The organism is Cupriavidus sp. D39, assembly GCF_026627925.1.
Taxonomy (GTDB): Bacteria; Pseudomonadota; Gammaproteobacteria; order Burkholderiales; family Burkholderiaceae; genus Cupriavidus; species Cupriavidus ulmosensis.
On sequence record NZ_JAPNLE010000009.1, the window covers coordinates 1,194,424 to 1,252,094 of the forward strand.

The following is a 57,671-nucleotide window of genomic DNA, read 5'->3' on the forward strand; positions in this document are numbered from 1 at the left end:
GGACACTAGGACTAGAGCTTTAGGCATGGCGACTCTCCTTGTGGAGAGGTGGCCAGCGCGGGATGCCATTTGCCGCCTTCGGGCACCACTCGGTCAACCACCCACAGTGCGTCGCGTCAGCAGCAACGTCAGGGCATAGCTCTTTCGCGAAATCAGGCCATGCTTTCTGGAGACTGCATCGTTTGCTTGACCAGGGCGCCGTGACCGGCGACAAACTCATCGGAGAGTGAATCGGGCTCTTCCTCCGTCCCAAGTTCCCCCTCCCATTTTGCAACCACGGCAGTGGCGATACTATTGCCCAGGACATTGGTCGCCGTGCGCCCCATGTCAAGGAACTGATCGATTCCCATCACAAGCAGCAGTCCGGCTTCCGGCAGGCCGAACATCGGCAAGATGGCGGCTACCACCACCAGCGAGCCGCGCGGGACCGCGGCCATGCCCTTGCTGCTGACCATCAGGATCAGAAGCATGGTGATCTGGTGCCCGAGCGACATGTCGACATTGAAGGCCTGCGCGATGAAGACCGCGGCAAACGCCTGATACACCATCGAGCCGTCGAGGTTGAACGAGTAGCCCAGCGGCAGGACAAAGCCGACGAGGCGCTTCTTCACCCCAAAGCGCTGGAGCCGCTCGATCATCTTTGGGTAAGCCGCCTCGCTGCTGGCGGTGGAGAAAGCGATCATCATGGGTTCGCGGATGCCCTTTGCCAGCTCGAACATGCGCCCCTTGAGAACCGCATAGCCTGCGATAAAGAGCACAGCCCACAGCGCCAGCAACGCGAGATAGAACGCGCCGATGAACTTGCCATAGGTCACCAGTACGTCGAGCCCCTGCACGGTGATGGCCGCGGCAAGCGCTGCAAAGATGCCGACCGGGGCGAACAGCATCACCGTATTGGTGATGCGCAACATCACGTTCATCAGTTCGTCGACGGAACGTTTCAGGAACTGGCCGGAATCACCGGTAGCCTTGCCCAGTGCAACGCCGAAGAAGAGCGAGAAGATCAGGATCTGCATGATCTCGTTGGTCGCCATGGCCTCGAAGATGCTCTTCGGGAAAATATGCGTGACGAACTCTTTCAAATTGAGCGCGCTGGTCTTGAGATTCGTGCTTCCGCCAGCGTCCGGCAGGACCATGTTCAGGCTGACACCGGGTTGCGCCAGGTTCACGAACAGCAGTCCGATGCTCAGCGACACGAGCGATGCGACGATGAACCAGGTCAAGGCCTTGGCGCCGATGCGGCCGATTGCCTTGGCGTCGTCCATGCTCGCGATGCCCGAGACCAGCGTCGCAAATACGAGCGGGGCGATGATCATCTTGATCATGCGCAGGAAGATCTCGGTGATGATCGAGAAATTGCCGGCGATCACTTTGGCGGCTGCCGCGTCAGCCGCCATGCGGTGACAGGCATAGCCGACGATGACGCCCAGGACCATGCTGAGCATGATCCAGCGGGTAAGTTTGTTTGTGGTTTTCAAAGCTTCGCCTCCTGGCCAGTTTCCGATATCGGCGCCCGCGGCTGGTCTGGGCCAAGGGCTGCCTTTGCCGCCTCGCCGACGGCGGGCTGCGCACCAACCTTGGCGGGCAGACGCCATGCGCCAAGGCCTCGACGCACAGTGCATCCCGCTCATGTCGATAAGACAGATTATCCAACACTAGACAAACCGTCAACACGATGAAAACCCGAGGTATTTCGGGAAGACGAGGGCCCAGCGCCGGCGGCACGCGCACGAGAGCCCCGCTCGCCCACAATGCGCGCGAGCAAACCCCGCTCGATGATCGCAGGCGCCTGCCTTCGGGCAACGGCCGCAAAGCGGAAACATTGGAGGAGATGGCCAGAGCGAGGCCAGGAATGCAATTGCGATGCCGGGGGACTTCCGGTGAACGCAAACGCCATCGTGTGCGCAGCCTGATGGACAGGCTCGCACGGATGACTATCGGTAGAAATGGGCGAATCTGTCCCTGACGGTGATACCGCTGGCCCCGGCAATCACGCCGCCGGGGTCAACGTCGCCTGCGCCACGCTGCATGGCCAGCCGGCGCCATGCGCACCGGCCGCCCTGCACGCGAGTCATGCCAATCAGCCTGCAAGCAATGCCGCAAACCGGTCGATATCGATGTTCCCGCCGCTGATGATGACCCCCACGCGCTTGCCCTTCAGTTCGGCCTTCATCGCGCGCGCGGCCGCAAAGCCGAGGCAGCCGGTGGGCTCCACCACCAGTTTCATGCGCGATGCGAAAAAGCGCATGCAGTCGACCAGTTCCTCGTCGGTCGCGGTCACGATGTCATCGACATCGCGGCGAATGATCTCGAAGGTGTAGTTGCCAAGGTGCTGCGTCTGCGCGCCGTCGGCGATGGTCTTGGGTGTCTCGATATGCACGATCGAGCCGGAGCGGAACGACTGCTGGCCGTCGTTGCCGGCGGCTGGCTCCACGCCGTAGATCTTGCATTGTGGAGCCAGTGCGCGCGCGGACAGCGCGGAACCGGAGAGCAGCCCGCCGCCGCCAAGGCAGACGAACAGGGCATCCAGCTCGCCGGTTTCCTCGAACAGTTCCTTGGCCGCGGTGCCCTGCCCGGCAATGACATCCGGATGGTCATACGGCGGGATCAGGGTCAGGCCGTGCTCCTCGGCCAGCTTGCGGCCGATTGCCTCGCGATCTTCCGTATATCGGTCATAGATGACCACTTTGGCGCCGTAGCCGCGGGTCGCGGCTACCTTGGCGGCCGGCGCATCATGGGGCATCACGATCGTCGCAGGGATGCCGAGCAATGAGGCCGACAACGCAATGCCTTGCGCATGATTGCCCGAAGAATACGCCACCACCCCTGCCCGCCTCTGGCGCTCGTCGAACTTCGAGAGCGCATTAAAGGCGCCACGAAACTTGAAGGCACCCATGCGCTGCAGGTTCTCGCACTTGAAGAAGAGTTCCGCGCCCACTTCCTTGTCCGCAGTGCGCGAGCGCATGACGGGGGTGCGGTGAGCATGGCCCTCAAGCCGCCGGGCGGCTGCTGACACATCATCAAAAGTGGGTAGATTCAGCATGATCGTAAGTCTCGTTTGAGTAAGAAGGCTACCAGGGCCAGTGAATGCTGGTGCCCGCTTGCGCGGCGGCGGCTCGCCGATGGAGCAGGCGAGCCACCGTCAGGTCCTGCAGCGCCAGGCCCGTCATATCGAAGACGGTAATGTCGGCATCGTGGCGGTCAACTTGCGCCTTGCCGGCCAGCACGTCGCCGATTTCCGTGCAAGGCGTATCCGGCGCCCACTGCGTTTCGCCGATCTGGCGGGCCTGGGCCCGGTCGTCGACAAACAGCCGCGCGCGCGCCAGCAGGCCGTCGGGCAACTCGCGCTTGCCGCGTGTGTCCGCGCCCACGCAGTTCAGGTGCGTTCCGGCCTGCACGGCTTGCAGGTCGAACAGCGCACCGCCGCCAGGCGTTGCGGTGATCACCACGTCGCTGCCCGCCACCGCCGCATTGCGATCAGCGGCATGGGAAATCTCGCAGCGCTCGGCGAAGGCGCGCTCGAACGCGGCGTCGGGCTTGCCCGTCACCGTAACGTATTGAACCTGCGTGAGCGAGGGCAGCAGCGCAAGGGCAAACGTCAACTGGATCCGCGCCTGCACGCCAGTGCCGAACAAGCACAGGCGCTCGCTGTCCTGGCGTGCCAGTAACTGAAGCCCCAGGCCGCCAGCGGCGCCGGTGCGCATCGTGGTGACGGCGTTGCCATCGATCATGCACACTGGCCGGCCGGTTGCCGGATCGATCAGCATGATCGTAGCCTGATGCGGCTCGCCGCCTACCTGGCGGTTGGCCGGCCAGAATCCGGCCGCCTTGAAACCCAGCAGGTCCTGCGACTGGACATCGCCGGACTTGATGCCGAACACGCCACCGGTCGCCAGTGGCTCCCGAACCAGCGGAAAGACACGGCCCTCGCCCTGGCTATGCAGGACAAAGGCTTCGTTCACCGCCTCCAGTGCATCTGCCGGCTGCAGCAGTGACTCGACCTGGTTCTTGTCGAGCAGGAGCAAGCGCGCCTCACTTGGCATAGCTATACACCGTAGCCCGCGACACGCCGAGATGCAGCGCCACGATTTCCATGGCGCGGCGCACCTCCATGAATCCCGCCTCCTTGAGTTCGCGCAGCAACGCGCGCCTGTCTTCGGCCTTGAGGGATCGCGGTGTAGTGGCAAGGCGCGCGGCAAACTGGTCGATGCGGCCCCGAATGGCATCCGCGCCGGCCGGGTCGAGCGACTCCTTCATGGCCGCGCCCGCGTCCACGCTGCCAAACTGGCCCAGCACGTTTTGCAAGCTGCGGAACAACGTCAGGTCGACGTTCATGCACAGGGCGGCCACATAGCCCCCGGTCGAATCCTTGATGCCGATCGACGTGCTCTTGGCCTGCCGCCCGTCGGCGAACTGATTCGCATAGTTGGCGATCACCTGCGGATACTCGGGGTCGGCAATCCGGGCAAGCCCCAACTCCAGTTGCGGGGTCTCCCACCTGGCGGCCCGACAGGTTGTTATGGATGGCGAGGATGGCGTGCTTAGGGTCCAGCAGATCGTGGACAACCACCTCGCAAAAGGGCGCGAAGGTCTCGCTCAGACCTTGGGCCACCTGCTTGAGTTGCTCGAGCAGCGCTTGCTGCTCGGGCGTGCGTTCTGGCGTGCGTTTTTTCATGCGGACACATTATCCAGATATAGACAATTTGTCAATACAGCGAGTAACCGGGCGACAAGAGGGGTCGCGGTTGCAGCCTGCCATAAAAGTTATCTATTAGCTACTCAGACCTGGCGCGATCCGACAATGTTGGCGATCAGGTTAGCGCATGCGGCCGTTGTCAGATCGAGACACTTACCTGTCACACGGCCGTCACGCCATCATCACGCCACCGTCATGTGGCCCATGCATCGTAGCGGTCTTTCGACACCATTCTTCTCCTACATGCGCATCCTCCCGTCCGCGACCGTCATTGCCGTTATCGCCGTCACCGCTGCGGCCTGGGCTTTACCCGTCGCGGCCCAGGCCACAGCCCCTGCCGCCTACCCCGCCACCCTCGCCGGCCACGCCATCCTGCCCGCGCAGAGCTATATCGCCGCGCCCAAGGATGCGCCGCAGGATCTGCAGGCAAGCGGCAAGTTCACCACCGGTGCGCGCGTGGAAAAGATCGGCGCGGTGGAGGGGCTGTCGAACGGCCGCCCGACGGGCGTGTCCTTGCCCTTCAAGGGCCAGCCGCTCCAAGGCCACTCCGGCATCAAGCACATGGCGGACGGCAGCTTCTGGGTGCTGACCGACAACGGCGCCGGCAGCAAGGCCAATTCGCCGGACTTCATGCTCTACCTGAATCACTACAAGGTGGACTTCAAGAACGGCAAGCTCCATCGCCTGGGCACCGTGTTCCTGCACGACCCCGACAAGAAGGTGCCCTTCCGCATCGTCCACGAAGGCACCAAGCAACGCTACCTGACCGGTTCGGATTTCGATACGGAGAGCTTCCAGTTCGCCGGCGGCGCGCTGTGGATCGGCGACGAGTTCGGGCCCTTCCTGATCAAGGCCGACCTGCAGGGCAAAGTGCTGGCCGTATTTGACACGCTGGTCGATGGCAAGGTCGTCCGCTCGCCGGACCATCCCGCCGTGACCACACCGGGCGTGCCGGGCGGCGCGGTGGACTTCCAGGTCAAGCGCTCCAAGGGCTTCGAAGGCATGGCGTCTTCGCCGGATGGCAGCAAGCTCTACGCACTGCTGGAAGGCCCCGTATGGAACGCCGAGGCCAAGGACTTCGAACGCATCGATGGCAAGGAAGCCCTGCGGGTCCTGGAGTTCGACACCCAGGCCGGCAAGTGGACGGGCCGCTCCTGGAAGTACCCGCTGGAAGCCAACGGCAACGCCATCGGCGACTTCAACATGATCGACGCCACCACCGGCCTCATCATCGAGCGCGACAACGGCGAAGGCACGGCCGACAAGGCCTGCCCCGAAGGCCAGAAGCGCAACGACTGCTTCTCGGACATCGCGAAGTTCAAGCGCATCTACAAGATCGAGCTGACCGACGCCAACGCGGGCGGCCCGGTGCGCAAGATCGGCTACATCGACCTGCTCAATATCGCCGACCCCGACAAGCTGGCCCGCAAGCCGCTGAACGACGGCGTGCTCAAGTTCCCGTTCTTCACCATCGAGAACGTGGATGTGGTCGACCCCACCCACATCGTGGTCGGCAACGACAACAACCTGCCCTTCTCCAGCAGCCGCGAGCCTAACAAGGCGGACGACAATGAACTGGTGCTGCTTGAGGTCGGTGAGTTCCTGAAGGCACGTTGAGCCTGGCTGGCGCGGCGCGCCTTGCGCCGCGCCGGTCCTTGCGTCACGCAGCTATTGCGCGTTCCACGGGTTGAACAGACTCACGCCGCACGGAACGAAATCAGCCTCGTTGCGTGTGACGACGGTCATCCCGTGTACCAAGGCCGTGGCGGCGATCAGCGCATCCCGTTCGGCGCGCCGGTCGGGCACATGCAATCGGGCACAACGTTGGGCGATCGCGGTATCAATCGGCAAGACGCGATTGGCGAACTCGGGCATCACGTGATGGTCCAGCCATGTCCGCAACAAAGCACCCTGACTGGCATCCCGGCGCTCGACCTGCAAGACACCAGCCTCCAAGCTCCAAGACGGTCACGACTGACAGAAACAGCGAGCCGGCATCCACCGTCTGTGTCCAAGCCGTCACGTTGGCATCGGCTTTGCCCGAGCGCACCTTGCGCAGCTCGGAAACCACATTGGTGTCGAGGATGTACATCATAGGTTGGCCGGCCGCGATCCGAGATTAGCGCGAGGCGGATCGAACTCGATGTCTTCGACGCCAGGCATGGCGAGCGCGTCGGCGATGTTGCGGCGCTGCTGCGTGAGCTTTTGGTAATCCTCGAAACTCAACAGCACATGCGCAGGCTTGCCGCGATCGGTAATGAAGACCGGACCGTCGCGGGTCGCTTTTTTAGCGCGGGTGACGTCTTGATTGAGTTCCCGGCTGGATAAGGTAGTGATGGTCATGGCGGCACCTCCAGTACACATCCCGATAATGTAGGTACGTTACTACAAATCAGGAGAGGTCGCAACATCGGGCCCATCGACCAGGCGCGCGGCGCCGTCTACACGGAAAAGAATACGGGGCACGATGGCTCGGGTCATGGGGGTCGATGCGCTGCCCTCGCGAAGAGCAAAGTCCATAGCCAGTTTCACCATGGCGCCATGCATCACGCCCTTATAGAGCGCCGGCACCTCAAACGCGCCAAGCCCCGTCAGCCCGGAGGGAGAAAAACCCGGTGCCTTGCACACCGGTGATACCGCCTGCAGGACAGGACATGGACGGTATCACCGCCCAGCCCCTGCCACCTGCCCTACACCTCCAGCCATTCCTTGCGAATGGCAGCATTGGCCTTCAGATCCCCCGGCGTGCCTTCGAACACGATATGCCCGTGCCCCATCACATAGACCCGCTGGGAAATATCCAGCGCGATGGCCAGCTTCTGCTCGATCAGCAACACCGACACGCCACGCTCCTTCAGGACTTTCAGGTAATCGCCCACCAGCGTGACGATCATCGGGGCCAGCCCTTCGGTAGGCTCGTCGATCAGCACCAGGTCGGGGTCGCCCATCAGGGTGCGGCACAGCGTGAGCATCTGCTGCTCGCCGCCGGAGAGCACGCCGGCGGCGGTGTTCTCACGCTCCTTCAGGCGCGGGAACATGTTGTACATGTCCTGCACCGTCCAGCGGGGCTTGGACTGGCGCGGATTGCGCTTCTCGCCAAGTTGCAGGTTCTGGCGCACCGTGAGCGTAGGGAAGATATCCCGGTTCTCCGGCACGTAGCCCACGCCCAGATGGGCGATCTCGAAGGTGCGCCGCCCGAGGATCTCCTCGTCGCGAAAGCGCACCGAGCCCTCAGCCTTGACCATGCCGAGGATGGCCTTGGCCATGGTCGAGCGCCCCACCCCGTTGCGGCCCAGCAGCGCGACGATCTCGCCTTCGCCGATATGCGCATCGACGCCGTGGAGGATATGGCTCTTGCCGTAGTAGGCGTGCAGGCCCTGCACGTCCAGCATGCGCTTGCCCATCAGTGCGCTCCCTCAGTAGCAGGATCGTCCAGGGTCGTGCCCAGGTAGGCTTCCTTGACCTTGCGGTTGGCGCGGATGGCTTCGGGCGTGTCGGTGGCGATGACCTCGCCGTAGACCAGCACCGAGATACGGTCGGCCAGCCCGAACACCACGCTCATATCGTGCTCCACCATCACCAGGGTCTTGCCCACGGTGACGCGACGGATCAAGCTCCACCGCATGATCGGACTCAGAACGGCTCATGCCGGCCGTGGGCTCGTCCAGCAGGATCACCTCGGCGCCGCCGGCAATGGTGATGCCGATCTCCAGCGCGCGCTGCTCCGCATAGGTCAGCAGGCTGGCCTGGGTGTTGCGGCGGTGCTGCAGGCCGATCAGTTCCAGCACTTCGTCAGCCCGCTCGCGCGCGTCGCGCAGCTCCGAGAGACGATGCCAGAACGAATACTTGTAGCCCAATGACCAGAGCACCGCGCAGCGCAGGTTCTCGAACACCGACAGGCGGTGAAAGATATTGGTGATCTGGAAGCTGCGCGACAGCCCCATGCGGTTGATCACGAAGGGCTGCAGCCCGCCGATCTGCTGGCCATTGAGCTTGACCGTGCCCGAGCTGGGCGCAAAGCGGCCAGAGATCAGGTTGAAGGTGGTCGACTTGCCGGCGCCGTTGGGGCCGATCAGCGCATGCCGCTCACCCTTGGGGATGGTCAGGTTGACGCCCCGGATGATCTCGGTCTGGCCGAATTTCTTGCGTACGTCGTTCAGTTCCAGTGCGGCGCTCATGCCGTGCCTCCCGCCATTTCGGCCTGTACCTTGTCCCACGTGGCGCGTACCCGCGTGCGGGCAGCGCGGCAAGCCAGCAGGCCAGCCACCCACAACGCTGCCGCCACCAGCCACGGTGCCACGGTGCCGGCGTCGAAGCCGATGCGCAGCAACGACATCTCGGTGCCGTTGGCGCTATCCACCTGCACCTTGTAGACCAGTTCCACGGTGAGGATCACCGCCGCCAGCAGCACCAGCCCGGCGGCCGCAGCGATGCCGTAGTCGGGCAGCATGCGGCGCAGCTTGCCGCGCGCGAGCAGCGGCACCTGCATCATCAGCAGGCTGGCGATGCCGCCGGGCACGAACATGACCATCAGCACAAAGAACAGGCCAAGGTACAGCAGCCAGGCCTTGGTCAGGTCCGACAGTGCCACTGCGAACAGGATGAAGACCACGGCGCCGATCACCGGGCCGAAGAACACGCCCGCACCGCCGATGAAGGCCGCCAGCAGCACCCCTCCGGAGCGCACCGCACTGACGTTCTCGGCCGACACGATCTCGAAATTGATGGCCGACAGCGCCCCCGAGATGCCGGCGAAGAACGCCGACAGGATCAGCACCAGGTAGCGCACGCGCTGCGTGTTGTAGCCGATGAATTCCACCCGCTCCGGGTTGTCGCGCACCGCGTTGGCGATGCGCCCAAGCGGCGTCTGGGTCCAGGCGTACATGGCCGCCATGGACAGCAGGCACCACACCGCGATCAGGTAATACACCTGGCGGCCGGGGCCGTAGGTGATGCCGAACACGGGGTCTCCCACCATGCGGTTGGTGGAGATGCCGCCCTCGCCGCCGAAGAAATCCGGGAACATCAGCGAGCTGGCAAATACCATTTCCCCGATGCCCATGGTGATCATGGCGAAGGTGGTGCCGGACTTCTTGGTGGTGACGTAGCCGAACAGCACACCGAAGAAGGCGCCGGCCAGGCCGCCAACCACCGGCAGCAGCGAGACCGGCAGCCATACCTTGCCCGCGCCGACCATATTGAGCACGTGGATGGCGATGAAGGCGCCCAGGCCCGCGTACACCGCATGGCCGAACGACAGCATGCCGGTCTGCCCGAGCAGCATGTTGTAGGACAGCGCGAAGATAATCATGATGCCCATCTGCGACATCAGCGTGATGGCGAAGCCGCCGGTGAAAAACAGCGGCATCACCAGCATCAGGGCGGCGGTCAGGCCCCAGACCGCCCAGCGTGCCAGGTTCATCGGGCGGTAGCGCATGGTGCGGCCCGTCACGACCGCCTCGCGGCGTTGTTGCATTGTCGTCTCCATGCTGTCAGCCCTCCCGGGTACCCATCAGACCACGCGGGCGGAAAATCAGCATCACCACCAGCAACAAATACGGCAGTACCGGGGCAACCTGCGCCACCGTGAGCTTCCATAGCGAAGACAGCGGCGTGCTGTCGGTAATCTGCAGGCCGATTGAGCCCAGCAAGCCAGCCAGCGAGGCGTCGAGCGTGACGGCAAAGGTTTGCAGCACGCCGATCAGCAGCGAGGCGATGAAGGCCCCCACTAAAGACCCCATGCCGCCCACCACCGCCACCACGAAGATGATCGACCCCACCGCTGCCGCCATCGACGGCTCGGTAATAAAGGCATTGCCGCCGATCACGCCGGCCAGCCCCGCCAGCGCAGCGCCACCGCCAAAGACCATCATGAACACGCGCGGCACATTGTGGCCAAGCGCTTCGACCATCTCGGGATACGTCAGCGCCGCCTGGATCACCAGCCCGATGCGGGTGCGGGTGAGCACCAGGTAGATCGCCACCAGCATGGCCAGCGACACCAGCATCATGAAGGCGCGGTACTTGGGGAACGACGAGGTGAATACGGTAAACAGCGGCCCGTCCAGTTCGGCCGGGATGCGGTAGGGTACGGCGGCCAGGCCCCATACCAGCTTCACGCCTTCCTCGATCAGGTAGGCCAGGCCAAAGGTGAACAGCAACTCGGCCACATGCCCGAACTTGTGCACGGTGCGCAATCCGAAGCGCTCGACCAGCGCCCCGGCGCCGGCCACCAGCAGCGGCGCGAAGATCAGCGCGGGCCAGAAGCCGATCTTGCTGGCGATGGTGTAGGCAAAGTACGCGCCCAGCATGTAGAAGCTTGCGTGCGCGAAGTTCAGCACGCCCATCATGCTGAAAATCAATGTAAGCCCGGAAGAGAGCATGAACAACAGCAGCCCGTAGCTGATGCCATTCAACAGGGAAATGACGAAGAATTCCACAACATATCCTTCATTCTGACGCCGGCCAGCCACTTGGCTGCCGGCAGTCGGCCGGTCTGGAAACGGTTGCACGCGGGTGCAAACGGGTGTGCGCCACCCACCCGGGGCCGCAAGCGCTGCCCCGGGCCGACCGAAGTATGCAGGATCGGGCGGCGCGCCGGAACCCGACGCGCCGCCCGCCAAGCGCGCAGGCTTAGCCCGGGCGCTTCATCTGGCAGGAAGTCGGCTGCGCTGCCACGTACTGGTCCATCAGCGCATCGGTCTTCCAGCCAAAGCCGGTGTTTTCCTGGTCGAACTTGACCTCCTTGCCATCAACCTTGGTCCAGGTGGCCACCACCAGCGATTGCTGGGCCTGGTGATCCGAGCCGCGCATCTCCACCGTGCCATTCAGGCTTTCGGCCTTGATGCCTTCGAGCGCCTTGGCCACCTTGACCGGATCCGTCGACTTGATGTCCGTGAACGCCTTGCCCAGCATGGAGATGCCGGTGTACGCGGCCATCACGTAGAAGTCGTCGTTGTACTTCTTCTTGAAGCCTTCGATGACGTCACCGCCCTTGAAGCCCTTGTTGTTGGGGTTGTAGTAGCCGACGTACTTGACATGCCCGGCTTCCGACGGCCCCATGGCGGTGGGCACGCCAGTGGTGGCGGCGTAGTAGGTGTAGTAGTTGGTGCTCAGGCCCGCGTCCTTGCCGGCCTTGATCAGCAGCGCGAGGTCGCTGCCCCAGTTACCGGTGATGACGGTATCTGCGCCGGAGGCCTTGATCTTGGCCGCATACGGGGCAAAGTCCTTGACCTGTGCCAGCGGATGCAGGTCTTCGCCGACGATCTGGATGTCCGGACGCTTGCGCTTGAGGTATTCCTTGGCGGCGCGCGCCACCTGGTGGCCGAACGAGTAGTTCTGGTTGATCAGGTAAACCTTCTTGACGTTGGGATCCTTGGCCAGGAAGGTGGTCAGGGCTTCCATCTTCATGTCGGAGTTGGCGTCGAGCCGGAAATGCCAATAGTTGCACTTGCTGTTGGTCATGTCCGGGTCCACCGCGGCGTAGTTCAGGTAGACGATCTCCTTGCCCGGATTGCGCTCATTGTGCTTGGCCACCGCGTCTTCCAGCGCCATGCCCACGGAGGAGCCGTTGCCTTGCACGATATAGCGGATGCCCTGGTCCACCGCCTGCTTGAGGATGGTCAGGCTTTCCTGTGGCGAGAGCTTGTTGTCGAAGCCAACCACTTCAAACTTGTTGCCACCGCCCCAGTTCTTCTGGTTGGCGATGTCCGCCACATACTGCCAGCTCTTGAGCTGGTTCTGCCCCACCGGCGCCATCAGCCCGGACAGCGGGTCGATAAAGGCAATCTTCACCGTATCGGCAGCCGCGACCCCGGAACCCATTGCCGCGAAAATGGCCGTGGCGGCCACGAGCGGACGCAATCTGATCATGCTTGTCTCCTTCGGTTTTATTGTTGGCTGTTGTTGATCCCGGTTCGCGGCGGCGCTCTCTCCCACGACCTCGCGCGCCGCGAACCTGTCCTGCAATCGCCGGCATCGAAGGCCGGCAAGCATTGGCGGCTCTATGGCCGCCTTGGGGTCAGGCCGCCGGCAGGCGGTAGTCCTTGAACTGCTCGCGCAGCTTGAGTTTCTGCATCTTGCCGGTCGCGGTGAGCGGAATCTCGGTGACAAAGACGACGTCGTCGGGGATCCACCATTTGGCGACCTTGCCTTCGAAGTACTTCAGCAGTTCCTCGCGCGTCACCTCGGCCCCCGGCTTCTTCATCACGACCAGCAGCGGGCGCTCGTCCCACTTGGGGTGATAGCAGGAAATGCAGGCCGCCATGTGCACCGCCGGGTGGGCGGCCGCGACGTTCTCGATATCGATCGAGGAGATCCACTCGCCGCCGGACTTGATCACGTCCTTGCTGCGATCGGTGATCTGCATATAGCCGTCGGGGTCGATGGTGGCCACGTCGCCCGTGGGGAACCAGCCATCCACCAGCGGCGACGCGTCGTTGCGGTAGTAGTGCTCGATCACCCAGGGACCGCGCACATGCAGGTCGCCAAACGCCTTGCCATCCCAGGGCAGCTCGTTGTCGTCGCCGTCGACGATCTTCATGTCCACGCCGTAGATCACGCGGCCCTGCTTTTCCTGGATCTTCTGCTGCTCGTCTTCCGGCAGGTCGTTGTGGCGCGCCAGCAGCTTGCAGGAGGTGCCCAGCGGGGACATCTCCGTCATGCCCCAGGCGTGGATGGTCTCCACGCCGAGCGCCTTGAGCGCGCGGATCATGGCGGGCGGCGCGGCCGAGCCACCGATCACGGTGCGATGGAAGGTGGAGAACTTGAGATTGTTGGCCTGCACATACTGCAGCAGGCCCAGCCATACGGTGGGCACGCCGGCCGAGAAGGTCACCTTCTCCTGCTCGAACAGTTCGTAGACCGAGGCGCCGTCGAGCTTGGCGCCCGGCAGCACCAGCTTGGCGCCCACCAGCGGCACCGAGTACGGCAGGCCCCAGGCATTGACGTGGAACATCGGCACCACGGGCAGGATCACGTCACGGGCCGAGCAGCCCAGCGCGTCCGGCAGCGCCGATGCGTAGGAATGCAGCACGGTGGAGCGATGCGAATACAGCGCGCCCTTGGGATTGCCGGTGGTGCCGGAGGTGTAGCACAGGCTGGAAGCCGTGTTCTCGTCGAACTGCGGCCACGTGTAGTTGCCGTCCTGCGCGTCGATCAGGTCCTCGTAGCACAGCAGCGCAACCTTGGCGTTGACCGGCATGTGCGAGCGGTCGCTCATCATCACCCAGCCCTTCACGCCCGGGCAATGCGCCGCCACGCCTTCCACCAGCGGCAGGAAGGTGGCATCGAAGAACACGTACTGGTCTTCGGCGTGGTTGATGATGTAGGCGACCTGCTCGGGGAACAGGCGCGGGTTGACGGTATGGCATACCGCTCCCGAGCCCGATACGCCGTAGTAGATCTCCAGGTGACGATAGCCATTCCAGGCCAGCGTGCCGACACGGTCGCCCGACTGCACGCCCAGCGCGGCGATGGCCTGGGCCAGCTTGCGCGAGCGCAGCTCGCAGTCGCGGTAGGTATAACGGTGCAGATCGCCTTCGGTCCGTCGCGAGACGATTTCCGTGCCGCCATAGTGGCGTGCGGCGTGCTTGATGATGGAGGAAATGAGCAGGGGTTCGCTCATCATTTGACCCATCAATGCCATGGAATAGTCTCCTGTGATTTCTCGGAATCCGTCAAAAAAACGAACAACCGTTCTATTTTTGGGCCGATTGTTCCCATACTTTGATGAAGCGTCAACGGGAATCCGTTGTGCGCCGCCATATCCGGCATGCCGGATGGCTGCACATCTGCCCCATGCCGGTGCGCTGGGGGCAGGATTCAAGTTCAGTCTGGAAACATTGCGGTGACAACAGCGGTCAGAGATGCGAGTGACGGCGTGGAAGTACAATAACGCCTGCCATGTTGCACCTCAACATGTCGTTTTCCCTAGCCTGCAAGCGCACTTGCGGGAAATTCGACGAGCCGGCGCTGCACCGCCCAGCTACCCAAAGTGATGCCCCTGTGAATTCTCCCGAGCTAACCAACCTTCCCCAAGCCTTGCCTGAGGCCGCCGTCCCCGCCCCGCTGGACGCTGCCGAGCCGCGGCCGCCGTTCACGAGCGTGCCGGGCTTTGCAGAGTTGGGCCCGCGCTTCTTTACACGGCTCGCGCCGACGCCGCTACCCTCCCCCAGGCTGGTCAGCGTGTCGGCCTCCGCCGCCGGTTTGCTCGGCTGGGATGCGGATGCCGCAACGCAGCGTAGCTTCATCGAAACTTTTGCAGGAAATCACGTGCCCGAGTGGGCCGACCCCTCGCCAACGTGTACTCGGGCCATCAGTTCGGGGTCTGGGCAGGCCAGTTGGGCGACGGCCGGGCGATCCGGCTGGCCGAGGCGCGCACCGCCTCCGGCCCCTGGGAAATCCAACTCAAGGGCGCCGGCATGACGCCCTACTCGCGCATGGCCGATGGCCGCGCCGTGCTGCGCTCCTCGATCCGCGAATACCTGTGCTCCGAGGCGATGCAAGCGCTGGGCGTGCCCACCACCCGCGCCATGTGCATCATCGGGTCCGACGCCCCGGTGCGCCGCGAAACCCTCGAGACCGCCTCCGTGGTGACGCGCCTGGCGCCGTCCTTTATCCGCTTCGGCCATTTCGAGCATTTCGCGGCCCGCGAGGACATCGGCGCGCTGCGCCAGCTGGCGGATTTTGTAATCGACCGCTTCATGCCCGAGTGCCGCGAGGACAAAGAGCCCTACCAGGCGCTGCTGCGTGAAGTCTCGCTGCGCACCGCCGACCTGATGGCCAAGTGGCAGGCCGTGGGCTTCTGCCATGGCGTGATGAACACCGACAACATGTCGATCCTAGGCCTGACCATCGACTATGGCCCCTTTGGCTTCCTCGATGCATTCGACGCCAACCACATCTGCAACCATTCCGATTCGCAAGGCCGCTACGCCTACAGCCAGCAGCCGCAGGTTGCGTTCTGGAACCTGCACTGCCTGGCCCAGGCGCTGATGCCGCTGTGGCGCGAGGGCGATGGCAACGCCGACGCCGAAGCCAACAAAGCGGCTACCGACGCCGCGGTGCAAGCCGCGCGCGCCGCGCTGGATCCGTTCCGCGAGCGCTATGCCGCGGCCTTCTTCCAGCAATACCGGGACAAGCTAGGCCTGCGCCCGACGGGCGGCCCCGACGCCGACGACGAGCCGCTGCTGACCGACCTGTTCCAGCTGCTGCACGCCCAGCGCGTGGACTACACCTTGTTTTGGCGCAACCTCGCCCGCATCTCCTCTGCCGATGGCAGCCAGGATGCCCCGGTGCGCGACCTGTTCCTGGACCGCGCGGCGTGGGACGCCTGGGCCGAAGGCTACCGCGCCCGCCTGCGTGCAGAGAACTCTGTCGACGCCGCGCGCACCGTGGCCATGCTGGCGGTCAACCCCAAGTACGTGCTGCGCAACCACCTGGCCGAGACCGCCATCCAGCGTGCGCGCGAGAACGACTTCAGCGAAGTGGACCGCCTGCTGGCCGTGCTGTCGCGCCCGTTCGACGAGCAGCCGGAGGCCGAAAGCTATGCCGCGCTGCCGCCGGACTGGGCAGCCGGGCTGGAAGTGAGCTGCTCGTCATGAAGGCGCAGCGGCAATGTAAGGTTTGACAGGGCAGATACGACCAACTGGCCCTGGGTGACGAAAAGCGGGCTGCGCAACAAGCTGTGCGCCTGCCGAGTCTCCCGGCCAACGAGAAAGGAAAGCCGAATATGACCACGCACAAGACCGAAGCCGAGTGGCGCGAGCAACTCTCCGACATCGAGTACCGCGTTGCCCGCGAAGCCGCCACCGAGCGGCCCTTCACCGGCCGCTACTGGGATCACTGGGAGCGCGGCACCTACCGCTGTGTCGGCTGCGGCACGCCGCTGTTCGAAGCCAGCACCAAGTTCGACGCCGGTTGCGGCTGGCCGAGCTACTTCCGCCCGATCAACGGCGAGGTGATCGACGAGCACACCGACCGCACGCACGGCATGGTCCGGGTGGAAGTCCGCTGCAAGGAATGCGGCAGCCATCTTGGCCACGTTTTCGAAGATGGCCCCGCGCCCACCGGTTTGCGCTACTGCATCAACTCGGCTGCGCTAAAATTCGACGAGCGCGACCCCGCCGACCTCAATGCGGGTGACGCCGCGCCGACATCGCCCGACACGCCGCGCTAAGCCCGAACCGCCCGCGCGGCGGTTCGCCGCCAACCCAGCCCTCGACCTCGCGTCGCTCTATCCTGTCCGCATGAAATTCCTGTTCGACCTGTTTCCGGTCATCCTGTTCTTCGTCGCCTTCAAGTTCGCGGGCATCTATGCCGCCACCGGAGTGGCGATCGCCGCCACGGTCGTGCAGATCGGCTGGGTCTGGCTGCGCCACCGCAAGGTCGAGCCGATGCAGTGGGTCAGCCTGGTGATCATCTCCGTGTTTGGCGGCGCCACGCTGCTGCTGCACAACGAGACCTTCATCAAGTGGAAGCCCACCGTGCTGTACTGGCTCTTCGCCGCCACGCTGACGCTGTCGGCACTGATCTGGCGCAAGAACCTGATCCGCGCCATGCTGGGCAAGCAGGTCACCATGCCGGAAGCCGCCTGGGGCAAGCTCAACGCTGCCTGGGCCGCTTTCTTCGCCGTGATGGGCGTGGTCAACCTCTACGTGGCCTACCAGTTCTCCACCGACGCCTGGGTCAACTTCAAGCTGTTCGGCAGCATGGGCCTGATGCTGGTGTTCATCCTGGCGCAAAGCGTCTGGCTGTCCCGCCACATGCAGGAAAACACCACCGAGTAAAGCGTCCCGGCGGGCCATGCCCGCCGCGCCTCCCCAAGATTGATCGCTCCGGCCCCTGCCGGACCCCACCAGGACACGCACCTCAGCCAATGGCCGCCGAACCCGCACAAATCGAAGCCCTGCTGCGCGCAGCCCTCACCCCCTCCAGCGTCGAGGTACGCGACGACAGTGCGCTGCACGCCGGCCATGCCGGCGCCGCGTCCGGTGGCGGGCATTACCACGTCACCATCGTCAGCGCGCAATTTGCCGGCAGCACCCGGGTAGCCCGCCATCGCATGGTGTATGATGCGCTGCGCGATCTATTCCCCACGCAAATCCACGCGTTGGCGGTGACCGCGCTGACTGACCAAGAACTTGAATCCCGCGAAACCTCCCGCGATTCCTCGAGCAACTCTCAGATCTGATTCCATGAAGACCACAGTCCTCTCGTTCAGCCTGGCGGCTGTGCTTGCCGCTGGCAGCTTGCCCGCCCTCGCCCAGAACGCCGCCGTCGTGAATGGCAAGGCGATCCCCTCGGCCAAGCTGGACAAGCTCGTAGCCGGCACCGGACAGCCTCCCAGCGCGGAACTGCGCGACCGTGCCCGCACCATGCTGATCGACCGTGAGCTGCTGCTGCAGGAAGCCAACAAGCGCGGCCTGACCCAGCGCGACGACCTGCAGGAACAACTGGAACAAGCCAAGCTGAACGTGCTGGCCGGTGCCGTGTTCGAAGACTACGTCAAGACCCACGGCGCCAGCGACGACGAACTGCGCAAGCAGTACGACAAGATCAAGTCCCAGTTCGGCAGCGGCAAGGAATACCACGCCCGCCACATCCTGGTCGAGAAGGAAGCCGACGCGCGCGCCATCATCGCCAAGATCAAGGCTGGCGCCAAGTTCGAAGACCTGGCCAAGGCCTCGTCCAAGGACCCGGGCTCCGCAGCCAACGGCGGCGACCTCGACTGGGCCAACAGCAGCAGCTACGTGCCGGAATTCTCGGCCGCCATGACCGCTCTGAAGAAGGGCCAGATGACCGAGACCCCGGTCAAGACCCAGTTCGGCTGGCACATCATCCAGCTCGACGACACGCGCGACGCCAAGATCCCGACGTTCGAGGAAGTCAAGCCGCAGCTGGTGCAGATGCTGATGGGCGACCAGAACTGGCAGCGCGAGCAGTTCCAGGCAATGATGAAGTCGCTCAAGGACAAGGCCAAGATCCAGTAAGTGGATTCAGGCTTGCCGTGACGGGAAAACCGGCGCCGATGGCGCCGGTTTTCATTTGCGCGAGCGGGATACCGCTGGTTTGCTCCCCTCGCCCACTTGTGGGAAAGGGGCCGGGGGAGAGGGCGGGCGCTCGTTACGCTGTCGTGCTGGACAACACCACGGGCTTCGCTTCAAGTGGCTCCTAGCTAAGCCACCCCTCTCCCCGGCCCTCTCCCCCTGAGGGGAGAGGGAGAAACAGCCGTCGTCATAGCGCGCGGCTTTGGCCTATCCGTCGGCTCCGTTCAATGCCGCTGGTTTGCTCCCCTCTCCCACTTGTGGGAGAGGGGCCGAGGGAGAGGGCGGGCGCTCGTTACGCTTGTCGTGCTGGACAACACCACGGGCTTCGCTTCAAGTGGCACCTAGCTAAGCCACCCCTCTCCCCGGCCCTCTCCCCTGAGGGGAGAGGGAGAAACAGCCGTCGTCATGGCGCGCGGCTTTGGCCTGTTCCGCCAAGCGTTCGCAGGTATCCATGCGCTGCGCCCCGCAGTTGCCGCATCAGCCGCGAGAAATCGATCCCCTCCCCTCATCGATACAAGCATGCGAGATCAGGCCATAGACGATGGCCTGCAGCGTCACCGAGGCCTCCTCGACCACCGCGGCCTGCGGCGCGTCGGCCGCGCTTAGCAGCGCCCGGCTCCACAACGCGACGAACCGCGCATACATCTTCTGGTAAGCCCCGCGCCCCGAGTAATGCCGCTCCAGCAGGTAGATCGGGCCCCACCGCTCCGGCGTCTCGCGGTGGTGCTCCACGTTGACGGCAATCAGCGCGTCCACGATGGCCGCCATCGATTCGCCCCGGCACTGCGCGAGACGCGCATCCATCGCCAGCACGATGCGTTTGGCGCGCAGGTGCAGGCACACCTGCGCCAGCTCTTCCTTGCTGCCGAAGTACTCGTAAAACGTTCCCAGCCCCACCCCGGCCAGGTCAACGATGGCGCGGATCGTCACCTGCGCATAGTCCTGCCCGGCCAAAAGCCGAACAAGGGCCTCCTGGATGGCCAGCGACGTCTGCCACGAGCGCGACTGCACTGGCCTGCGGCGCGGCTTTGCCGGGCCTTTTTGCTGTGGGTTCATCGTGCTCCGAAAGCCGAACATGAAGGCTGGCCATTCTATCTAGAATGGCCCTTCGAATCTAACGGGTGGCGGCAAGGCCAGCCAGCCCGGCCCAAGGAGACAGCCCGTCATGAACGCTACCCAAGCTACCCACGCCACCCACGTCATCACCAACCAGGTTCCCGAGCTTAAGGACTACAACCTCTACACCAGCGACCCCGCCATCCGCCGCGCCGTTGCGCGCGCCGGTGCAGGCTGGAACGAGGCGGAGCTCAAGCGCCAGGGCGCGGTGCTCGGCGCCGAGCAAACCATCCGCCACGCCGAAGACGCCAACCGCTACCACCCCGAGTTGCACACGCATTCGCGCATCGGCGAACGCATCGACCAGGTGCGTTTCCATCCCGGCTGGCACGAGATGATGGCCATTGCGCGCCGCAGCGGGCTCGCCAACCTGCCCTTCGCCGATACGCGCCCCTCGGCATGGGCCTCGTATGCGGCCTCGCTGTATATGCACAGCCAGATCGAGTCCGGCTCGCTGTGCCCCACCAACATGACCCAGGCCTGCATCCCGGTGCTGCGCAAGGAGCCCGGGCTGTTCGCGCAGTTCGGCGACAAGCTGCTGACCCAGGCCTATGACCCACGCGACATCCCTATCGAGCAAAAGGGTTCGATCAACGTGGGCATGGGCATGACGGAGAAGCAAGGCGGATCGGACGTGCGCGCCAACACTACCCGCGCGGTGGCCAGCCGCGGCGAAGGGCGCGGCGCCGAGTACGTGATCACCGGCCACAAGTGGTTCTTCTCCTCGCCGATGTCGGATGCCCACCTGGTGCTGGCCAATACCGATGCCGGCTCCTCCTGCTTCTTCGTGCCGCGCTGGCGCCCCGACGGCAGCAAGAACCCCATCGAGATCCAGCGTCTGAAGGACAAGGTAGGCAACCGCTCCAACTCCAGCAGCGAGGTCGAGTTCCGCGATGCCTGGGGCATCATGGTGGGCGAGGAAGGCCGCGGCATTCCCACCATCCTGGAGATGGCCACGTACAGCCGGCTCAACTGCTCGCTGTCCAGCGCCGGCTTCCTGCGCCAGGCGCTGGTGCAGGCCCTGCACTACGCGCGCCACCGCAGCGCCTTCGGCAAGCCGCTGATCCGCCAGCCGCTGATGATCAGGCTGCTGGCCGACATGGCGCTGGAGGCCGAGGCCGCCATGCTGCTGGCCATGGACCTGGCCACCGCCTTCGAAGCTACCGACGACCCCGCCCGCCTGGCATGGCGCCGCATCCTCACGCCCGCGTCCAAGTTCTGGATCTGCAAGCGCGCGGTGGAGATGACCGGCGAGGCCATGGAAGTCTTCGGCGGCAACGGCTATGTGGAGGATGGCCCCATGGGCCGGCTGTTCCGCGAAGTCCCGGTCAACTCGATCTGGGAAGGCTCCGGCAACGTGATGTGCCTGGACGTGCTGCGCGCCATCGGCCGCAACCCGGACGACTACCTGCGCGTGCTGGACCAGATGAGCACGGTGGGCGCGGGCGAGCCGCGCATCCAGGCCAGCGTGGCCGCGCTGCGTGCGGCGCTGCGCCTGCCCGAAGACGAACAGCAGGCAGAGGCGCGCCGCACCACCACGCGGCTGGTGCTGACCGCCCAGGCCTGCCTGATGCTGCAACATGGCGAACCGGCTACCGCGCAGGCTTTCCTGGCCAGCCGCTTCGACCCCGAATGGGGCGCAGTGATGGGCATCAGCGCGGGCGGTGGCGATGCCGCACGCATCCTGGAGATGGCCTGGGCCGCCTGACCCTGCCAGGGCGGCAAGACACGACAAAAACACGACAAAGCCGCCTCCAGGCGGCACGAGGAGACAAGCCTTGCACCTGGTATCTGCTGCGTGCGGGCCGGGCCGACGGCAGGCGCGACGGCTCCGGTACCTGATAACGGCCCTCAGGCCGCGCAGAGTTCCAATAGCTGCTCGTCGCGAAAGCCCCACTGTGCCGGGTCTTCGAAGCCCACGATGGTATCTTGCGCCGCGCTCAGGTCCAGTGTCTCCGGGCCAAGGTGCGCAGCCTCGCTCACCGAATAGAACACCTTGACCAGCGGGCGCAGCGGCTCGTTGTCGTTTTGCGCGAAGACCACCGCCAGCCGTCCGGAGCGCAAGCGCAGCACCGTGCCCAGCGGATAGATGCCGATGGACCGGGTAAAGGCCTGGAACACGGTACGGTCGAACAGCGTATCCACCCGCACCGCCATGTACTCCAGCGCCCGCGCTGGCGTCCACGCCTGGTGCCCGGGCCGGTTGGAGGTCAGCGAGTCATAGGTGTCGCACACCGCGGCGATCTTGGCATGCACGCTGATCTCGTTGCCGTGCAGGCCAAACGGGTAGCCGCGCCCGTCGATGCGCTCGTGGTGATGCATGCAGACGTCGAGGGGAATATTGCTGTAGAGCTTGGCCTCGTTGAGGATGCGGTAGCCCACCGAAGGATGCCGCTGCACCATCGCCACCTCGGCGGCGGTCATCTCGCCCTGCTTGTGCAGCACGTGCGTGGGCACGGAAATCTTGCCGATATCGTGCACCAGGCCCGCCAGGCCGAGTTGCTGCAACTCGCCCCGGTCCAGGCCGAGCGTGCGTCCAAGCGCGATCATCAGCGCGCAGACCGCGAAGGAATGCAGGTAGGTGTAGTCGTCCCGCACCTTGAGCCGTGCCAGTGCGATCAGGGCCTGCGAATGGCGCGTGAGCGAATTCGAGACGGAATCGACCAGCATCAGCGCGCCCTCCACCTCCAGCGCCCGGCCCATGCGGGCATCGGTGAACATCGAGCCGACCACCGCCTTGCCGCTCTTCATGACTTCCCGCGCCAGCCCGAACTCCACCTCCAGCGGTACGCCCGACTGCGGCACGGCGCCGGCCGGCTCGTCGGCGACGGGCTTCACGTTCAAGGATCCCGTTGCCGCCGGCTGCACGGGCGGCGGCACGCCCTTGCCCTTGAGCAGGTCGATCCAGACCTCCTCGACCTTGGAGGCGATCATCTGGTCGATCTGTTCCCGGCTGTTCACCAGGAACCGGGAGCGCCAGAAAGGATGCTCCAGCCATGGCCCCCCCACCCTGGCCACGAACATCCCGACTTGAAGCTGTTGGGTCTTGATCCGTTTCAGCATGCCAGCTCCTCGCGTACAGATTGAATAAGGCGTGGTCGCTTAACGGCAAGGATGCGGATTACTTTAGGGTTGGCGCAGGCTCTGGTGCGCGTGGCGTCCTCGAGGCGGCGGCGCATGTGGATATTCGCAACAAGCCGGATTCTCGTCGTACACGCAGACGCCGCGGCCGCTCGGCCTCCCTGGCGGAGCAGTTCGCGCCCAGTCGGGAACGCACCGCCGGCAGGCCCGCAGGCATGCAGGCATGCAGCTTGGTTATGGCTTTGCCCAGAATCGGCAATTCTCAAGTAAGCGCTTAGCCGGGATACTTGTGCATCGACGCACCCTGTTTGCGACGAACCCCGCGGCAAACCACACAAAATCTGGCCCGTCCACGCGGCGAGGCCGAACCTGGCTTAACAGGAGACCACCATGTTCCGAGCGACCCGCCCCGCCCTGCGGCGTCATCCAGCTTACTGGCGTGCCGCCCGCGCCATCGGCCTGATGCTAGCGTTGCCTGTCTTCTCGCAGCCCAGCGCAGCGCAGGCCTGGCCGGACAAACCGATCCGGCTGGTGGTCAACTTCCCGGCCGGCGGCGCCGCCGACACATTGGCGCGCGGCCTCACCCCCGGGCTGACGGCAGCGCTCAAGCGGCCCGTGGTGGTGGATAACCGCCCCGGCGCCAACGGCATCATGGGCGCCGACGTGGTCGCCAAATCGCCCGCCGATGGCTACACCTTCCTGCTGACCTCGGGCGGCGCCATTGCCATCGACCCCTTCCTGTACAGCAAGATGCCTTACGACCCGCAGAAGGATCTGACGCCGGTGGCCTCGGTGGCCTTGGTGCGGGTGTTCCTGCTGGTCCACCCGTCGGTGCCGGCCAGGACGCTCGCCGAGTTCGTCAGCTATCTGCGCGCAAATCCCGGCAAGCTCAGCTTTGGCTCGGCCGGAAACGGCAGCACCCCGCATATCGCCGCCGAGATGTTCAAGCGGGCCGGCAAGCTCGCCCGCGCTGAGCGACCTGCTCTCCGGCCAGGTTCAGTTCATGTTTGATCCCGGTCCCGGCCTGCAGCACGTGGCCGCCGGCAAATTGCGGCTGCTGGCCGTGGCCAGCGGCAAGCGCGCTGCCCAGTATCCCGACGTGCCCACGCTGGCCGAAGCCGGGCTGCCGGGCGTGAATGGCGATTCCACGTTCGGCGTCTATGCGCCGGCCGGGACGCCACGCGCCGTTGTCGAGAGAATGAACAAGGAGATCAACCAGGCAGTGGCCGCGAACGTGCTGCAGGACAGCGTCAATCGCATGGGCGGTGCCGTGGCGCCGCTTTCGATCCAGGCGTTTGCCGAGCGGCAGGATGCGGATCGGGCGCGCTATGGGAACTTTATCAAGGCGGCCGGGATGACATTGGACTGACGTTGGCGCGAGTCGCCCTTCAACCCTTACGCTGGCCCTTGCCGGCAGCGGCTTTCCCATGTGCCCGACTGGCGGCAGGTTGCGGCGCGGCCTGCGTCTCCCCGGCCTGGGCGGACTTCATGAAGCGGCTTTCGCTGGTCATCACGCCGACGATCCGGGCGAGTTGGCGGCTCAGGCTGATGTAGGCGTGGCCCATGCGGGCATCGAAGTACAGCGAATCGCCGCGCGCCAGCTGCACCCGCTCGCCGCCGTCGAAATGCACCTCGATCTCGCCGGAGAGTACGTACACGAACTCCTCGCCGGGATGGCGCGCGAAATCCTCGGGCCCCGAGATGCGGCGCGCGTGCACGGTGCTGACCACCGGAATCATCTGCTTTCCCACCGCCTCGGTGCCGAGGAATTCATAGGAAAACGCCACGCCCCGGTAGGTCACGCCCTCGCCGGCCCGCGTCACGACGGGCCCCTGGAACGGCGCCGTCTTCGCGCCGGCGCCCGCGAACATCGAGCCCATGTCCATCTGCAGCGCCTTGCCCAGCGCGGCAAAATTCTCGTAGCCCAATGCCAGCTGCCCGCGCTCCGCGCGCGAGATGGTGGTGATCGAGACGCCTGACAGTTCGGCGAGATGCGCCAGCGTCCAGCCAAAGGCTTTGCGCGCACTGCGCAGACGCTTGCCAAAGGTCTCGCGGTCGAGCGTGCGCGACTCGTCGCTGCCGTCGCTGCCGCGCTCCTGGGCGATGTGTGTTTTCAAGCCTGCGTCCTTTTTTCCGTTGGAGCGGATGCTATCAGACGGCGCAGCCGGGTACATCCCATGCTGCTCACTTTAGTGCAAAATTTGCGTATCCGCAATTTGCATATTCGCAAATTCTTGAATACACTCACTCGCATTCCAAAGCACGAGCACCCGGTCAGGGCGCTCAGCCTCCCCGACATCCATGCGCACAAATCACGCCACTCCGCCGATTTCAGCTGACTTCCTCATCATCGGGGGCGGCATTGCCGGTGCGTCCGTCGCGCACTGGCTGGCACCGCATGGCCGCGTCATCGTGCTCGAGCGCGAAGCGCAGCCCGGCTACCACTCGACCGGCCGCTCGGCGGCGCTGTTCATGGAAAGCTACGGCACCACGCAGGTACGCGCGCTGACGATGGCAAGCCGCGCCTTCCTGCAAGATCCGCCGCCGGGCTTTGCCACGCATCCGCTGCTGACGCCGCGCGGCGCGCTCATGATCGCCGGCCCTGGGCAGTTGCCCCTGCTCGAAGCGCACTGGGAGGTACTGCGCGCCATCGCGCCCGATGCGCGCCTGCTGAGCACCGAGGAAGCCTGCGAGCGCGTGCCCGTGCTGCGGGCGGAACAGGTGCTGGGCGCCGTGTACGAGCCCGACGCCGCCGACATGGACGTGCACGCCATCCACCAGGGCTACCTGCGCGGCATGCGCCAGGCCGGCGGCAAGCTGGTGTGCGATGCCGAAGTCGCAGCCATTGCACGAGTGCAAGACCACTGGCGCGTTGAGGCCGGCGGAGCGGCGTACGAAGCCCCGGTGCTGCTCAATGCCGCCGGCGCCTGGGTCGACGTGATTGCCCGGCTGGCCGGCGTGCAGCCGCTGGGGATCGAGCCCCGCCGCCGCTCGGCCTTTATCTTCGCGCCGCCCGCGGACGTCGACACGAGCGGCTGGCCAATGGTCTTCGGCGCCGGCGAGGACTGGTACTTCAAGCCCGACGCCGGCATGTTGCTGGGTTCGCCGGCCAACGCCGATCCGGTCGAGCCGCAGGACATCCAGCCCGAAGAGATGGATATCGCGCTGGCGATCCATCGCATCGAGGAAGCCACCGCGCTCTCGATCCGCCGCCCCATCCGCACCTGGGCCGGGCTGCGCTCCTTCGTCGCCGACGGCGACCTCGTGGGCGGCTTCGACGACGCGGCGCCCGGCTTTTTCTGGGTCGCTGCCCAGGGCGGCTACGGCATCCAGACCTCGGCCGCCATGGGCGAGACCTGCGCCGCGCTGGCGCGCGGCCTGCCGGTGCCCGCGCATCCCGCGTCGTTCGGCCTGACCGCTGAAATGCTGGGGCCCGCGCGGCTGCGCCGCCTGGCTGCATCGACCTGAATCGCGTCTGCCCCCCAACCGCCAATCGGCTAACAGACCAGGAGCTCATCACCGTGCGTGTCTTCAGTGCCTCCCTCGCCACCGAAACCAATACCTTCGGGCCGATGCCCACCGGCCTCTCGTCCTTCAAGGACCGCGGCTACTTCCCGGCCGGCCAGCATCCCGACCAGATGACGTTCTTCTCGGGCCCATTGTGGGCCGCCCGGCTGCGCGGCAAGGAACGCGGCTGGCAGTTGTGCGAAGGCGTGGTGGCCGGCGCGCAGCCCAGCGGCACGACCACGCGCCATGCCTACGAAACCCTGCGCGAGGAACTGCTGGCCGACCTGCGCGCGGCGCTGCCCGTGGACATGGTGCTGCTCGGCCTGCACGGCGCGATGGTGGCCGATGGCTACGATGACTGCGAAGGCGACCTGCTGCAGCGCGTGCGCGCCATCGTCGGGCCCGAGGTGGTGATCGGCGCGGAACTTGATCCGCACAGCCACCTGACGCCGGAGATGGTCGAGCACGCCGACGTGCTGATCGCCTTCAAGGAATACCCGCACACCGACGTGCTGGAGCGCGCCCTGGAACTGGTCGACCTGTGCGCGGCCAAGGTGCAAGGCAAGGTCCGCCCCGTGGCTGCCGTGGTCGACTGCGAGATGATCGTCACCGTTCATACCTCGCGCGAGCCAGCACGCGGCTTCGTGGACCGCATCCAGTCGCTGGAAGGCCGGGACGGCGTGCTGTCAGTCTCCATCGCGCATGGCTTCTCGTGGGGAGACGTGCCCGGGATGGGCACCAAGGTACTGGTCTACACCGATGGCAACCAGGCCCAGGCCGATGCGCTGGCCCGCCAGCTGGCCGACGAACTGATCGGCATGCGCGAGGCGCTCACGGTGCGCTATCCGGACATCGACACTTCGCTCGACGAGGCCCTGGACTTCAACGGCGGCCCGGTGGTACTGGCAGACGGCGCCGACAATCCCGGGGGCGGCGCGGCGAGCGACTCCACCTTTATCCTGCGCCGCATGATCGAGCGCGGCATCGACAACGCCGCCGTTGGTCCACTGTGGGACCCGATCGCGGTGCGCATCGCCTTCGACGCGGGCGTGGGCGAGCGCCTGGCAATGCGCATCGGCGGCAAGATCAGCCCCTCTCCGGCGATCCGCTGGACCTGGACTGCACCGTCAAGGCGCTGCTGCCCGACATGGTGATGACCGGCCTGTCGAACACGCCGGTGCAGATGGGCGATTGCGCGCTGGTGCAAGCCAATGGCATCGACATCGTGCTGATCACGCTGCGCAACCAGGCGATGGGCACGGACCTCTTCACGCAACTGGGCTGCGACCTTGCGCGCAAGAAGATCATCGTGCTCAAGTCGTCGCAGCATTTCTACGCCTCCTTCTCGAAGGTGGCGAAGCACGTGATCTACGCTGGCGCCCCCGGCGCCGTGACGCTCGACCTCACGACCCTGCCCTACCGCAAGGTGCGCCGGCCCAAGTGGCCGCTCGACGGCGCCGCGGCCTGAGCGCCCCCTGCCTGTTGGCAACGACAACAACGACAACGGAGACCCGCAGATGACACTGAATCGTCCCCTGTTCGCCGCCCTCGCGGCGAGCGTCCTCGCCCTGGCGGGCGCCAGCCTTCCCGCGCTGGCGCAGACCAAGACCCTCAAGGTCGTGGCCCATGCCGACCTGAAGATCCTCGACCCGACCTTCACCACCGCCTACATCACGCGCAACTTCGGCTACATGGTGTACGACACGCCGTTCGCGCAGGACGCGAGCGGCAAGCCGCAACCGCAGATGGTGGAGAAGTACAGCAGTTCCAGGGACGGCAAGCAGTGGAGCTTCACCCTGCGTCCCGGCCTCAAATTCTCGGACGGCAGCCCGGTCACCTCGGCCGACGCCGTCGCCTCGTTGCAGCGCTGGGGGGCGCGCGACAGCCTGGGCCGCGCCATGGGCGACGCCGGTGCCGAGTGGAAGGCGGCCGACGCGCGCAATTTCACGCTCACGCTCAAGGAGCCCTTCGGCATGGTGCTCGATGCGCTGGCCAAGCCATCGGGCTTTCCGCCGGTGATCCTGCCGGAGCGGCTGGCCAAGATGCCGGCCACCTCGCCTCTGCCCGAGGTAATGGGTTCCGGCCCCTTCGTCTTCAAGCGCGACGAATGGGTGCCGGGCAACAAGGCGGTCTTCGTGCGCAACCCGAACTACGTGGCGCGCAGCGAACCGGCGAGCGGTCTTGCCGGCAGCAAGAAGAGCCAGTTCGACCGCGTCGAATGGCTCTACCTGCCGGACGCCAACAGCGCCATCGCGGCGCTCAAGCGCGGCGAGGTCGACCTGGTCGAACAGGTGCCTCCGGACTACATCGCCCCGTTGCGAGCCGACACCAGCATCAAGATCGGCTCGGGCGGCGCCTACCAGGGCGTGCTGGTGATGAACCAGTTGCATCCGCCCTTCAATAATCCGAAGGTGCGCCAGGCCTTCCTGCAAGCGGTGAGCCAGGAACGCTTCACCGCGGCCATGGGGTATCCGCTCGACATGCGCATGAACTACTGCGCCACCTATTTCATCTGCGGCGGCCCCAACGATACGACGGCCGGCGCCGAGCCGTACCGCAAGGCCGACCTGGCGCGCGCCAAGCAGTTGCTGGGCGCGGCCGGCTACAAGGGCGAGAAGGTGGTGGTGCTGGTGCCGACCGACGTGCCTCAGCTCAACGCCGAGGCCCTGATGGCGGCGCAGACCATGCGCAGCATGGGCATGAACGTGGACATGCAGAACATGGACTGGGCCTCCATCGGCGCGCGCCGTGCCAAGCGCGATGCGCCCGAGGCCGGCGGCTGGAACATGTACGTGACGGTGGCGGGCGAGTTCGATTCGAATTCGCCGATCACCAACGCCTACCTCAGCGCCGCCTGCGGCAACAGCCTGCCCGGCTGGCCCTGCGACAAGCCGCTCGACGAACTGCGCACCGCCTGGATCCGCGAGACCGTGCCGGCCAGGCGCAAGGAATTGCTCGATGCCTTCCAGAAACGCGCCTATGAGGCCGTGCCCTATGTGAATGCCGGCCAGTACTCGGCGGCCTTCGCGGCGCGCGCCGGCCTCAAGGGCGTCGACAAGCTGTGGGCCGGCATGCCCACGGTGTGGATGCTCGACAAATAAGGGGCATCGGACTTTCGTGTGGGTCGCCGGGCGAAGCCGGCGCAGGCGTAGCAAGAGCTCGCATGCAATCTCGCGCAGGTGTGGCTCCTCTCCCGCGCAGCGGGAGAGGGAGCAAACCAGCGCATTGCATCATGTCGCTCTCGCTCGGATGGAGGACGCACACGAAAGTCCGAATGGCCACAAATATGGACGAGCACGATCAACCGAGGAGACACGAACGACCATGAGCTACCTGCTCCGACGCCTGGCCGCGACGCTACCCGTGATGGCGGTGGTAGCCATCGTGGTGTTCCTGCTGATCCACTTGTCGCCGGGCGACCCGGCCGCGCTGATCGCGGGCGACCTTGCCACAGTCGATGACATCGCCAAACTGCGCGGCGCGCTGGGCCTGGACCTGCCGCTGTGGCGGCAGTTCGTGTTGTGGCTCGGCCGGCTCGCGACCGGCGATCTCGGCACCTCTATCTTCACCCAGGTGCCGGTGGCCCGGTTGCTGGCGCAGCGGCTGGAGCCCACGGCCTCCATCGCCGCACTGACCATGCTGCTCACCTTGCTGGTGGCGGTGCCGCTGGGCACGCTCGCGGCCTACCGCGCCGGCAGCTGGATCGACCGGCTGGTGATGCTGTTCGCGGTACTGGCGTTTTCGCTGCCGGTGTTCCTGGTGGGCTACCTGCTGGTCTATGCCTTCGCCATCCAGCTGCCGTGGTTCCCGGTGCAGGGCTATGCGCGCTTTGCCGATGGCCCCGGCGAGTGGCTGCGCAGCCTGGTCCTGCCCTGCGTCAACCTGGCCCTGGTCTATATCGCGCTGGTGACCCGCATGACACGCGCCACCGTGCTTGAGGTGCTGCACGAGGACTACATCCGCACTGCGCGCGCCAAGGGCCTGGGCGTGCTGCCGGTGCTGGGCCATGCGCTGCGCAACGCCGCGATCCCGATCGCCACCACGATCGGCATGGGCATCGCGCTGCTGATCGGCGGCGTGGTCGTCACCGAGACCGTGTTCGCCATCCCGGGCATTGGCCGCCTGGTGGTCGACTCGGTGCAGCGCCACGACTATCCGGTGATCCAGAGCGTGCTGTTGATCTCGGCCGGTGTCTACGTGCTGATCAACCTGATGATCGACCTGAGCTACCGCCTGTTCGATCCGCGCATCAAGTACTGACATCCTGTGCCAACCCCATCCTTGCCGCGAGACCTGCCGCCATGTCCACCTCCCTGCCCGTGACCGATGGCGCCGCCCCTAGCGCGGCGGTGCCGGAGGACGCCCCCTTCGTGCTGCCGCGCTGGCACTGGGCGCGCAAGCACCCCACGCTGATCGTCGGCGCGCTGTTGCTGGCCGCGATTGCCGTGCTCTCCATCGGCGCACCCTGGATCGCCACCTTCGACCCCCAGGGTATTGATCCGCTGGCACGCATGCAGCCGCCTTCGGCCGAGCACTGGTTCGGCACCGATGCGCTCGGCCGCGATGTGTTCAGCCGCGCGGTCTGGGGCGGGCGCGTCTCGATGGTCGTCGGCCTGTCGGTCGGCCTGCTCGCGACCGTGTTCGGCGTGCTGCTCGGCCTCGCCGCGGGCTTCGTGCGCTGGGCCGATTCCTTCGTGATGCGCGTGATGGACGGCTTGATGGCCATCCCCGGCATCCTGCTGGCGATCGCGCTGATGGCCGTCACGCAGGCCAGCCTGACCGCGGTGATCGTCGCCATCACCATCCCCGAAGTCCCGCGCGTGGTGCGGCTGGTGCGCTCGCTGGCGCTCGCGCTGCGCGAGCAGCTCTACGTCGAGGCGGCACATGCGGTGGGCACCCGCCTGCCGGTGATCCTGGCGCGCCATGTGGTACCCAATATGGTGGCGCCGCTAATCGTGCAAGCCACCTTCGTGGCCGCCGCCGCCGTGCTGACGGAAGCGGCGCTGTCCTTCCTCGGGGTAGGCGTCCCGGGGCAAACACCAAGCTGGGGCAACATGATGGCCGAGGGCCGCAACTTCGTGGCCGTGGCGTTCCACATCATCCTTTACCCCGGCATCCTGCTGGCCGCGACGGTGCTGGCGATCAACCTGCTCGGCGACGGCTTGCGCGATGCGCTTGATCCGCGCCTGGCGCGGCAACTCTGAACCCGGGAGCCCATCAATGACGACGACGATGACGATGTCCCGCGTTGCCCTGGCCACCGGCGAGCCGCTGCTTGAAGTAGACGACCTCCACACCCATTTCGACACGCTCACCGGCCCGGCCCGCTCGGTCAACGGTGTCTCGTACACCGTGCGCGCCGGCCAGACGCTTGGCGTGGTCGGCGAGTCCGGCTGCGGCAAGAGCGTGACGGCGCTGTCGATCATGCGGCTGCTGCCCACGCCGCCGGCGCGTATCCGCGGCGCCGTGCGGCTGCGCGGCACCGACCTGCTGCAGCTCAGCGAGCGCGAGATGCGCCGCATCCGCGGCAACCGCGTGTCCATGATCTTCCAGGAGCCGATGACCTCGCTGAACCCGGTGCTCACGATCGGCCGGCAGATTGCCGAGACTGTGCAGCTGCACCAGGGTGCAAGCCGTGCCGATGCGCTCAAGCGCGCGGTGGAAATGCTCAGGCTGGTGCAGATCCCCGAGCCCGAGCGCCGCATCAACGAATACCCGCACCAGCTCTCCGGCGGCATGCGCCAGCGCGTGATGATCGCGCTGGCGCTGGCCTGCAACCCCGAGGTGCTGATCGCCGACGAGCCCACCACCGCGCTCGACGTGACCATCCAGGCCCAGATCCTGGACCTGATCCGCCGCCTGCAGAAAGAGCTAGGTATGGGCGTGGTGATGATCACGCACGACCTCGGCGTGGTGGCGGAATGCTGCGACCGCGTGATCGTGATGTACGCCGGGCGCAAGGTCGAGGAAGCCGGCGTCATCGACCTGTTCGACCGCCCGCTGCACCCCTACACCCGCGCGCTGATGGCCTCGATGCCCTCGATGAACACCAGCAGCCAGCGCCTCGCGGAAATCCCCGGCCTGGTGCCATCGCCGCAGGAGGCGCGCCGCGGCTGCGCGTTCGCGGCGCGCTGCCCGCATGCCGACACGCGCTGCGCGCGCGAGACTCCGCAACTCACGCGCCACGGCGGCGACCATGCGGTAGCCTGCTTCGCGATCGAGGAAGGCCGCATCGAGCGCAACCCGCAAGCCCAGGAAGCCATCGCATGAGCACCACCACCGCAACGCCATCGCCTCTCCTCAAGGTCGACCGGCTCAAGAAGCACTACATCGCGCCGCAGCGCTGGCTGGCGCCGCGCAAGCCGCCTATCCAGGCGGTGGACGGCGTCTCCTTCACCGTCGAGCGCGGCGAGACGCTCTCGCTGGTCGGCGAATCCGGCTGCGGCAAGACCACCACCGCCAAGTCGGTGCTGCGCCTGGTCGAGCCCACCTCCGGCTCGGTGCAGCTCGACGGCGAGGAACTGCTGGGCCTGCCCGCGAGCGCCATGCGGCTGCGCCGGCGCGATCTGCAGATCATCTTCCAGGACCCCTACGCTTCGCTAAGCCCGCGCGTGACGGCCGGCGAGATCGTCAGCGAGCCGCTGCGCAATTTCGGCATGCATTCGCGTGCCGAGCGCGCTGAACGCGTGCAGTGGCTGTTCAGCAAGGTCGGCTTGCGGCCCGAGGCGGTCAGGAAATTCCCGCACGAATTCTCGGGCGGCCAGCGGCAGCGGCTGGGCATCGCGCGCGCGCTCGCGCTCAACCCCAAGCTGATCGTCTGCGACGAACCGGTGTCGGCGCTCGACGTCTCGGTACAGGCGCAGGTGGTCAACCTGCTGATGGACCTGCAGGCCGAGTTCGGCATCGCCTACCTGTTCGTCGCGCACGACCTGGCGGTGGTGCGCCACATCAGCCACCGGGTCGCCGTGATGTACCTGGGCCAGATCGTCGAGCTGGCCGAGCGCGACACCTTGTTCAGCGCGCCGCGCCACCCGTACACGGAGATCCTGCTGTCCGCCGTGCCCGTGCCCAACCCGCGCACGCCGGCCCGGCGCCTGTTGTTGCAAGGCGATCCGCCCAGTCCGGCCAACCCGCCGCCTGGCTGCCGCTTTCACACGCGCTGCCCGCTGGCGCAGGCCGTGTGCAAGGAACAGGCGCCCGCGCTCACCGAACGGCCTTCCACCACCGGCAGCCATCAGGTGGCCTGCCATTTCCGCTAACCGACTCGTTCCATCCCAAGAAAGGAATCCGATGTCCGACCCTACTTCCACGCACTACGACCTGCTCATCGTTGGCGGTACCGTGATCGACGGCAGCAAGGCACCCCGCTTTGGCGCCGATATCGGCGTGCGCGGCGGCCGCATCGCGGCGATCGGCAACCTGGCAGGCCACACGGCCGACCGCACGCTCGACGCCGGGGACCGCATCGTCGCCCCGGGTTTCATCGATGCGCACACGCATGACGACCAAGCCGTGTTGTCGCAAGCCGCCATGCCCTTCAAGATCTCCCAGGGCGTGACCACCGTGATCGCCGGCAACTGCGGCGTCAGCGCCGCGCCCCTGCGCGCCGACATGGACCTGCCCATGCCGCTGAGCCTGATCGATTCGCCGGCCGAGGGCCGCTTCACCACCTTCGCGGCCTACCTGGATGCGCTGCGCGCCACGCCAAGCTCGGTCAACGTGGCAGCGATGGTCGGCCATTCGACGCTGCGCGCGGTCACCATGGCGGCGCTCGACCGGCCAGCGAACGCCGACGAGATCGCTGCCATGCAGGCGCTGGTCGAAGAAGCCATGCAGGCCGGCGCCATCGGCCTGTCGACGGGCACCTTCTACCCGCCCGCCGCCAAGGCTACGACCGAGGAAATCATCGAGGTCTGCCGGCCGCTCAGCGCGCGCAAGGCGCTCTACGTCACGCATATGCGCGACGAGTCCGACCAAGTCATGCAATCGCTCGAAGAGACCTTCCGCATCGGCCGCGAGCTCGACGTGCCGGTGGTGGTGTCGCACCACAAGCTGCAGAACACGGCGAACTTCGGCAGGAGCCAGGTCACGCTGCCCTTCATCCGCGAGACCATGAAGCACCAGTGCGTCTCGCTCGACTGCTACCCGTACACGGCGGGTTCCACCATGATCCGCACGGACCGCGGCATGCTCGAAGGCCGGGTGCTGATCGCCACCAGCCAGCCGCACCCCGAATGCGCGGGCCGCGATCTGGACGACATCGCCAGGGAATGGGGCGTGGCCAAGGACGAAGCCGCGCGCCGCCTGCAGCCGGGCAGCGCGGTCTACTTCCTGATGGACGAGAACGACGTGCAGCGCATCCTCGCCTTCGACGAAACCATGATCGGCTCCGATGGCATTCCCGTCGGCGAAAGCCCGCATCCGCGCCTGTGGGGCACCTTCCCCCGCGTACTGGGCCACTACTGTCGCGAGATCGGCCTGTTCCCGCTCGAGACGGCGGTCTGGAAGATGACCGGCCTGACGGCGCGCAACTTCAGCCTGCATCAACGCGGTACGCTCGAAGTGGGCCACCATGCCGACATCGTCATCTTCGATGCCGCAAACGTGCGCGATGCCGCCAGCTACGAAACCCCCACCCGCCCGGCCGAAGGCATCGACACCGTGATCGTCAACGGTGCAGTGACGTGGCAGCACGGCGCGCACAGCGGGGCGCGCAACGGGCAGGTCATCACCCGGCAAGCCACGCCATAAGGCGCAAAGCGCGATACTTACGCTTGCTTGCGGACCGCCGCCACCGCCTTGATCTCGATCACGAGCTCCGGGCGGGCAAGCGCGGCCACGCCCAGGATCGTCCACGCGGGAAAGTCCGATTTGATGAACCGTTCCTTCACGGCGCGGAAATCGGCAAGCTGTTCGCCCAGATTCACGTGGTACGACACCAGTTCCACCAGGTCGGTAAAGTCGAGCCCGAGATGCCCGAGAATGGCTTCCAGGCGCCCGAATGCCAGTTCGATCTGCTCCTTGGGCGTTTCCGCAATGGAGCCATCGGCGCGCATGCCGACCTGACCGGCGATGAACGCCAGCCCGTTCGCGGTGACCGCCGGGGCGTACTGGAAGAGGTCGAATACCCGGTTGCTGCCGAAAGCAGGCTCATTCCCGGGAAGACGAAGACGCTCAATATGACTCATTGCCCATCCTTGACAACAGTTGTTGTAGTTTAGCTACGCACATGCCGATTGGCGCGCCTGGCTGCTGCGGACCCATTATGCCCACGGCACGCAGCAGCGTTGATGCGTTGGCGCTGCCACGTAGCCGACACCACTTGTTGCCCTGCCATCACCCACAGGCCGACTTGTCAACCCGCCCGAATATCCAGCCAACGCCCTCGGGCATTCGTCCCAAGGCGCGGCTGCACGGCTACAATGGCCCGCCACTCGCTTGCCGTTCACACCATGTCCACAACGTACACGCTTGTCGGAATCGCGCGCGCCAAGGCTCACCGCCGTGAGGTCCTGGTCGCCAAGCTGGCCGCGCTGCGCCTGCGCGGCGCCATGGAACCCGGCTGCCTGCGCTACCACGTGGGGGAAGACGCCGAGGATGCCGAGGTGTTCGTGCTCTACATGGAATGGAATTCCAGGCACGCGCTTGAATCGCACCTCAACAGCGAGTATGTGCGTGACTTTCACGCCACCCGGCAGGAGTTCCTGGAGGGGGATATCAATTTCCGGTGGTTGAACGCTGCCTGACGGCCGCCCCGGCCGTGGTCAAGAAGTACGTCAAAATACGCTTTTACAGCGAAAGCCGAGCCTTTCCCGACTCAGGGCTCCCACCCGCTTGTCATTCCCCCAACACCGATCTATCACTTTGAGTGACGCTCCAGCGGATACGGGGCGCAACACCCGGAGTGCATCATGGACGTCAAGGATGGTTTCGTCGGCACCATCGGCCATACGCCGCTGGTCCGGCTGGCAGGCCTGAGTGAGGAGACCGGTTGCGAAATCCTCGGTAAGGCCGAGTTCCTGAATCCGGGCGGCTCGGTCAAGGACCGGGCGGCGCTCTACATCATCCGCGACGCCGAGCGGCGCGGCGTGCTCAAGCCTGGCGGGACCGTAGTGGAAGGCACCGCCGGCAATACCGGCATCGGCCTGGCGCATATCTGCGCCGCGCGCGGCTACCGCTGCATCGTGGTCATCCCCGACACCCAGTCACCGGAGAAAATGGAACGCCTGCGCCTGCTCGGCGCCGAGGTGCGCCCGGTACCGGCCGCACCCTACGCCGACCCCAACAACTACCAGAAAGTGGCCGGGCGCCTGGCCGAGGAGACGGAAAACGCCATCTGGGCCAACCAGTTCGATAATCTCGCCAACCGCCAGGCCCATTACGAAACCACCGGCCCGGAGATCTGGCATGACACCGCCGGCAAGGTCGACGCCTTCGTCTGCGCCACCGGCACGGGCGGCACGCTGGCGGGCGTCGCGCGCTTCCTGAAAGAGAAAGAGCGCAACCCGCCTGTGCGCATCGTGCTGGCTGACCCGCATGGCAGCGGGCTGTATCACTTCGTCAAGCACCGCGCGATCAAGGTAGAGGGCAACTCCATCACCGAGGGCATCGGCTCGAGCCGCGTCACGGCCAACCTGGCGGACACGCCGATCGACGATGCGGTGCAGATCGACGACCAGGCCTGCGTCGACATGGTTTACCGGCTGCTGCGCGAGGAAGGCTTATGGGTGGGCGGCTCGTCCGGCATCAACGTGGCGGCGGCGGCATGGCTCGCACGCGAGATGGGGCCGGGCCACACGATCGTCACCCTGCTGAGCGACCGCGGCGACCTGTATGCCGGGCGCCTGTTCAATTCGGCCTGGCTGGCGGCCAAGGGCCTGACGCCGCATGTGCCGGTACCTGGTGGGGTGGCACGGCAATGAGACTGGCTACGTAGCCTCTTTCAAGCGCCGCCACAAGGTGGTGGCGCTGATGCCCAACTGGTGACAGGCGGCGGCGCGGTTGCCGCCGCATTCCGCCAGCACGCGGCGGATATGCTCAGCCTGGCTGGCGCGTGCCACGCCCGCGAGCGAGCCGGCGTCTGTCGCGTCGCCGTCGCCACTCCCCGCCGCTTTGCGCACGCCGCCAGCCGATGGCGCAGGATCGCCCTGCGCCTGCGTGCCAAACAACTCTGGCGCTGCCGCATGCAATTCCTCGAGCAGGTCCGCCGGCGCCAGCTTGCGCCCTGCCACCAGCACCGCGATGCGCTCCGTCACATTTTCCAGTTCGCGGATATTGCCCGGCCACGCATAGCCCGACAGCCTTGCCCGCACCGCCTGCGGCAGCGGCTGCGGCACCGGCGTGCCCAGACGCTCCTGGGCACGCCGGTACAGCAGTTCGGCCAGTTCCGGCAGGTCGCCGGCGCGCTCCCGCAGCGGCGGCATCTCGATGCGCAGGATATTGAGGCGGTAATAGAGATCCTGGCGGAAGCTGCCCTGCCGCACGAGTTCACCGAGGTTGCGGTGCGTTGCGGCAATGACGCGGACGTTGACGGGGACGGCGTCCAGCCCACCAATCGGCAACACCTGCTTTTCCTGCAGCACGCGCAGCAAGCGCGTCTGCAACGCGGGCGGCATGTCGCCCACCTCATCAAGGAACAGCGTGCCGTTGTGGGCGGACTCGAACAGGCCGGCCTTGCCGCCGCGGCGCGCACCGGTAAAGGCGCCCTCTTCGTAGCCGAACAGCTCGCTTTCCAGCAGGGTCTCCGGGAACGCCGCGCAATTGACCGCCACGAACGGGAATACGCGGCGCGGGCTGGCGTCGTGCATGCCCTGGGCCAGCACCTCCTTGCCGGTGCCGCTTTCGCCGCCCACCAGCACGGTGGAATCCACCGCCGCGTAGCGCCGCGCCAGTTCGCGCAGGTGATGCATCGCAGGTGAGGCGCCGGCGAGGTCGTCCAGGCTGTAGCGCACGCCGGCCGGCCGCGCGCGGCTGCGCGAGCGCAGGTTGCGGTCGACCCGATGGATGGCATTGGCATCCTGCAGCGTCAGCACGGCGCCGGTGGCGCCGCTCTCGGTGACGATGGGGATGCGGTTGACCACCACCATCTTGTCGCCAAGCTTGTGAATGGCTTCGAGTTCCTTGCTGCCGCTCTGCATCACGCCATCGAGCGACAGCGCGGGGGCCAGCGCTTGCAGCTTGCGGCCCAGCGCGGCGGCCGGCGCCGTGCCAAGAAAACGCTCCATGGCGGGGTTGTAGGTCTGGATGCGCCCTTCCGCGTCGACCGCGGCCACGCCTTCGTTCAGGTGCGCCAGGATGGTGTTGACGTAGTCGCGCCGGCCGGACTCGATGCGACGCAGCCGCGCGGCTTCAATCACGTCCTCCAGCGCGCCGCGCACGGAATTGCCGGAATACAGGAACACGCCGATCAAGCCGATCTTGTCGGCCAGGTCGGTCACCAGGCCGGGCCCGACCACCACCTGCACGCCCTCCTGCTTGAGCGCCTTGACGCGGGCCGCGGCGTCATCCTCGGTCAGGTAGGTGTAGGCCGGGATGGACAGCGAAAACGTCCGGACGAATTCGTCCACCTCGGGATAGGTGGCAGCATGGGTCACCAGCGCCACCCGGGGCGAGATGCGCCGCGCCGTTGCCAGCGCGCTCATCACATCGAACCCCGTCACCTTGACCAGCACCACGGGCACGTCCACGTGCTGGCGCAGGTAGGCGCCGTTTGAGCCACCCGCCACCACGGCATCGAGCCTGCCCTCGCGCGCTTCGCGGGCGACGGCGCTCGCAGCGGCCGCGTAGCCTTTGCCCACGATGCGGAACTCGGCCTGCGCGGCGTAGGCCGGGATCAGGTCGGCAAAGGCGCGAGACAGGCGGCTGATGCCAATGGCCCAGATCCGCGGGCGGGCCGGCGTGGCGGTGGCGGAAGGGGTGATGGGCGGGAGGATGCCGGATTGCATGGAGACGGAAAACGCTGCAGATACGCCGGAAGGCGCTAACCTGGAGATTGTGCGCCAATGCGGATTGCATTTCAATATTGAAATACAATGCTTTCACATTTGAAATTCATCACATACCCGGGATGCAACGCAGCGCCAGGCACGAAGCCGCAGGAACCGCCGCCAGCCCAAGCCTGGCAAGGGCACCTGCCCGACGCGCCCCATCCTCCGCGCGGCCCGATGCACGGCCAAAACAGGCTGGCACACCCCTTGCGGTTATCAGCCGTCCACTCCTAAAGCGATGATCATGACCTTCTCCACTTCCGACCTCGCCCGCTCCGCCGGCGCCCGCTTTCGCCAGGCCCTGGCCGACGAGCATCCCCTGCAGGTCGTCGGCACGATCAATGCCAACCATGCCCTGCTGGCCAAGCGCGCGGGCTACCGCGCGATCTACCTGTCGGGTGGCGGCGTGGCCGCGGGCTCACTCGGCCTGCCTGACCTGGGCATCTCCAACCTGGACGACGTGCTGACCGACATCCGCCGCATCACCGACGTGTGCGACGTGCCGCTGCTGGTCGACGTCGACACCGGCTTCGGCGCCTCGGCCTTCAACGTGGCGCGCACCACCAAGTCGCTGATCAAGTTCGGCGCCGGTGCGATGCACATCGAAGACCAGGTCGGCGCCAAGCGCTGCGGCCACCGCCCGGGCAAGGAGATCGTCTCGCAAGGCGAAATGGTCGACCGTATCAAGGCAGCGGTCGATGCCCGCACCGATGAGAACTTCGTCATCATGGCCCGCACCGACGCGCTGGCCGTAGAAGGCCTGGACAAGGCCATCGAACGCGCCGTGGCCTGCGTGGAAGCCGGCGCCGACGCCATCTTCCCGGAAGCCATGACCGACCTGGCCATGTACCGCAAGTTCGTCGACGCCGTGAAGGTGCCGGTGCTGGCAAACATCACCGAATTCGGCGCTACGCCGCTGTTCACCACCGAGGAACTGGGTGGTGCCGGCGTGTCGATGGTCCTCTACCCGCTGTCCGCCTTCCGCGCCATGAACAAGGCTGCCGAAAACGTGTACGCTGCCATCCGCCGCGACGGCACGCAGCAGAACGTGGTCGACACCATGCAGACGCGCGCCGAACTGTACGAGAGCATCGGCTATCACGCGTACGAACAAAAACTGGATGCCCTGTTCGCCCAGGGCAAGGCCAAGTAAGCACACCAGCAGCACACGAACAGCACACGAGCACAGCAACCCCAAGGAGACTCCCCCATGTCCGAAGCGCAACCGCTAGCCGCCCCGAAGCCGAAGAAGTCCGTCGCCCTGTCTGGCGTTACCGCCGGCAATACCGCGCTGTGCACGGTCGGCCGCACCGGTAACGACCTGCACTACCGCGGCTACGACATCCTCGACATCGCCGAGACCTGCGAATTCGAGGAAATTGCCCACCTGCTGGTGCACGGCAAGCTTCCCACCCGCGCCGAACTGGCCGCCTACAAGGCCAAGCTCAAGGCCCTGCGCGGCCTGCCCGCCAACGTCAAGGCCGCCCTCGAATGGGTGCCCGCCAGCGCCCACCCGATGGACGTGATGCGCACCGGCGTGTCCGTGCTCGGCACCGTGCTGCCGGAAAAGGACGACCACAACACCCCCGGTGCGCGCGACATCGCCGACCGCCTGATGGCCAGCCTGGGCTCGATGCTGCTGTACTGGTATCACTACAGCCACAATGGCCGCCGCATCGAGGTGGAGACCGACGACGACACCATCGGCGCGCACTTCCTGCACCTGCTGCACGGCCAGAAGCCCTCGGCGCTGTGGGAACGCGCCATGCAGACCTCGCTCAACCTGTACGCCGAGCACGAGTTCAACGCCTCCACCTTCGCCGGGCGCGTGATCGCCGGCACGGGCTCGGACATGTACTCGTCGATCTGCGGCGCCATCGGCGCGCTGCGCGGCCCCAAGCACGGCGGCGCCAACGAAGTGGCGTTCGAGATCCAGAAGCGCTACGACAGCCCGGACGAGGCGCACATCGACATCTCGCGCCGCGTGGAAAACAAGGAAGTGGTGATCGGTTTCGGCCACCCGGTGTACACGGTTTCCGACCCGCGCAACCAGGTGATCAAGGAAGTGGCGCGCCGCCTGTCCAAGGATACCGGCTCGATGAAGATGTTCGACATTGCCGATCGCATTGAAGCCACCATGCAGGATGGCAAGAAGATGTTCGCCAACCTCGACTGGTTCAGCGCGGTGAGCTATCACATGATGGGCGTGCCGACCGTCATGTTCACCCCGCTGTTCGTGATCTCGCGCACCTCGGGCTGGGCAGCGCACATCATCGAGCAACGCATCGACAACAAGATCATCCGCCCCAGCGCCAACTACACGGGTCCGGAGAACCTGAAGTTCGTGCCGATCAAGGATCGCAAGTAATCTAGCCATCTAGCCGGATGCCGGTTTGCTCCCCTGCATCGCCCGTGGGAGAGGGGTAGCTGGTCGCAAGGTGCGGCCACTACCCCTGATCGTTACTTTATTTCTTCCCTACAAAATGAACACTGCAAACCGCAAACCGCTGCCCGGTACCCAGCTGGATTTCTTCGACACGCGCGCCGCGGTCGAGGCGATCCAGCCGGGCGCCTATGACAAGCTGCCCTACACGTCGCGCGTGCTGGCCGAGAACCTCGTGCGCCGCTGCGACCCGCCACGCTGACCGCTTCGCTCAAGCAGATCATCGAGCGCAAGCAGGAGCTGGATTTCCCTGGTTCCCGGCCCGCGTGGTTTGCCATGACATCCTGGGCCAGACCGCGCTGGTCGACCTCGCCGGGCTGCGCGATGCCATCGCCGCCCAGGGTGGAGACCCGGTCCTGGTCAACCCGGTCGTGCCGACGCAACTGGTGGTGGACCACTCGCTGGCCGTCGAGTGCGGTGGATTCGATCCCGACGCATTCGAGAAGAACCGCGCCATCGAAGACCGTCGCAACGAAGACCGCTTCGACTTCATCAACTGGACCAAGAAGGCGTTCAAGAACGTCGACGTGATTCCGCCTGGCAACGGCATCCTGCACCAGATCAACCTCGAGCGCATGAGCCCGGTGGTGCAGGTCAAAGACGGCGTGGCCTTCCCCGACACGCTGGTCGGCACCGACTCCCACACCCCGATGGTGGACGCGCTGGGCGTGATCGCCATCGGCGTGGGCGGCCTGGAAGCCGAAAGCGTGATGCTGGGCCGCGCCTCGTGGATGCGCCTGCCGGACATCATCGGCGTGGAACTCACCGGCAAGCCGCAGCCGGGCATCACCGCGACGGACACCGTGCTGGCCCTGACCGAATTCCTGCGCAAGGAAAAGGTCGTGTCGTCCTACCTCGAATTCTTCGGCGAAGGCACCGCCCACCTGACGCTGGGCGACCGCGCCACCATCTCCAACATGGCGCCGGAGTTCGGCTCCACCGCCGCGATGTTCTACATCGACGAGCAGACCATCAAGTACCTCAAGCTCACCGGCCGCGACGATGCACTGGTCAAGCTGGTGGAAACCTATGCCAAGGAAGCCGGCCTCTGGGCGGACAGCCTGAAGCACGCCGAGTACCCGCGCGTGCTCAGGTTCGACCTGTCCACGGTGGTGCGCAACATCGCCGGCCCGTCCAACCCGCACAAGCGCGTGCCGACCTCCGAGCTGGCCGCGCGCGGCATCAGCGGCAAGGTCGAGAACGAGCCCGGCCTGATGCCGGACGGCGCCGTGATCATCGCCGCCGTCACCAGCTGCACCAACACCAACAACCCGCGCAACATGGTGGCTGCCGGCCTGCTGGCGCGCAACGCCAACAAGCTCGGCCTCACCCGCAAGCCCTGGGTGAAGAGCTCGCTGGCGCCGGGTTCCAAGGCGGTCACGCTCTACCTGGAAGAAGCCAACCTGATGTCGGAGCTGGAGCAGCTGGGCTTTGGCGTGGTGGCCTATGCCTGCACCTCCTGCAACGGCATGTCCGGCGCGCTGGATCCGGTGATCCAGAAGGAAGTCGTGGAGCGCGACCTGTACGCCACCGCCGTGCTGTCCGGCAACCGTAACTTCGACGGCCGCATCCACCCGTATGCCAAGCAGGCCTTCCTGGCCTCGCCGCCGCTGGTGGTGGCCTACGCCATCGCCGGCACCATCCGCTTCGATATCGAGAAGGACGTGCTGGGCACCGACGCCGATGGCAAGCCAGTGACGCTGAAGGACATCTGGCCGTCCGATGAAGAGATCGACGCGGTGGTTGCCGCCAGCGTGAAGCCGGCGCAGTTCCGCAAGGTCTACGAGCCGATGTTCGCCGTGACCGCCGACACCGGCGAGCAGGCCAACCCGCTGTACGACTGGCGCGAGATGAGCACCTACATCCGCCGCCCGCCCTACTGGGAAGGCGCCTTGGCCGGCGAACGCGCGCTCACGGGCATGCGGCCCCTGGCCGTGCTCGGCGACAACATCACCACCGACCACCTGTCGCCGTCCAACGCCATCATGCTCGACAGCGCAGCCGGCGAGTACCTGGCCAAGATGGGCCTGCCGGAGGAAGACTTCAAGCTCCTACGCAACCCACCGCGGCGACCACCTGACCGCGCAGCGCGCCACGTTTGCCAACCCCACCCTGAAGAACGAAATGGTGGTGGTGGACGGCAAGGTCAAGCCGGGCTCGCTCGCCCGTGTCGAGCCGGAGGGCAAGGTCACCCGCATGTGGGAAGCCATCGAGACCTATATGGCCCGCAAGCAGCCGCTGATCGTGATTGCCGGCGCCGACTACGGCCAGGGCTCCTCGCGCGACTGGGCCGCCAAGGGCGTGCGCCTGGCCGGCGTGGAAGCCATTGCCGCCGAAGGCTTCGAGCGCATCCACCGCACCAACCTGGTTGGCATGGGCGTGCTGCCGCTGGAGTTCAAGCCTGGCGTGAACCGCACCACGCTGGGCATCGACGGCACCGAGACTTACGACGTGATTGGCGAGCGCACGCCGCGCTGCGATCTCACCCTGGTGATCCATCGCAAGAACGGCGAGCGCGTGGAAGTGCCGGTGACCTGCCGCCTCGACACCGCCGAAGAAGTGTCGATCTACGAGGCTGGTGGCGTGCTGCAGCGTTTTGCGCAGGACTTCCTCGAGTCGTCGAAGGCCGCTGCCTAAGCGCGCGCAGGCGCATCGACCAGCAACGTGTTCGGGCGGTACGGCAACGTACCGCCCGGTTTCATCAGGACAAGAACTCCATGGCCCACGTACCCCAGATCAAGATCCCCGCCACCTACATCCGTGGCGGCACCAGCAAAGGCGTATTCTTCCGCCTGCAGGATTTGCCCGAAGCCGCGCAGGTACCGGGCGCGGCCCGCGATGCGCTGCTGATGCGCGTGATCGGCAGCCCGGACCCTTACGGCAAGCAGATCGACGGCATGGGCGCCGCGACCTCGAGTACCAGCAAGACGGTCATCCTCGCCAAAAGCAGCAAGCCCGATCACGACGTCGATTACCTGTTCGGCCAGGTCTCCATCGACCAGCCCTTTGTCGACTGGAGCGGCAACTGCGGCAACCTCTCCGCCGCCGTCGGCCCCTTCGCCATCAGTGCCGGGCTGGTCGACCCCAGCCGCATCCCGCACAACGGCGTGGCCATCGTGCGCATCTGGCAGGCCAATATCGGCAAGACCATCATCGGGCACGTACCCATCACCAATGGCGCCGTGCAGGAAACCGGCGACTTCGAGCTCGATGGCGTGACCTTCCCCGCCGCCGAAGTGCAGCTTGAGTTCATGGACCCGGCGGCCGAGGAAGACGGCGCCGGCGGCGCCATGTTCCCCACCGGCAACCTGGTGGACGATCTCGAGGTGCCGGGCGTCGGCACGCTCAAGGCCACCATGATCAATGCCGGCATCCCGACCATCTTCCTCAACGCGGAAGCCATTGGCTACAAGGGCACCGAGCTGCAGGACGCCATCAACGGCGACGCCAAGGCCTTGGCGATGTTCGAGACCATCCGCGCCCACGGCGCGGTGCGCATGGGCCTGATCAAACATACCGATGAGGCCGCCACGCGGCAACACACGCCGAAGGTCGCCTTTGTCGCCAAGCCGGCCGGCTACGTGGCCTCCAGTGGCAAGCAGGTTGCCGCCGGCGACGTCGACCTGCTCGTGCGCGCCTTGTCCATGGGCAAGCTGCATCACGCCATGATGGGCACGGCCGCCGTCGCCATCGGCACCGCGGCGGCAATCACCGGCACGCTGGTGAACCTGGCCGCCGGCGGCGGCGAGCGCAACGCCGTGCGTTTCGGCCATCCCTCGGGCACCTTGCGGGTGGGAGCCGAAGCCAACCAGGTCGACGGCGAATGGACCGTGACCAAGGCCATCGCGAGCCGCAGCGCCCGGGTGCTGATGGAAGGATGGGTGCGCGTGCCCGGCGACGCGTTCTGAGGCCGGCTGACGCCGCGGCCTGGATTTCACCCCGGTGCGGGGCCGGCCACGGCGCCCGCTACCGGGAGTATCCCGGAGCTACCACTATCGGCGCACCGGACAGGTCTCTCGCGGCTTGGCCTCGCCGTGTGAATGGCAGTCGGCTCGCGTAGCGAGCGGACTGCCATTTTCCATTCAAGCCTTACCTCTCGCCCTGCAGGCTCGCCTGGCCCGCCGAAGCCGAGTGCGGCCGGAGTTGCGGGATCGCGCGAGATGGCACTGGTTTGGTCGTAAGGTGCAAATGCTTGGCGGTTAATTGCGTTAGTGATTTCAAGCCAGGGATCTCAGTCGTGCGGCACAGGTGGCTTGGGGGTCTGTGCATCGACAGGCACGAGGATGACCTCGCCCGATGCCACCAGCCGGAGTTCGCCGCCGGACTGCTCGGCGAACACTTCCGCCCTCGCAAACACCTGCCGCTTGCCCGCCTTGGTCACGCTGGCCCGCGCCACGAATGCCTGCCCCACGGCCGGCGCCATGCAGTTCACCGAATAGTGGGATGCCATCACCGGCCCCGCCACCGTGGTGGCCGCGAAACCGCAGGCGGTATCGACCAGGGCGCCGATCACGCCCGCATGGAGGAATCCCGCGTATTGCGTGGCTTGGTCATGCCAGGCCATGCGAAGCTCCGCCGCTCCGCCCTCCGCGCGGATTACCTCGAAGCCGAGCCACCGGTTGAATGCGGCGGTCTGGTTGACGCGCTTGACCGCGTCCAGCGAATAGGCGCTCTTGGTGGTCGCGCTGGTGGTCGCGTTGGTCGTCGCGTTGGTGCTGTTCGTATTTGCTGTCATTGCATTACCCTGCCTGGTTGAGATCCAAGGAAAAACTCACTGCATGGCCCGGAAGGTCGCGTTGGCCCTGGCGCAAGCCACGCCGTCGGCGGTGACGAAAGCCTGGGCAAAGCACAGCGTCCCGCCGACCTTGGTGAACGACGTTTCGAACAGCAGCCACTGCCCGATCCGTGCCACGCCGAGGAAGTCGATCGACAGGTTCACGGTGACCAGGCTGCGCGGCTCGGCGAACTGCATGCCGCACGACAGCCCCATGGCGTTGTCCGCCAGGGCCGTGATCAGCCCGCCATGGGCAAAGCCGCGCGCATTGGTGTGGGCCTGGGCGAGCTTCACCGCCAGCACGATGGCCTGGTCCGAGCGTTTCGAGTACAACGGCTCCCAAGGGTCGGTCAGCGGACTATGGCGAAAATGCGGCGCAAAGCCGGGCGGAAGATCGGCGGGAAGTGCGGCATGCTCGGCCGTGGGGCTGGTCATCGTGGTGTCTCCTGGTCGGATCGGTGAGGCTGCGATTGCCCCACCACTATTTTTAATGTAGACCAGTCTATATAATTCTCGAGGGATAACAACCCCTCCAACAACCGAGGACTTCGTCACATGGCCGCTCAAGCCAAGCACCGGGACAAGATCATCCGCTCCGCCGCCGTGCTCTTTCGCCGCTACGGCTATGCCGCCAGCGGCACCAACGACATCGTCGCACTGAGCGGTGCGCCGAAAGGCTCGCTCTATCACTACTTCCCGCGAGGTAAGGAGCAGATCGCCGAGGAAGTCATCGCGTACGCCGGGGAACTGGTGCGTACGACGCTCGCGCAGCTATGCGCCGAGCATGAGTCGCCCGGGGCGATCGTGCGCGCTTATGGGGTGTTGATGGCCGGGTGGATGGCGCAGTCCGATTACCGCGACGGCTGCCCGATCTCGACCATCCTGCTGGAAATCGCTCCCGAAGCCGAGGGCGTCGCAGCGGCCGGCAACGCGGCGTTTGCCGCCTGGGAGGCTGTGCTTGCCGACGCCTTCGCCGCGCATGGAATTCCGCGGGCGCGCGCCACCGAACTCGCCGGCCTGGTGATCTGCGGCTGGCAAGGGGCGCTGACGCTCGCCAAGGTGGCCAAGAGCGGGCAACCGATCCGGCGGGCGGTGGATGAACTGGCGCGGCAGCTCGATGCCGAGCCGCTGAACATAGTCCAGGACCAGCTTGGCTGACTGAGTGCGCACGTTCATAGGTGGCCCTCGCCAAGGATGCGATCCAGAATTTCAACATTGCGAACGTGAGGGCCTCCAACGTGACCCTCAATGACAAGGTCGGGGCGTGCTTCCAGGCCATCGTCGCGCAAGGGCCGGTGGCGTCAGGATCCCGTCCCCTCTCTCAGAACAAAGCACTGCTCATCAAGGCCTTGGCCACCAGTTCGACCTGGTTCTCCCCTTCCGCGTAGACCGAGACCTCGGTCACCACCTGGCGGCGCCCTCGCCTCACCACGTTGGCGACGGCGCGCAGGTCGGCCGCGCGGGCCGCTTCGAGATACTGGATGTTCAGCGAACTGGTGGCGCCGCCGCGCAGCTTATCTGCATCGGCGCCCGAAGCCGCAGCCGCCGCGCCCGCGACGTCGATCAGGGTGGCGATCACGCCGCCGTGCACGATCTCGCCAACCGTCACGTTGGCCGCGCTGAAGGGCAGCAGCAGCTCCACCTGGTCCACGGCCAGCACATCCAGCGCAATGCCCAAGGCACGCGCCACGGGCGAGCCCATCAGCACCTGCTCCACGGTGTGGCGGATGCGCGAATCGATAGGCGGCGAGGCGGCGGTGCTTGCAGCGCTGGACAAGGCGGGGATCAGGGACAGCATGGGGGCTCCTCAGGGTGATCGGTAGTTCAGGCTCGCTCCAGCTTATGCGCACCGGCGGAGCGGCTCAATAACCTTGCAGGTAATCGGCTGGCAGCCAAGACCGGCCCATCCACCCGTTTATAATGGGCGCCCATCCGTCCCGCCACCCAGCCGCATGCCGTCAAACCCGCAAGACCCCAGCCAATCCGCCCAGCAATCCAGTGGGCAGCCGGAGTCACAGCCAGGCCAACCCCGCGGCGACGAAAGCCTGTTCGACCGCCCGGACAGCCCGTGCATCGGCATCTGCTCGACCTTGTTCGACGAGATTTGCCAGGGTTGCGGCCGCAGCGCGATGGAAGTCAGCAACTGGGTCTTCATGGACGATGCGGAAAAGCAGGTGGTGTGGGAGCGCATCACGCGCGAGGGCAAGGGCAAGCGCTTCCGCCAGGGCTGATTCTCCCTTCCCTCGGTGGCCAGCGTTGGCTCAACCGCCTGCCAGCCGCCGCTCCATATCCTCCACCTCGCGCCGCTCCAGCCGCTGGCGCGCCAGCTTGCGCCAGTTCTCGGCCAGTGCCGGCAGCGCCGCCATGGCGGCCAGGGCGCCCGCATCCAGCCGATCCACATACAGCACGTGCAGCAGCCGCTGCAGGCTCCAGTCCGGACTCGGCCGCTCGACCAGCATCAGGCTGTCGCCCCGCCTCAGGTCGCCCGCCTCCAGCACCCGGTAGTACCAGCCCGTGCGCAGGCTTTGCTGCACCGCGCGCGCCATGCCGGCGTGCCCGAATCGATGGTTCAGCTTCCAGCAGGGCTGGCGTGCCTGCGACACCTCGACCAACGCCCCGCCCAGGCGAAAGCGATCGCCAATGCAGACGTCGGCCTCGGTCAGGCCGGCGGTGCTCACGTTCTCGCCAAACGCACCGGGCCGCGCGAGCACCTCGGCAGCCTGCGTGGATAGCGGCGCGAGCGCCTGGCGCCAGGCCGGATAGTGATCGAAGGCGTAGTGGTGGATGGCCTTTTCCGGGCCGCCATGGTGCTTGGGGTCTCCTGCCCGTCTCCGGCCAACCCCAGCATGGTGACGCGCACCGCCGCGTCAACCGCATGCTTGTCGATGCCGCTGGGTACGCCCTTGGGCCCAAACGGGCGCACAGTGCCCAGCAGCGCGCAATCGATGGCAATGTCCACCTCGGTCATCGCCTGCCGGCCGGTTGCAGCACCAGCGTATCGAAGGCCTCATTGCCCGGCGCGCGGCGGCCCGGCGCCATGGTGATGTACTGCACCGCGGCCCACTTGTCGGTCCAGTCGCGGTAGTGGGTCGACATCACGTTGCCCGACTGCCCGGTCGAATCCATGAAGCGCGACTCGGCCAGGTCGGACAGGTCGTAGATGGCACGCAGGCTGGCCGCGTGCACGCTCTCGAACGGCGCCGCCTCGTCGCGCAGATTGTGGCGTCCCACGTTGACCGTATAGGTGTCGCCGCCACTGGGTACCTTGACGTTGAACAAACCCGCCAGGTAAGGCTGCTTGCCGAACGGCTTGTGCTCGGACCGGGCTGCATGCGCCTTGCCCCAGCGCCAGCGCTCGGGCTTGTCGCCGTAGCGGCGGTCCAGGTCGGCAATGGCCAGGCGCCAGGCGCTGGCGATGGCGTCGTCGCAGCTCTCCTGGGTGGGCGTCTTGCTGTCGTCGCACCAGAACGCGCCCTGCCCCCGCGGATTTCGCAACACGTTGAGCATGGGCTGTTGCACGTTACGCTGCTCCCACAGGCGGTTGAACAGCGTATCTCCCACCTTGTCCTCGAACAACACGCGCGACAGCTCGCGCAGCCATGCGGTTGCCACCAGCGGCTCGGACAGCCCGGCCTGCATATCGCCGTCCCATTTGCGCAGCGACTCGATCAGCGCGCGCTCGCGCTGTGGCAGCGCCGGATTGCTGGCGAAGGGAGATGCCAGCAGCAGCGGCAAGGCGTCGCGCACGGCCAGCGAGAGCGTGTCTTTCTGGATCGCGCCAAAGCTGTCCATGGTGTGCCGCTCGGTGGCGTCGATCAGCGTGCGGATGCGCTGGTAGCGATACGGCACGGTCCATTCGCTGGTCAGGAAGTACGGGTAGTCGTCCTCGACGATCTTCTGGTTGGCGGTGGCGATCACGCCCTCGGGCGGATTGAAGCTGCGCGGCAACTGCTCGAACGGGATGAAGCCGGTCCAGTCGTAGCGCGCATCCCAGCCGGGGGCCGGCGCCAACCCCTTCAGGTCATTGTCGGCGCGGCGCAGCGGCACACGGCCGGGCGCGATAAAGCCGATGTTGCCATCGACGTCGGCGTAGACGATGTTCTGCTGTGGCGAATGGAAATCGCGCAGCGCTGCCAGGAAGCTGGCCCAGTCGGTGGCGCGGTTCAGCGCCAGCCCGGCCTGCACGGTCCGGTCGTCGGCACGCAGCGCGGTCCACTGGAAGGCCACCACGTACTGCGCGCCGAGCGGGGCCGCGGCGGTCGCCACCGGCTCGACCGCATCGGAGATCACCGGGCCGTGGCGGGTCTCGCGCACGTTCAGCGTCACGTCGGGCGCACCCTTGACGTGGATGGTCTCGGTGCGCGTGATGAAGTCTGCCCAGCCGTCCGGAGTCTGGTAGCGCTGCGTGCTGCCAGGCTGCAAGCGCTCGATATAGAGATCCTGCACGTCCGGCGCGGTATTGGTGAAACCCCACGCGATGCGCTGGTTGTGCCCGAGCACCACCGCCGGCATGCCGGGCAGCGTGGCGCCCGTGACATCCAGCCCGGGAGCCTGCAGCTGGGCGAAGTACCACAGCGCCGGCGCCTGCAGCCCGAGGTGCGGATCATTGGCCAGCAGCGGCTTGCCCGAACGGGTATGAGCGCCCGACACCACCCAGTTGTTCGAGCCCATGCCCTCCACGTAACCCGCCGGCGCCCGCTGCTCGACGCGCGCCATGGCCGTGGCCAGCGGCGCCAGGTGCCGGTAGAGATTGCCGTAGTCCATGGTGCGCAGCGGCCGATCGCCGGGATAAGGCGCCAGCAGCTCATTGATGCGCGCCACCGGCAGCACCTGCGCCAGCCGCATGCGCAGCGTCTCCTGGGTCCAGTTGCCGCCCAGGTCCCACGCCATCATGGTCTGCCAGGCCAGCGTATCGGCCGGCTCCCAGTGCTCGGGCCGGGTGCGCAGAAGCAGGAACTCCGGCGGCAACGGTCCCTTGTGGCCATCGATATAGGCATTCACGCCATCGGCATAGGCCTGCAGCACGGCCCGGGTCTCGGCAGAGGATTGGGTCAGGATGGCCTCGGCGTTGCGCCGCACGCCCAGGGTACGCAGGAAGCGGTCGGTATCCAGCGCGCTCGGCCCCAGGATTTCCGCCAGGCGACCGGACACGATGCGCTTGCTCATCTGCAACTGCCACAGCCTATCCTGCGCGTGGACGAAGCCGAGCGCAAAGTAGGCATCCTGCGCATTGGCCGCCTTGATATGCGGCACGGCATGGCGGTCCCGAACGATCGATACGCCATCACGCAGGCCGGGCAGCTTCAGCGTGCCCGCGGTCTGCGGCTGCGATGCCTGGCGATACCAGACATAAGCGCCAAACGCGCCGACCAGCAGCAGCACCGCCAGCGTCAATACCAGCCAGGTCAGCCGTTTCAACCAACGCATCGATCCCTCTCCCCGCGTGGCGTGCCGCGCCCGCGTTCTTATTTATGTTTTTGGTCCCGTGTATCTTGCCCCGTCTGCAGGCCCGCAGCCCGCTTGCAGGCCAATGGAACTCCGGCATTATCGCCGAATCATGAATCCGGCCAACGTGAAATCGGCCAACGACTCAGTCAACCAGCCGGCCAAGTAGCCGGCCAGCGAAGCGGCCCATGAAAAATGCCCGGACCAGCCGGGCATCGTTCCTCGCGCGAAGGCGGGGGCGCACGGGTCAGCGCCCGCCTTCGCCAGCCTCCGGCCTCAGGCGGCCGGCTTCTTCATTTGCAGCGACTTGTACTCGAGGAATTCCTCAAGCCCGTACTTGCCGGCCTCGCGCCCGTTGCCGGACTGCTTGTAGCCGCCAAACGGCGCCTGCATGTTGAACGGGCCGCCGTTGATGTCGACCTGGCCGGTGCGGATACGGCGCGCCACGCGGATGGCGCGCGCCTCGTCGCCCGACCACACGCCGCCGCCCAGCCCGTAGATGCTGTCGTTGGCGATGCGCACGGCATCTTCCTCGGTGTCGTAGCAGATGATCGACAGCACCGGGCCGAAGATCTCTTCCTGCGCCACCGTGGCCTTGGGATCGACATTGCCCAGCACCGTCGGCTTGACGAAGAAGCCCTTGTCCAGGCCTTCCGGCGCCTCCGGGCCGCCGGCTACCAGTTCCGCGCCCTCGTTGATGCCGCGCTGGATATAGCCGGTCACGCGGTCCTTCTGCGCGGCCGAGATCAGCGGGCCGAGCCGGCTGGTTTCCAGCAACGGGTCGCCCACGGTATAGCCTTCGACCACCTTCTTGGCGATCGCCTTGACCTCGTCGTAGCGTGCGCGCGGCACCAGCATGCGGGTGTGCGCCGAGCAGGTCTGCCCGGAGTTGAGGAAGCAGGCGCCAACGGTACCCTTGACCGCGGCAGCCAGGTCCGCGTCATCCAGGATCACCGAGGCGGACTTGCCGCCCAGCTCCAGCGCGACGCGCTTGACACTCTGCGCGCCCAGCTCGGACACGCGCTTGCCGGCGCGCGTGGAACCCGTGAACGACACCATGTCCACTTCCGGGTGGCTGGCCAGTACCTCGCCCACCACCGGGCCATAGCCGGTGACCAGGTTGAACACGCCCGGCGGCAGCCCGGCGGCTTCGATCACTTCAGCCAGCACGAAGGCATTGAGCGGCGCCACTTCCGACGGCTTGAGCACCACGGTGCAGCCCGCGGCCAGCGCCGGCGCCACTTTCAGCGTGATCTGGTTGAGCGGGTAGTTCCACGGCGTAATGGCCGCGACCACGCCCACCGGCTCGCGAACCACCAGCGAATTGCCGACTTCTTCCTCGAACGCGAAGGTATCGAGCAGCTTGGCGGCCTGCGCCCAGTTGTAGACCGGGCCGCCCACCTGGATGGCGCGCGCCAGCTTGATCGGCATGCCGACTTCGCCGGCGATCAGCTGCGCCAGTTCTTCGCTGCGCTCCTTGAGGCCCTCCGCAATCTTGCGGATATAGCCCGCGCGCACGCTGGGCGGCGTGGCCGACCAGCTGTCGAAGGCGGCCCGCGCTGCCTGGATGGCATCCTCGGCGTCGCGCGCGTGGCCTTCGGGGATGCGGCCCATGACGGCTTCGGTCGTGGAGTGGATGACGTTGATCAGGCCGGTACCGTGCGGGGCAATCCACTTACCGTTGATAAAGAGTTTGTCTCGTTGTTGCATGGCCACAGTTTTCAGTTGGGTGAATAGGCGGGTGCAAATTTTGTTACTTTTATGGTGCACCACATTGTAGTGCGCTTTGGCGACTCGTTTTTTTGCAGCGCGCCAGCGTCCCAAACAACGTGGCGATAATCGGCCGGCGAGCCGCATGACGCCAAGTGCGGCCCACCGCACGGCGCGGCCTATCACAATGGAGCGAGACATGACCGACCCGGTTTTTCATAAGACCGAGCAAGGCCATGACGAAATCCGCACGCGCGCACGCAAGCTGGACCATAAGTTGCGCGCCTTGCTGCTGATCGTCAATGGAGAGCGCCGCCGCAGCGAATTGCTGGCCCAGACCGGCGGCATGGGCGTCGGGCCTGAGGCCATCGACGCCCTGCTGGCTGCCGGGCTGATCCGCGCGCAGGATGCGCAGCAGCCAGCGCCAACGGTTACCAGCCCGCCAAACCCGCCCGCCAGCATGGCTGACCATGGCGATGCCGAGGCCGACAGCCTGTTCTCCATGTACGGAATGCGTGGTGCCAATGTGCAGTTACGGGACGACGCCTTGCTGGCGCAAGCCCCTCCAAGCCACCGGCGGTGCCTACCAGCAGCTTTATCACTTCTATACGGACGTCATCGGCCATCACCTGGGCCTGCGCGGCTACCTGCTGCAGGTCAAGGTGGAAAAGGCCGGCAGTCCGGCGGAACTGGCGGCATTGCGCGATCCGCTATACAGCGCCCTGCACAAGGCCAAAGGCGAGATCACTGCCGGCGCCATCATCGACCAGCTCGACAGGATGATGCGCGACAACGGGCAGGCATCGGCCTGAGCGGATGCGACCACAAAAACAAGAAGGGCCGCGCTTGGCGGCCCTTCTTGTTTGCCCGAGGCTTTTACTGCTTAGTCGTCGATGCCTTGCGACTCCAGGTACTCGTCATACGTACCCAGGTAGTCGGTCAGCGTGCCGTCGTTGCGCACTTCGATCACGCGCGTGGCCAGGCCACTGACGAAGATCCGGTCGTGCGAGACGAAGATCAGCGTGCCGGCGTATTTGTCGAGCGCGATCTGCAGCGATTCGATGGATTCCATGTCCATGTGGTTGGTCGGCTCGTCGAGCGCCATCACATTGTGCCGGCCCAGCATCAGCTTGCCCCAGATCATGCGGCCCTTTTCGCCGCCGGACAGCACCTTGACGGACTTCTTGATGTCGTCGGCGGAGAACAGCAGGCGGCCCATCGTGCCGCGCAGCGACTGGTCGTCGTCGCCGGCCTGGGTCCACTGGCTCATCCAGTCGATCAGGTCGCGGTCGACCGGGAATTCCTCGAAGGTGTCCTGCGGCATATAGCCGACATTGGCGTTCTCGGCCCACTTGATGGTGCCGCGATCGACTTCCACGCCGCCCTTGACGGTGCTGCCCAGCAGGCTGCGCAGCAAGGTGGTCTTGCCGGCGCCGTTCTCGCCGATGATGGCCACGCGCTCGCCGGCCTGGATCGCGATCGACAGGTTGTTGATGACCTTGCGATCGTAGGTCTTGGTCACGCCCTCGGCTTCCACGGCGAGGTTGTGCAGCTTCTTGTCGAACTCGAAGCGGATGAACGGATTCTGGCGCGACGACGGCTTGATGTCCTCGACCTTGATCTTGTCGATCTGCTTCAGGCGCGACGTGGCCTGGCGGGCCTTGGACTTGTTGGCCGAGAAGCGGCGCACGAAGTCCTGCAGCTCGCCGATACGCTCCTTGGCGCGCGTATTGGCCGCCACCTGGCGCTCGCGAGCCTGCATGGAGGCTTCCATGTAGTCGTCGTAGTTGCCCGGGTAGACCTTGAGCGTGCCGTAGTCCATGTCGGCCATGTGCGTGCACACGGAGTTCAGGAAGTGGCGATCGTGGGAAATGATGATCATGGTGGAATTGCGCTCGTTGAGCACGTGTTCCAGCCAGCGGATCGTATTGATGTCGAGGTTATTGGTCGGCTCGTCGAGCAGCAGCACGTCCGGGTTCGAGAACAGGGCCTGCGCCAGCAGCACGCGCAGCTTCCAGCCCGGCGCCACGTTGCTCATGGTGCCCTGGTGCTGGTCGGTGGGAATGCCCACGCCCAGCAGCAGCTCGCCGGCGCGCGCTTCGGCCGTGTAGCCGTCGTACTCGGCATACTTGGCCTCCAGCTCGGCGGCCTTCATGTAGTCTTCGTCGGTGGCTTCCGGGTTGGCGTAAATCGCATCGCGCTCGGCGGCGGCGGCCCACAGCTCGGTATGGCCCATCATGACCACGTCCAGCACGCGCATGTCTTCATAGGCGAACTGGTCCTGGCGCAGCTTGCCCAGTCGCACGCCCGGCTCCAGCATGACGGTGCCGGCGGATTGCTCGAGATCCCCGCCGAGGATCTTCATGAAGGTGGACTTGCCGCAGCCGTTCGCGCCGATCAAGCCGTAGCGGTTGCCCTCGCCGAACTTGACCGAGATATTCTCGAACAACGGCTTGGGGCCGAACTGCATGGTGATGTTTGCGGTAGAAAGCACGTCTGGGACCTTGTATGGATGATGAGGCGCGGGACTTGCCGCGCTTGCCTCGGGCTGCCGCCTGCCAAGGGCTGTGCAAAATGCGATTCGCTTGGCTTCTTTGGCAACGGGGTGGCATAAAGCCAGGCATGGTGACCTGGCGGCGCGTTGGCGCGGGACCCGGGCAGGGAAATCGGGAAACAACCCGCGATTTTACCACTGGCGGGCAAAGGAACGAAGCGATAAGCCTCAGATGTGGGCGCAAGCCGCCGCTTTCAACACCGGGTAGCCCGACAGCGACAGGGAAAACCCATCCGCACGTGCGCTCAACTGCGCCTGCCCGCCCACCGGCAGGGTCAGCTTGCGCGGGCAATGACCGAACGGCAGGCCGGTGAGGACCGGCACCGACAGGCGCGCCTGCATGTACGCCACCACCGCAGGCAGGTCATAGCCGTTGTCGTAGTCAGTCACGCGGTAATTGGAAAAGTCGCCCAGCAGGATCGCGCGCTGCGCGCCAAGCACGCCGGCCTGGTCCAGCTGCAACAGCATGCGCTCGACCCGGTACGGCGGCTCGTTGACGTCTTCCAGGAACAGGATGCCGCCCTCTACGGCCGGCATGAATGGCGTGCCCAGCAAGCTGCACAGCATCGCCATGTTGCCGCCCCACAGCGTGCCCGACAACGCGCCGGTAAAAGGCTGGCCGCCGGCCTGCGGCGCATCCACGTCGATGGTGTACGCCGGATCGCGCAGCACGCCGTTGAAGTGCTGCCACATGAAGGGATCGACCACGTCCGCGCCAAAATCCGCCAGCAGCATCGGGCCGGCAAAGGTGACGCCGCCGGTGGCCGCCAGGTACGCCAGCTGGAAGGCCGTGAAATCGCTATGGCCGACAATCGGCGTCTGGCTGGCGCGCGCCTGCTCGGCGATGCGGGCGAAGTCCACCTGCTCCAGCAGCCGCGCAATGCCGTAACCGCCGCGCACCGCCAGCGTCAGCTCGCGCGCCGCGCCGGTGCCGATGGCGTGCAGGTCGGCCAGCCGCTCGGCATCGCTGCCGCCAAAGCGCAAGTAGCGGCGCGCCAGCACATCCGGGTTGCCGACATGAAAGCCCTGCCCCTTGAGCCAGGCGCATCCGCGCGCGGCGATGGCGACGTCATGCGGATAGCCGGAAGACGCGATCAGGCGGACCTCGGTGGCTGGCGTGGGCGTGGTCGTGGGCTGGCTCATGCGTCGGGGTTCTGGCTTGGGTCGGTGTCGATGGAGGCAATGGGTGCGGCAGCGTCGCAATGGGCGCAGGCAGGCGCATTGCTTGCCCGCGCAGTCTGGGCGGCTTCTTGCGCCGCTGCTTTCTGTGCGGCCTTCTGGGCCCGGCGCCTGCCGCCAAAGAAATCCTTC

General features: G+C 66.0%; 44 protein-coding genes and 9 pseudogenes (2 of these 53 only partly in view). 26 read left to right on the forward strand and 27 right to left on the reverse strand.

The window, feature by feature from the left end; genetic code table 11:
• Positions 1–9, forward strand: the end of a protein-coding gene (locus OMK73_RS17410; protein ID WP_267603120.1) for an IS630 family transposase. Its footprint begins 1,077 nt before the window's first position; 9 of the gene's 1,086 nt are visible here — the last part of the coding sequence; its start codon lies beyond the left edge, outside the window; its stop codon occupies positions 7–9.
• Positions 10–152: 143 nt separating this feature from the next.
• Here OMK73_RS17410 and OMK73_RS17415 read toward each other — a convergent pair whose 3' ends face one another.
• The 4 genes and pseudogenes from OMK73_RS17415 to OMK73_RS17430 all read right to left on the reverse strand — a co-directional run bounded on the left by OMK73_RS17415 (position 153) and on the right by OMK73_RS17430 (position 4,675).
• Entirely contained in the window at positions 153–1,478 is a 1,326-nt protein-coding gene (locus OMK73_RS17415; protein ID WP_267603121.1) for a dicarboxylate/amino acid:cation symporter, read from the reverse strand.
• A gap of 602 nt (positions 1,479–2,080) precedes the next feature.
• Positions 2,081–3,043, reverse strand: coding sequence for a threo-3-hydroxy-L-aspartate ammonia-lyase (locus OMK73_RS17420; protein WP_267603122.1), 963 nt, complete (start codon positions 3,041–3,043; stop codon positions 2,081–2,083).
• Between the two features lie 28 nt (positions 3,044–3,071).
• Positions 3,072–4,043, reverse strand: a complete 972-nt coding sequence (locus OMK73_RS17425; RefSeq protein ID WP_267603123.1) for an ornithine cyclodeaminase family protein — start codon at positions 4,041–4,043, stop codon at positions 3,072–3,074.
• A pseudogene (locus OMK73_RS17430) lies at positions 4,033–4,675 on the reverse strand (helix-turn-helix transcriptional regulator). Before OMK73_RS17430 ends, OMK73_RS17425 begins: the two are co-directional and overlap by 11 nt.
• Before the next feature lie 264 nt (positions 4,676–4,939).
• On the opposite strand from OMK73_RS17430, the gene OMK73_RS17435 reads away from it, so the two are divergent.
• A complete protein-coding gene (locus tag OMK73_RS17435) occupies positions 4,940–6,313 on the forward strand; it encodes an esterase-like activity of phytase family protein (protein WP_267606419.1) in 1,374 nt (457 codons plus the stop codon).
• A gap of 51 nt (positions 6,314–6,364) precedes the next feature.
• Here OMK73_RS17435 and OMK73_RS17440 read toward each other — a convergent pair.
• The 9 genes and pseudogenes from OMK73_RS17440 to OMK73_RS17480 form a co-directional block, all read right to left on the reverse strand.
• Positions 6,365–6,791, reverse strand: a pseudogene (locus OMK73_RS17440) (type II toxin-antitoxin system VapC family toxin).
• Positions 6,788–7,039 (reverse strand): type II toxin-antitoxin system Phd/YefM family antitoxin, encoded by a 252-nt coding sequence (locus OMK73_RS17445; RefSeq protein ID WP_267603124.1) that lies wholly within the window; start codon positions 7,037–7,039, stop codon positions 6,788–6,790. The pseudogene OMK73_RS17440 and the gene OMK73_RS17445 overlap by 4 nt, the downstream one beginning before the upstream one ends.
• A gap of 42 nt (positions 7,040–7,081) precedes the next feature.
• Positions 7,082–7,324 (reverse strand): hypothetical protein, encoded by a 243-nt coding sequence (locus OMK73_RS17450; protein WP_267603126.1) that lies wholly within the window; start codon positions 7,322–7,324, stop codon positions 7,082–7,084.
• 62 nt (positions 7,325–7,386) lie between these two features.
• Entirely contained in the window at positions 7,387–8,100 is a 714-nt protein-coding gene (locus OMK73_RS17455; RefSeq protein ID WP_267603127.1) for an ABC transporter ATP-binding protein, read from the reverse strand.
• Positions 8,100–8,874, reverse strand: a pseudogene (locus tag OMK73_RS17460) (ABC transporter ATP-binding protein). Before OMK73_RS17460 ends, OMK73_RS17455 begins: the two are co-directional and overlap by 1 nt.
• Positions 8,871–10,184, reverse strand: a complete 1,314-nt coding sequence (locus OMK73_RS17465) for a branched-chain amino acid ABC transporter permease (protein ID WP_267603131.1) — start codon at positions 10,182–10,184, stop codon at positions 8,871–8,873. The pseudogene OMK73_RS17460 and the gene OMK73_RS17465 overlap by 4 nt, the downstream one beginning before the upstream one ends.
• Positions 10,185–10,188: 4 nt before the next feature.
• A complete protein-coding gene (locus tag OMK73_RS17470) occupies positions 10,189–11,136 on the reverse strand; it encodes a branched-chain amino acid ABC transporter permease (protein WP_267603135.1) in 948 nt (315 codons plus the stop codon).
• Positions 11,137–11,329: 193 nt separating this feature from the next.
• The gene (locus OMK73_RS17475; protein WP_267603137.1) at positions 11,330–12,568 is read right to left on the reverse strand and encodes a branched-chain amino acid ABC transporter substrate-binding protein; all 1,239 of its coding nucleotides are present in this window, start codon (positions 12,566–12,568) and stop codon (positions 11,330–11,332) included.
• Between the two features lie 148 nt (positions 12,569–12,716).
• Positions 12,717–14,342 carry a 3-(methylthio)propionyl-CoA ligase gene (locus OMK73_RS17480; protein WP_267603139.1) on the reverse strand — a complete coding sequence of 542 codons (1,626 nt, stop codon included), beginning with the start codon at positions 14,340–14,342 and terminating at the stop codon, positions 12,717–12,719.
• Positions 14,343–14,737: 395 nt separating this feature from the next.
• Here OMK73_RS17480 and OMK73_RS17485 point away from each other — a divergent pair.
• From OMK73_RS17485 to OMK73_RS17505, 5 genes and pseudogenes are all read left to right on the forward strand, one after another.
• Positions 14,738–16,299: pseudogene (locus tag OMK73_RS17485) on the forward strand (protein adenylyltransferase SelO).
• A 128-nt stretch (positions 16,300–16,427) separates the two neighbouring features.
• On the forward strand, positions 16,428–16,874 hold the full coding sequence (gene msrB, locus OMK73_RS17490) for a peptide-methionine (R)-S-oxide reductase MsrB (protein WP_267603142.1): 447 nt from the start codon (positions 16,428–16,430) through the stop codon (positions 16,872–16,874).
• A gap of 70 nt (positions 16,875–16,944) precedes the next feature.
• The gene (locus OMK73_RS17495) at positions 16,945–17,484 is read left to right on the forward strand and encodes a septation protein A (RefSeq protein ID WP_267603143.1); all 540 of its coding nucleotides are present in this window, start codon (positions 16,945–16,947) and stop codon (positions 17,482–17,484) included.
• Between the two features lie 89 nt (positions 17,485–17,573).
• A complete protein-coding gene (locus OMK73_RS17500; protein WP_267603144.1) occupies positions 17,574–17,888 on the forward strand; it encodes a BolA family protein in 315 nt (104 codons plus the stop codon).
• A 4-nt stretch (positions 17,889–17,892) separates the two neighbouring features.
• The gene (locus OMK73_RS17505; RefSeq protein WP_267603145.1) at positions 17,893–18,687 is read left to right on the forward strand and encodes a peptidylprolyl isomerase; all 795 of its coding nucleotides are present in this window, start codon (positions 17,893–17,895) and stop codon (positions 18,685–18,687) included.
• 534 nt (positions 18,688–19,221) lie between these two features.
• On the opposite strand, the gene OMK73_RS17510 is transcribed toward OMK73_RS17505, so the two are convergent.
• Positions 19,222–19,800 (reverse strand): TetR/AcrR family transcriptional regulator, encoded by a 579-nt coding sequence (locus OMK73_RS17510; RefSeq protein ID WP_267603146.1) that lies wholly within the window; start codon positions 19,798–19,800, stop codon positions 19,222–19,224.
• A gap of 109 nt (positions 19,801–19,909) precedes the next feature.
• On the opposite strand from OMK73_RS17510, the gene OMK73_RS17515 reads away from it, so the two are divergent.
• Positions 19,910–21,568, forward strand: a complete 1,659-nt coding sequence (locus OMK73_RS17515; protein ID WP_267603149.1) for an acyl-CoA dehydrogenase family protein — start codon at positions 19,910–19,912, stop codon at positions 21,566–21,568.
• A 143-nt stretch (positions 21,569–21,711) separates the two neighbouring features.
• Here OMK73_RS17515 and OMK73_RS17520 read toward each other — a convergent pair whose 3' ends face one another.
• Positions 21,712–22,923: an HD-GYP domain-containing protein gene (locus OMK73_RS17520; RefSeq protein WP_267603151.1), complete on the reverse strand. Its 1,212-nt coding sequence runs from the start codon at positions 22,921–22,923 to the stop codon at positions 21,712–21,714.
• A 480-nt stretch (positions 22,924–23,403) separates the two neighbouring features.
• Here OMK73_RS17520 and OMK73_RS39285 point away from each other — a divergent pair.
• Positions 23,404–24,310, forward strand: a pseudogene (locus tag OMK73_RS39285) (Bug family tripartite tricarboxylate transporter substrate binding protein).
• 19 nt (positions 24,311–24,329) lie between these two features.
• On the opposite strand, the gene OMK73_RS17535 reads toward OMK73_RS39285, so the two are convergent.
• Positions 24,330–25,058, reverse strand: coding sequence for a helix-turn-helix domain-containing protein (locus OMK73_RS17535; RefSeq protein ID WP_267603156.1), 729 nt, complete (start codon positions 25,056–25,058; stop codon positions 24,330–24,332).
• Between the two features lie 184 nt (positions 25,059–25,242).
• Between OMK73_RS17535 and OMK73_RS17540 the strand changes: the two genes are divergently transcribed.
• The 8 genes and pseudogenes from OMK73_RS17540 to OMK73_RS17575 all read left to right on the forward strand — a co-directional run bounded on the left by OMK73_RS17540 (position 25,243) and on the right by OMK73_RS17575 (position 35,199).
• A complete protein-coding gene (locus OMK73_RS17540; protein WP_267603158.1) occupies positions 25,243–26,409 on the forward strand; it encodes an NAD(P)/FAD-dependent oxidoreductase in 1,167 nt (388 codons plus the stop codon).
• A gap of 53 nt (positions 26,410–26,462) precedes the next feature.
• Positions 26,463–27,916: pseudogene (locus OMK73_RS17545) on the forward strand (M81 family metallopeptidase).
• 49 nt (positions 27,917–27,965) lie between these two features.
• Positions 27,966–29,549 carry an ABC transporter substrate-binding protein gene (locus OMK73_RS17550; protein ID WP_267603159.1) on the forward strand — a complete coding sequence of 528 codons (1,584 nt, stop codon included), beginning with the start codon at positions 27,966–27,968 and terminating at the stop codon, positions 29,547–29,549.
• 223 nt (positions 29,550–29,772) lie between these two features.
• Positions 29,773–30,708 (forward strand): ABC transporter permease, encoded by a 936-nt coding sequence (locus tag OMK73_RS17555; RefSeq protein WP_267603160.1) that lies wholly within the window; start codon positions 29,773–29,775, stop codon positions 30,706–30,708.
• Positions 30,709–30,749: 41 nt separating this feature from the next.
• The gene (locus OMK73_RS17560; protein WP_267603161.1) at positions 30,750–31,652 is read left to right on the forward strand and encodes an ABC transporter permease; all 903 of its coding nucleotides are present in this window, start codon (positions 30,750–30,752) and stop codon (positions 31,650–31,652) included.
• A 16-nt stretch (positions 31,653–31,668) separates the two neighbouring features.
• Positions 31,669–32,718: an ABC transporter ATP-binding protein gene (locus OMK73_RS17565; protein WP_267603163.1), complete on the forward strand. Its 1,050-nt coding sequence runs from the start codon at positions 31,669–31,671 to the stop codon at positions 32,716–32,718.
• Entirely contained in the window at positions 32,715–33,707 is a 993-nt protein-coding gene (locus OMK73_RS17570; RefSeq protein WP_267603165.1) for an ABC transporter ATP-binding protein, read from the forward strand. Before OMK73_RS17565 ends, OMK73_RS17570 begins: the two co-directional genes overlap by 4 nt.
• Positions 33,708–33,738: 31 nt before the next feature.
• A complete protein-coding gene (locus OMK73_RS17575; protein ID WP_267603166.1) occupies positions 33,739–35,199 on the forward strand; it encodes an N-acyl-D-amino-acid deacylase family protein in 1,461 nt (486 codons plus the stop codon).
• 17 nt (positions 35,200–35,216) lie between these two features.
• On the opposite strand, the gene OMK73_RS17580 is transcribed toward OMK73_RS17575, so the two are convergent.
• Complete coding sequence (locus tag OMK73_RS17580; RefSeq protein ID WP_267603167.1) at positions 35,217–35,636, reverse strand: RidA family protein; 420 nt, start codon at positions 35,634–35,636, stop codon at positions 35,217–35,219.
• 264 nt (positions 35,637–35,900) lie between these two features.
• On the opposite strand from OMK73_RS17580, the gene OMK73_RS17585 reads away from it, so the two are divergent.
• Positions 35,901–36,194: a putative quinol monooxygenase gene (locus OMK73_RS17585; protein ID WP_006160712.1), complete on the forward strand. Its 294-nt coding sequence runs from the start codon at positions 35,901–35,903 to the stop codon at positions 36,192–36,194.
• A gap of 165 nt (positions 36,195–36,359) precedes the next feature.
• Positions 36,360–37,370 (forward strand): cysteine synthase A, encoded by a 1,011-nt coding sequence (locus tag OMK73_RS17590; protein ID WP_267603170.1) that lies wholly within the window; start codon positions 36,360–36,362, stop codon positions 37,368–37,370.
• A 6-nt stretch (positions 37,371–37,376) separates the two neighbouring features.
• On the opposite strand, the gene prpR is transcribed toward OMK73_RS17590, so the two are convergent.
• A complete protein-coding gene (gene prpR / locus OMK73_RS17595; protein ID WP_267603171.1) occupies positions 37,377–39,392 on the reverse strand; it encodes a propionate catabolism operon regulatory protein PrpR in 2,016 nt (671 codons plus the stop codon).
• A 286-nt stretch (positions 39,393–39,678) separates the two neighbouring features.
• Between prpR and prpB the strand changes: the two genes are divergently transcribed.
• From prpB to prpF, 4 genes and pseudogenes are all read left to right on the forward strand, one after another.
• Positions 39,679–40,587 carry a methylisocitrate lyase gene (gene prpB / locus OMK73_RS17600; protein ID WP_267603172.1) on the forward strand — a complete coding sequence of 303 codons (909 nt, stop codon included), beginning with the start codon at positions 39,679–39,681 and terminating at the stop codon, positions 40,585–40,587.
• 57 nt (positions 40,588–40,644) lie between these two features.
• A complete protein-coding gene (prpC, locus tag OMK73_RS17605) occupies positions 40,645–41,802 on the forward strand; it encodes a bifunctional 2-methylcitrate synthase/citrate synthase (RefSeq protein ID WP_267603173.1) in 1,158 nt (385 codons plus the stop codon).
• A gap of 115 nt (positions 41,803–41,917) precedes the next feature.
• Positions 41,918–44,514 (forward strand): annotated as a pseudogene (acnD, locus tag OMK73_RS17610) (Fe/S-dependent 2-methylisocitrate dehydratase AcnD).
• A gap of 80 nt (positions 44,515–44,594) precedes the next feature.
• The gene (prpF, locus tag OMK73_RS17615) at positions 44,595–45,785 is read left to right on the forward strand and encodes a 2-methylaconitate cis-trans isomerase PrpF (protein ID WP_267603174.1); all 1,191 of its coding nucleotides are present in this window, start codon (positions 44,595–44,597) and stop codon (positions 45,783–45,785) included.
• Between the two features lie 323 nt (positions 45,786–46,108).
• Here the strand turns inward: prpF and OMK73_RS17620 are convergent, their stop codons facing one another.
• Complete coding sequence (locus OMK73_RS17620; RefSeq protein ID WP_267603175.1) at positions 46,109–46,612, reverse strand: PaaI family thioesterase; 504 nt, start codon at positions 46,610–46,612, stop codon at positions 46,109–46,111.
• A gap of 36 nt (positions 46,613–46,648) precedes the next feature.
• Complete coding sequence (locus tag OMK73_RS17625; RefSeq protein ID WP_267603177.1) at positions 46,649–47,086, reverse strand: PaaI family thioesterase; 438 nt, start codon at positions 47,084–47,086, stop codon at positions 46,649–46,651.
• Between the two features lie 120 nt (positions 47,087–47,206).
• Between OMK73_RS17625 and OMK73_RS17630 the strand changes: the two genes are divergently transcribed.
• Positions 47,207–47,809 carry a TetR/AcrR family transcriptional regulator gene (locus OMK73_RS17630; RefSeq protein ID WP_267603179.1) on the forward strand — a complete coding sequence of 201 codons (603 nt, stop codon included), beginning with the start codon at positions 47,207–47,209 and terminating at the stop codon, positions 47,807–47,809.
• Positions 47,810–47,972: 163 nt separating this feature from the next.
• On the opposite strand, the gene OMK73_RS17635 is transcribed toward OMK73_RS17630, so the two are convergent.
• Positions 47,973–48,449 (reverse strand): PaaI family thioesterase, encoded by a 477-nt coding sequence (locus tag OMK73_RS17635; protein WP_267603181.1) that lies wholly within the window; start codon positions 48,447–48,449, stop codon positions 47,973–47,975.
• A gap of 154 nt (positions 48,450–48,603) precedes the next feature.
• On the opposite strand from OMK73_RS17635, the gene OMK73_RS17640 reads away from it, so the two are divergent.
• Positions 48,604–48,882 carry a DUF1289 domain-containing protein gene (locus tag OMK73_RS17640; protein ID WP_400093057.1) on the forward strand — a complete coding sequence of 93 codons (279 nt, stop codon included), beginning with the start codon at positions 48,604–48,606 and terminating at the stop codon, positions 48,880–48,882.
• Positions 48,883–48,912: 30 nt separating this feature from the next.
• On the opposite strand, the pseudogene OMK73_RS17645 reads toward OMK73_RS17640, so the two are convergent.
• The 3 genes and pseudogenes from OMK73_RS17645 to OMK73_RS17655 form a co-directional block, all read right to left on the reverse strand.
• Positions 48,913–49,619: pseudogene (locus OMK73_RS17645) on the reverse strand (MOSC domain-containing protein).
• Positions 49,616–52,078, reverse strand: a complete 2,463-nt coding sequence (locus OMK73_RS17650) for a penicillin acylase family protein (RefSeq protein ID WP_267603182.1) — start codon at positions 52,076–52,078, stop codon at positions 49,616–49,618. Before OMK73_RS17650 ends, OMK73_RS17645 begins: the two are co-directional and overlap by 4 nt.
• Before the next feature lie 294 nt (positions 52,079–52,372).
• The gene (locus OMK73_RS17655) at positions 52,373–53,806 is read right to left on the reverse strand and encodes an aldehyde dehydrogenase family protein (RefSeq protein ID WP_267603183.1); all 1,434 of its coding nucleotides are present in this window, start codon (positions 53,804–53,806) and stop codon (positions 52,373–52,375) included.
• A gap of 199 nt (positions 53,807–54,005) precedes the next feature.
• On the opposite strand from OMK73_RS17655, the pseudogene OMK73_RS17660 reads away from it, so the two are divergent.
• Positions 54,006–54,618: pseudogene (locus OMK73_RS17660) on the forward strand (hypothetical protein).
• Between the two features lie 71 nt (positions 54,619–54,689).
• Here OMK73_RS17660 and OMK73_RS17665 read toward each other — a convergent pair.
• The 3 genes from OMK73_RS17665 to tadA all read right to left on the reverse strand — a co-directional run.
• Positions 54,690–56,300 carry an ABC-F family ATPase gene (locus OMK73_RS17665; RefSeq protein WP_267603185.1) on the reverse strand — a complete coding sequence of 537 codons (1,611 nt, stop codon included), beginning with the start codon at positions 56,298–56,300 and terminating at the stop codon, positions 54,690–54,692.
• Between the two features lie 228 nt (positions 56,301–56,528).
• Positions 56,529–57,503 (reverse strand): muramoyltetrapeptide carboxypeptidase, encoded by a 975-nt coding sequence (ldcA, locus tag OMK73_RS17670; protein ID WP_267603188.1) that lies wholly within the window; start codon positions 57,501–57,503, stop codon positions 56,529–56,531.
• Positions 57,500–57,671, reverse strand: the final stretch of a protein-coding gene (tadA, locus tag OMK73_RS17675) for a tRNA adenosine(34) deaminase TadA (RefSeq protein ID WP_267603189.1). Its footprint extends 434 nt past the window's final position; the window shows 172 of its 606 coding nt (coding positions 435–606); its start codon lies beyond the right edge, outside the window; it ends in the stop codon at positions 57,500–57,502. Before tadA ends, ldcA begins: the two co-directional genes overlap by 4 nt.

Bases quoted from the DNA above. Each gene is read 5' to 3' on its own strand.
- prpC (WP_267603173.1), top strand. From the start codon at position 40,645: ATGTCCGAAGCGCAACCGCTAGCCGCCCCGAAGCCGAAGAAGTCCGTC.
- OMK73_RS17555 (WP_267603160.1), top strand. From the start codon at position 29,773: ATGAGCTACCTGCTCCGACGCCTGGCCGCGACGCTACCCGTGATGGCG.
- msrB (WP_267603142.1), top strand. From the start codon at position 16,428: ATGACCACGCACAAGACCGAAGCCGAGTGGCGCGAGCAACTCTCCGAC.
- OMK73_RS17560 (WP_267603161.1), top strand. From the start codon at position 30,750: ATGTCCACCTCCCTGCCCGTGACCGATGGCGCCGCCCCTAGCGCGGCG.
- OMK73_RS17650 (WP_267603182.1), bottom strand. From the start codon at position 52,078: ATGCGTTGGTTGAAACGGCTGACCTGGCTGGTATTGACGCTGGCGGTG.
- OMK73_RS17625 (WP_267603177.1), bottom strand. From the start codon at position 47,086: ATGACCAGCCCCACGGCCGAGCATGCCGCACTTCCCGCCGATCTTCCG.
- OMK73_RS17510 (WP_267603146.1), bottom strand. From the start codon at position 19,800: ATGAACCCACAGCAAAAAGGCCCGGCAAAGCCGCGCCGCAGGCCAGTG.
- OMK73_RS17515 (WP_267603149.1), top strand. From the start codon at position 19,910: ATGAACGCTACCCAAGCTACCCACGCCACCCACGTCATCACCAACCAG.
- OMK73_RS17475 (WP_267603137.1), bottom strand. From the start codon at position 12,568: ATGATCAGATTGCGTCCGCTCGTGGCCGCCACGGCCATTTTCGCGGCA.
- OMK73_RS17500 (WP_267603144.1), top strand. From the start codon at position 17,574: ATGGCCGCCGAACCCGCACAAATCGAAGCCCTGCTGCGCGCAGCCCTC.
- OMK73_RS17520 (WP_267603151.1), bottom strand. From the start codon at position 22,923: ATGCTGAAACGGATCAAGACCCAACAGCTTCAAGTCGGGATGTTCGTG.
- OMK73_RS17565 (WP_267603163.1), top strand. From the start codon at position 31,669: ATGACGACGACGATGACGATGTCCCGCGTTGCCCTGGCCACCGGCGAG.
- OMK73_RS17655 (WP_267603183.1), bottom strand. From the start codon at position 53,806: ATGCAACAACGAGACAAACTCTTTATCAACGGTAAGTGGATTGCCCCG.
- OMK73_RS17570 (WP_267603165.1), top strand. From the start codon at position 32,715: ATGAGCACCACCACCGCAACGCCATCGCCTCTCCTCAAGGTCGACCGG.
- OMK73_RS17590 (WP_267603170.1), top strand. From the start codon at position 36,360: ATGGACGTCAAGGATGGTTTCGTCGGCACCATCGGCCATACGCCGCTG.
- OMK73_RS17465 (WP_267603131.1), bottom strand. From the start codon at position 10,184: ATGGAGACGACAATGCAACAACGCCGCGAGGCGGTCGTGACGGGCCGC.
- prpR (WP_267603171.1), bottom strand. From the start codon at position 39,392: ATGCAATCCGGCATCCTCCCGCCCATCACCCCTTCCGCCACCGCCACG.
- OMK73_RS17575 (WP_267603166.1), top strand. From the start codon at position 33,739: ATGTCCGACCCTACTTCCACGCACTACGACCTGCTCATCGTTGGCGGT.
- OMK73_RS17630 (WP_267603179.1), top strand. From the start codon at position 47,207: ATGGCCGCTCAAGCCAAGCACCGGGACAAGATCATCCGCTCCGCCGCC.
- OMK73_RS17635 (WP_267603181.1), bottom strand. From the start codon at position 48,449: ATGCTGTCCCTGATCCCCGCCTTGTCCAGCGCTGCAAGCACCGCCGCC.
- prpB (WP_267603172.1), top strand. From the start codon at position 39,679: ATGACCTTCTCCACTTCCGACCTCGCCCGCTCCGCCGGCGCCCGCTTT.
- prpF (WP_267603174.1), top strand. From the start codon at position 44,595: ATGGCCCACGTACCCCAGATCAAGATCCCCGCCACCTACATCCGTGGC.
- OMK73_RS17425 (WP_267603123.1), bottom strand. From the start codon at position 4,043: ATGCCAAGTGAGGCGCGCTTGCTCCTGCTCGACAAGAACCAGGTCGAG.
- OMK73_RS17435 (WP_267606419.1), top strand. From the start codon at position 4,940: ATGCGCATCCTCCCGTCCGCGACCGTCATTGCCGTTATCGCCGTCACC.
- OMK73_RS17495 (WP_267603143.1), top strand. From the start codon at position 16,945: ATGAAATTCCTGTTCGACCTGTTTCCGGTCATCCTGTTCTTCGTCGCC.
- OMK73_RS17445 (WP_267603124.1), bottom strand. From the start codon at position 7,039: ATGACCATCACTACCTTATCCAGCCGGGAACTCAATCAAGACGTCACC.
- OMK73_RS17505 (WP_267603145.1), top strand. From the start codon at position 17,893: ATGAAGACCACAGTCCTCTCGTTCAGCCTGGCGGCTGTGCTTGCCGCT.
- OMK73_RS17420 (WP_267603122.1), bottom strand. From the start codon at position 3,043: ATGCTGAATCTACCCACTTTTGATGATGTGTCAGCAGCCGCCCGGCGG.
- OMK73_RS17580 (WP_267603167.1), bottom strand. From the start codon at position 35,636: ATGAGTCATATTGAGCGTCTTCGTCTTCCCGGGAATGAGCCTGCTTTC.
- OMK73_RS17455 (WP_267603127.1), bottom strand. From the start codon at position 8,100: ATGGGCAAGCGCATGCTGGACGTGCAGGGCCTGCACGCCTACTACGGC.
- OMK73_RS17620 (WP_267603175.1), bottom strand. From the start codon at position 46,612: ATGACAGCAAATACGAACAGCACCAACGCGACGACCAACGCGACCACC.
- OMK73_RS17585 (WP_006160712.1), top strand. From the start codon at position 35,901: ATGTCCACAACGTACACGCTTGTCGGAATCGCGCGCGCCAAGGCTCAC.
- OMK73_RS17540 (WP_267603158.1), top strand. From the start codon at position 25,243: ATGCGCACAAATCACGCCACTCCGCCGATTTCAGCTGACTTCCTCATC.
- OMK73_RS17480 (WP_267603139.1), bottom strand. From the start codon at position 14,342: ATGGCATTGATGGGTCAAATGATGAGCGAACCCCTGCTCATTTCCTCC.
- OMK73_RS17550 (WP_267603159.1), top strand. From the start codon at position 27,966: ATGACACTGAATCGTCCCCTGTTCGCCGCCCTCGCGGCGAGCGTCCTC.
- OMK73_RS17640 (WP_400093057.1), top strand. From the start codon at position 48,604: ATGCCGTCAAACCCGCAAGACCCCAGCCAATCCGCCCAGCAATCCAGT.
- ldcA (WP_267603188.1), bottom strand. From the start codon at position 57,503: ATGAGCCAGCCCACGACCACGCCCACGCCAGCCACCGAGGTCCGCCTG.